The organism is Pseudomonas sp. GM84 (assembly GCF_000282535.1).
GTDB lineage: Bacteria > Pseudomonadota > Gammaproteobacteria > Pseudomonadales > Pseudomonadaceae > Aquipseudomonas.
Window position 1 is genome coordinate 1 of the sequence record NZ_AKJC01000167.1, and the last position, 42,432, is coordinate 42,432.

At 58.8% G+C, this 42,432-nt stretch carries 30 protein-coding genes; all 30 read right to left on the minus strand.

The genetic code is table 11. From position 1 onward, the window contains the following. Window positions 1-131 precede the first annotated feature (131 nt). The gene (locus PMI38_RS14145; RefSeq protein WP_008095099.1) at window positions 132-1,484 is read right to left on the minus strand and encodes an aminotransferase class I/II-fold pyridoxal phosphate-dependent enzyme; all 1,353 of its coding nucleotides are present in this window, start codon (window positions 1,482-1,484) and stop codon (window positions 132-134) included. A 9-nt stretch (window positions 1,485-1,493) separates the two neighbouring features. Next, entirely contained in the window at window positions 1,494-8,996 is a 7,503-nt protein-coding gene (locus PMI38_RS14150) for a type I polyketide synthase (protein WP_043273637.1), read from the minus strand. A 310-nt stretch (window positions 8,997-9,306) separates the two neighbouring features. After that, window positions 9,307-11,319 (minus strand): polysaccharide biosynthesis protein, encoded by a 2,013-nt coding sequence (locus tag PMI38_RS14155; protein WP_008095103.1) that lies wholly within the window; start codon window positions 11,317-11,319, stop codon window positions 9,307-9,309. A gap of 126 nt (window positions 11,320-11,445) precedes the next feature. Then, the gene (locus tag PMI38_RS14160) at window positions 11,446-13,446 is read right to left on the minus strand and encodes a polysaccharide biosynthesis protein (protein WP_008095104.1); all 2,001 of its coding nucleotides are present in this window, start codon (window positions 13,444-13,446) and stop codon (window positions 11,446-11,448) included. A 46-nt stretch (window positions 13,447-13,492) separates the two neighbouring features. Next, window positions 13,493-14,668: a DegT/DnrJ/EryC1/StrS family aminotransferase gene (locus PMI38_RS14165; protein ID WP_008095105.1), complete on the minus strand. Its 1,176-nt coding sequence runs from the start codon at window positions 14,666-14,668 to the stop codon at window positions 13,493-13,495. An 89-nt stretch (window positions 14,669-14,757) separates the two neighbouring features. After that, window positions 14,758-15,381 carry an acetyltransferase gene (locus tag PMI38_RS14170; protein ID WP_008095108.1) on the minus strand — a complete coding sequence of 208 codons (624 nt, stop codon included), beginning with the start codon at window positions 15,379-15,381 and terminating at the stop codon, window positions 14,758-14,760. Beyond that, window positions 15,378-15,974 carry a sugar transferase gene (locus PMI38_RS27355; RefSeq protein ID WP_008095109.1) on the minus strand — a complete coding sequence of 199 codons (597 nt, stop codon included), beginning with the start codon at window positions 15,972-15,974 and terminating at the stop codon, window positions 15,378-15,380. The genes PMI38_RS14170 and PMI38_RS27355 overlap by 4 nt, the downstream gene beginning before the upstream one ends. A gap of 45 nt (window positions 15,975-16,019) precedes the next feature. Then, complete coding sequence (locus PMI38_RS14180; RefSeq protein ID WP_008095111.1) at window positions 16,020-17,240, minus strand: glycosyltransferase family 4 protein; 1,221 nt, start codon at window positions 17,238-17,240, stop codon at window positions 16,020-16,022. A gap of 6 nt (window positions 17,241-17,246) precedes the next feature. Then, the gene (gene wecB / locus PMI38_RS14185) at window positions 17,247-18,377 is read right to left on the minus strand and encodes a non-hydrolyzing UDP-N-acetylglucosamine 2-epimerase (protein WP_008095112.1); all 1,131 of its coding nucleotides are present in this window, start codon (window positions 18,375-18,377) and stop codon (window positions 17,247-17,249) included. Between the two features lie 28 nt (window positions 18,378-18,405). Beyond that, window positions 18,406-19,518 (minus strand): UDP-2-acetamido-2,6-beta-L-arabino-hexul-4-ose reductase, encoded by a 1,113-nt coding sequence (gene wbjC, locus PMI38_RS14190; RefSeq protein ID WP_008095114.1) that lies wholly within the window; start codon window positions 19,516-19,518, stop codon window positions 18,406-18,408. Between the two features lie 3 nt (window positions 19,519-19,521). Next, window positions 19,522-20,556, minus strand: coding sequence for a polysaccharide biosynthesis protein (locus tag PMI38_RS14195; RefSeq protein ID WP_008095116.1), 1,035 nt, complete (start codon window positions 20,554-20,556; stop codon window positions 19,522-19,524). A 31-nt stretch (window positions 20,557-20,587) separates the two neighbouring features. Continuing rightward, window positions 20,588-21,370 (minus strand): AglZ/HisF2 family acetamidino modification protein, encoded by a 783-nt coding sequence (locus PMI38_RS14200; RefSeq protein WP_008095117.1) that lies wholly within the window; start codon window positions 21,368-21,370, stop codon window positions 20,588-20,590. 13 nt (window positions 21,371-21,383) lie between these two features. Beyond that, the gene (gene hisH / locus PMI38_RS14205; RefSeq protein WP_008095119.1) at window positions 21,384-21,998 is read right to left on the minus strand and encodes an imidazole glycerol phosphate synthase subunit HisH; all 615 of its coding nucleotides are present in this window, start codon (window positions 21,996-21,998) and stop codon (window positions 21,384-21,386) included. Then, on the minus strand, window positions 21,995-23,131 hold the full coding sequence (locus PMI38_RS14210) for an N-acetyl sugar amidotransferase (protein WP_008095121.1): 1,137 nt from the start codon (window positions 23,129-23,131) through the stop codon (window positions 21,995-21,997). Before PMI38_RS14210 ends, hisH begins: the two co-directional genes overlap by 4 nt. A 15-nt stretch (window positions 23,132-23,146) precedes the next feature. After that, window positions 23,147-24,289: a glycosyltransferase family 4 protein gene (locus PMI38_RS14215; RefSeq protein WP_008095124.1), complete on the minus strand. Its 1,143-nt coding sequence runs from the start codon at window positions 24,287-24,289 to the stop codon at window positions 23,147-23,149. After that, window positions 24,286-24,660, minus strand: a complete 375-nt coding sequence (locus tag PMI38_RS27725; RefSeq protein ID WP_274517616.1) for a CatB-related O-acetyltransferase — start codon at window positions 24,658-24,660, stop codon at window positions 24,286-24,288. Before PMI38_RS27725 ends, PMI38_RS14215 begins: the two co-directional genes overlap by 4 nt. A 230-nt stretch (window positions 24,661-24,890) precedes the next feature. Next, window positions 24,891-26,273 carry a hypothetical protein gene (locus PMI38_RS14225; RefSeq protein WP_043273647.1) on the minus strand — a complete coding sequence of 461 codons (1,383 nt, stop codon included), beginning with the start codon at window positions 26,271-26,273 and terminating at the stop codon, window positions 24,891-24,893. A 108-nt stretch (window positions 26,274-26,381) separates the two neighbouring features. Beyond that, window positions 26,382-27,665: a lipopolysaccharide biosynthesis protein gene (locus tag PMI38_RS14230; protein ID WP_008095129.1), complete on the minus strand. Its 1,284-nt coding sequence runs from the start codon at window positions 27,663-27,665 to the stop codon at window positions 26,382-26,384. Beyond that, the gene (locus tag PMI38_RS14235; protein ID WP_008095132.1) at window positions 27,662-28,759 is read right to left on the minus strand and encodes a DegT/DnrJ/EryC1/StrS family aminotransferase; all 1,098 of its coding nucleotides are present in this window, start codon (window positions 28,757-28,759) and stop codon (window positions 27,662-27,664) included. The genes PMI38_RS14230 and PMI38_RS14235 overlap by 4 nt, the downstream gene beginning before the upstream one ends. A 2-nt stretch (window positions 28,760-28,761) precedes the next feature. Next, the gene (wbpD, locus tag PMI38_RS14240; RefSeq protein WP_008095134.1) at window positions 28,762-29,337 is read right to left on the minus strand and encodes a UDP-2-acetamido-3-amino-2,3-dideoxy-D-glucuronate N-acetyltransferase; all 576 of its coding nucleotides are present in this window, start codon (window positions 29,335-29,337) and stop codon (window positions 28,762-28,764) included. Further along, the gene (locus PMI38_RS14245) at window positions 29,334-31,226 is read right to left on the minus strand and encodes an acyltransferase family protein (protein ID WP_274517617.1); all 1,893 of its coding nucleotides are present in this window, start codon (window positions 31,224-31,226) and stop codon (window positions 29,334-29,336) included. The genes wbpD and PMI38_RS14245 overlap by 4 nt, the downstream gene beginning before the upstream one ends. A 72-nt stretch (window positions 31,227-31,298) precedes the next feature. Beyond that, the gene (wbpB, locus tag PMI38_RS14250) at window positions 31,299-32,249 is read right to left on the minus strand and encodes a UDP-N-acetyl-2-amino-2-deoxy-D-glucuronate oxidase (RefSeq protein ID WP_008095138.1); all 951 of its coding nucleotides are present in this window, start codon (window positions 32,247-32,249) and stop codon (window positions 31,299-31,301) included. Window positions 32,250-32,318: 69 nt separating this feature from the next. Beyond that, the gene (wbpA, locus tag PMI38_RS14255) at window positions 32,319-33,632 is read right to left on the minus strand and encodes a UDP-N-acetyl-D-glucosamine 6-dehydrogenase (RefSeq protein WP_008095141.1); all 1,314 of its coding nucleotides are present in this window, start codon (window positions 33,630-33,632) and stop codon (window positions 32,319-32,321) included. Between the two features lie 291 nt (window positions 33,633-33,923). Beyond that, window positions 33,924-34,973, minus strand: a complete 1,050-nt coding sequence (locus PMI38_RS14260; RefSeq protein WP_008095143.1) for an LPS O-antigen chain length determinant protein WzzB — start codon at window positions 34,971-34,973, stop codon at window positions 33,924-33,926. 224 nt (window positions 34,974-35,197) lie between these two features. Further along, window positions 35,198-36,646, minus strand: coding sequence for an MBL fold metallo-hydrolase RNA specificity domain-containing protein (locus PMI38_RS14265; RefSeq protein ID WP_008095145.1), 1,449 nt, complete (start codon window positions 36,644-36,646; stop codon window positions 35,198-35,200). Window positions 36,647-36,750: 104 nt separating this feature from the next. Next, a complete protein-coding gene (locus tag PMI38_RS14270; RefSeq protein WP_008095147.1) occupies window positions 36,751-37,014 on the minus strand; it encodes a LapA family protein in 264 nt (87 codons plus the stop codon). Window positions 37,015-37,033: 19 nt separating this feature from the next. Beyond that, the gene (gene ihfB / locus PMI38_RS14275; RefSeq protein ID WP_008095149.1) at window positions 37,034-37,330 is read right to left on the minus strand and encodes an integration host factor subunit beta; all 297 of its coding nucleotides are present in this window, start codon (window positions 37,328-37,330) and stop codon (window positions 37,034-37,036) included. Between the two features lie 254 nt (window positions 37,331-37,584). Next, on the minus strand, window positions 37,585-39,261 hold the full coding sequence (gene rpsA, locus PMI38_RS14280; RefSeq protein ID WP_008095150.1) for a 30S ribosomal protein S1: 1,677 nt from the start codon (window positions 39,259-39,261) through the stop codon (window positions 37,585-37,587). Window positions 39,262-39,384: 123 nt separating this feature from the next. Continuing rightward, window positions 39,385-40,071 carry a (d)CMP kinase gene (gene cmk, locus PMI38_RS14285; protein ID WP_008095152.1) on the minus strand — a complete coding sequence of 229 codons (687 nt, stop codon included), beginning with the start codon at window positions 40,069-40,071 and terminating at the stop codon, window positions 39,385-39,387. Further along, window positions 40,068-42,275 carry a bifunctional prephenate dehydrogenase/3-phosphoshikimate 1-carboxyvinyltransferase gene (locus PMI38_RS14290; protein WP_043273651.1) on the minus strand — a complete coding sequence of 736 codons (2,208 nt, stop codon included), beginning with the start codon at window positions 42,273-42,275 and terminating at the stop codon, window positions 40,068-40,070. The genes cmk and PMI38_RS14290 overlap by 4 nt, the downstream gene beginning before the upstream one ends. Window positions 42,276-42,432 lie beyond the last annotated feature (157 nt).

Here is a 42,432-nt window from a genome sequence, read left to right on the forward strand (position 1 = left end):
AAGCGGACAACCATGGCCTGACAGACTGCGGCACGTTGCAACAAATGTAGGAGCGAGCTTGCTCGCGATGCGCCGCGCGGGCGGCGCTCGATCTTGAGAACGCTACAAACCTGTCGCCAGGCGCATGGGCCTCAGCCGAGCCGCGCCATCTCCTCGGCCACCACGGCCACCGTATGCCGTATCTGCTCTTCAGTGTGTTCACACGACACAAAGAACCGCACCCGCGCCGACTGCTCCGGCACCGCCGGGTACAGAATCGGCTGCGCATTGATCCCTCGCTCGAACAACGCGCTGGACAACCGTCCGGCCTTGAACGAACTGCCGGTAATCACCGGAATCACCGCCAACCCTGTGCTGGTTGCAGTATCCAACCCCGCTTCACGCGCCAGGCGCAGGAACAACTGCCCCCGCGCCTGCACCTTGGCCACCCGCTCGCAGTCCCCGGCCAGCAACTGCAGGGCCGCCAATGCTGACGCCGCCACCGCCGGCGGCATGCCGACGCTGTAGAGGAACCCGGGCGCCAGGAACTTGAGGTGTTCGATCAGCGCCGTGCTGCCCGCGATGTAGCCGCCGCAACTGGACAGGGTCTTGCTCAACGTCCCCATCCAGATATCCACATCATCCCCGGCCAAGCCGAAATGCTCGCCAATGCCCTTGCCGGTCGCGCCCATCACACCCAGCGAGTGTGCTTCGTCGACCATCAAGAACACTTTGTGCTTGTGCTTGAGTTCGACGAACCGTGGCAGCTCCGGGTAGTCGCCATCCATGCTGTAGATGCCTTCGACCACCACCAGCACCCGCTCGAAATGCTGGCGCTGCTCGCCCAGCAAGCGGTCGAGCGCCTGCCAGTCGTTGTGTGGAAAGCTCAGCCGGCGGGCACCGGACAGTTGGATACCTTGCAGCACGCTGTTATGGATCAGCTCGTCGTGCACCACCAGATCCCGCGGGCCGAACAGGTAGCCGATGGTGGTGACGTTGGTGGCATGGCCGCTGACCATCACCACCGCGTCATCCACCCCGTACAACCGGGCCAGCTCACGCTCGAGCTCGCGGTGCAGCGGGCGGTCGCCCGATACCGGGCGGCTGGCCGACACCGAGGTGCCATAGCGGTCGATGGCTGCCTTGGCCGCCTCGGCCACTTGCGGGTGGCCGGAATAGCCCAGGTAGTTGTAGCTGGCGAAGTTCAGGTACTCGCGCTCGCCAATTCGGGTCGAGGCACCGGCAGTGCCTTCGTGCAGGCGAAAGAACGGGTTGCTCAACCCAAGCCGCGCAGCGCCTTGCTGCATGACCCGCAGTTGCTGGTAGCCGGGGTGCTGGTCGAAGCGATAGAACGCCTCCGGCACCTGCAATGCAGCCTGCTGCGCCTGTTCCAGGGTCGCGCCCTGGGCCGCTTGCGCGGCGCCTTGGCTGCGCCGCGCCAGCGCTTGCTGGATCAGGCGTTGCTTGGTATCGCCCGCCAGGCCGGTTGGAGTTCTTGCAGTCATCGAAGGCTCTTAATCAATCAGACGGTTAGGCGCCACACTGGCATCGGCCAGCTCGGCGTTCAGCTCAGCCACCTGCTCGGCACTGAGTTCGCTGCCATGCCGGGCCAGCACGTTCTGCGCCAGCTGCTGTTCGCCGCTGCCTTCGTCGCCGCGCAGCAGTTCCAGCAGGCGCACACTGAGCTTGTCGATGCTGGAGCTTTCACTGAGCTCCATGACCGGCAGACGAACGCCGAAACGCTCTTCCAGGGCGACCACCAGTTCCACGCTCATCAACGAGTCGAGGCCCAGTTCCTGCAACGGGCGCTGGGTGTCCAGGCGTGCAGGCGGCAGGCGCAGAATCTCGCAGACCTCGTGCTTGAGCATCTCGACGAAACGCTCAAGCAACGCAGCGTCGTCCAGCTCGGCGAGCATGCGCTGGATGTCCTCACCGTCATTGTCATCGTCCTGGTCGCCACCGTGGGCGCGGGCCAGTTCGGTGAAGCGCGGCGTGTTGGCACTTGGCAGGAAGCGCGACAAGGCCTTGAAGTCCAGTTCGAGCACGCCGTGGCCGTTGTCTCCGTCGAGCAGCATGGCTTCGAGCTGTGCCAGCGCCGCTTCGGCACGCAGGGCGGCTCCGCCCATACGGCTTTGCAGGGCATCCTTGATCTGGCTGTTGCGGGCCAGGAAACCGACGTCGTCGATCGCCCCCCACAGCACCGCAGTTGCCGCCAGACCCTGGGCACGGCGGTGCCGCGCCAGGGCTTCGAGCCAGTGGTTGGCCGCCACGTAGTTGGCCTGGCCGGGGTTGCCGAACAGGGTGGTGGCCGAAGAGAACATCACGAAGAAGTCCAGCGCCAGGCCCTGGGTCAACTGGTGCAGGTATTGCGCGCCCTTGGCCTTGGGCTCCAGCACGCGGCGCAGTTGCTCGCCGTCGAGGTTGCGGATCAGGCTGTCGTCGATCACCGTCGCGGCATGCACCAGGCCACGCAGTGGCCACGGGCTGGCGGCGATGCGCTGGAACACACCGTGCAGTTGGCTTTCGTCGGTGATGTCACAGGCCACGGCCTGCACATCGAGGCCTTGGGCGTGCCACAGCGCCAGCTGCGGCTGCGCTTCGGTGCTGGCCGGGCCACGGCGGCCCAGCAGCACCAGGTGACGGGCACCCTTGTCGATCAGCCACTGCGCCGTGCGCAGGCCGAAGCCGCCAAGGCCGCCGGTGACCAGGTAAGTGGCGTCGGCCACGAGCTGCAGCGCACGCTGGGGCTGCTCGCGGGTGTCGACCGTCTGTTCGATGGGGTTGCCGTAGGTGACCACGACCTTGCCGATCTGCCGCGCCTGCTGCATGTAGCGGTAGGCTTCGACCACCTGGTTGGCGTCGAACTCGCGGAACGGCAGCGGGTGCAGGATGCCCTGCTCGAACAGCGCCATCATTTCGCCGAACAGCCGACGAGTGAGCTGCGGGCGTTCGCTCATCAGCTGGTCGGCGTCGATGCCGAAGTAGCTGATGTTGTTGCGGAACGGGCGCAGGCCGATGCGGGTGTTCTGGTAGAAATCGCGCTTGCCCAGTTCGAGGAAACGGCCGAACGGCTTGAGCACGCGGAAGTTGCGGTTGATCGCCTCGCCGGCCAGGGAGTTGAGCACCACATCCACACCCCGCCCGCCGGTTGCCGCCAGCACCTGGTCGGCGTAGGCCAGCGAACGCGAATCGTAGACATGGTTCACGCCCAGCAGGCGCAGGAAGTCGCGCTTTTCGTCGCTGCCTGCGGTGGCATGGATCTCGGCACCCAGCCACTTGGCGATCTGGATCGCGGCGATGCCGACGCCACCGGCGGCGCCGTGGATCAGCACCTTCTCGCCCGGTTCCAGGCGCGCCAGATGGTGCAGCGCGTAGTAGACCGTGAAGAACGTACTCGGGATGGTCGCCGCCGCTTCGAACGACATGCCGTCGGGGATTCGGGCCACGGCGTTGGCGTTGGTCACCAGGCGGTTGGCGAAGCTGCAGGGGCCAAAGCCCACCACGCGATCGCCCGGGGCGAAGTCGCCCAGCACCTCGGCGCCTTTGCCTTGCACCACGCCTGCGAATTCGAAGCCCAGGGTCGGGCCGGAGAAACCATTTTCGATGGCTTCGTCGGACAGCAAGCCGAGGGCGAACATCACGTCGCGGAAGTTCAGCCCGGTGGCGCGCACGGCGATGTCCAGCTCGTCGGCCGCAGGCACGCGAGGCTCGCGCACTTCCCAACGCAGGTTGCGCAGCTGGCCTGGCAGGTCGAAGCCCAGGCACACCCAGTGCTCGGCCGTAGCGCCGTGCTTGGCATCGCTGCCCAGCACGCGCAGACGCGGCACGTAGCGGCGGCCCGCGCCATCGAGCGCCAGCTCGGTTTCACCATCGGCATTGAGCAAGGCCGGCAACGCCAGCTCGACGGGCGCGTCAAAGGCCAGGTCGAGCAGGCGAATGCGGCAGTTCGGCGACTCGTTGGCCAAGGTGCGACCGAAGCCCCAGAAAGCGGCATCGGCAATCGCGTCGATGGCAGCAGCGGTGTCGGCGCCGTACAGGTGCTCGGCGGCACCGCGGCAGAGCAGCCAGCACTGCGGGGCCATGTTCAGGGACTCGCAAGCCTGCACCAGCGCCGCAGCCTGCAGGCAGCGCTCGGCCTGGCCATCGAGGCCGGCAGCGCTGTCGAAACCGGCCAGGTGCAGCACATGCTCCGGCGCCTGGCCCAATGCAGCCAGCTGGCTGGCCAGCGCCTGGGCATCACCGGGCAGCAACAGGCTGACCTGTTGGCCCGCTTCGCGCAGTTGCTCGGCAACGCGCTGGGCGGCGCCCTGCCCGGCTTCGGCCAGCACGGCCCAATGCTGCACGGCAGGCTCAGGGGAGGCACTCGCCGTCGTTGCCGGCTTGTCGGCCAGCAGCAGGTAGCTGCCGCAAGCGTTGCCCGGCAATGCATCGACCGTGCGCAATGCACTCAGGCCGTGGCGTTGCAGCTCATGGCTCCAGAACGCCGGGGCTTGCTGACGCGACAGCGCCTGCTCGGGGCCGGCCAGCCACCAATCGGCCTGGGCACCGAAGACAAAGTCGGCCCAGCGCGACGGGTACTGCCCCAGCAGCGCCAGTTGGCCATGGGGGTTGAGCTGCGCCGCCGCCTGGCGCAAGGCATCGCCGACTGCGGCCAGGGCGCCCAGGTCACTCGGCAGCAACACCCAGTCGAAGTGGCCGGCCTCGGCCAGTTGGGCGGGAGCCAGCACCGTCAGCGCCGGGCAATCGTCGCGCAGGCGCTGTTCGAGGTCTGGCTCGGCCACGCAGTACAGGTAGTCGATACGGTCGAAGTCCAGCCCGGCATACGACAATTCGGCAAACGACGCCCCGCCAAAGCCGAACTCCAGCACCCGCAGGCGCTGTCCGGCCGGCAACCGCGACAGACGCTCGGCCAGGGCCTGGCCGATACCGGCGAGCAGGCGCTGCTGGCCGGCCGCGCCGAGGACCAGGCGGGCCAGGCTGGCGGCACTGGATTCGCGTGGCAGCAGGCTGTCGAGCGCCTGGCTGCCGTCGAGCAGCGCCGGCAGGTGGCGACCGATGCGGCCCACCGAGTGAATGATCTGGAAGTACTCGGGGTAGCTCTGGAACAGCTCCTGCCAGATCGCCTCCGACGCCGGCCGCTCGCCACTGTCGGCCAGTTGCCAGCTGCCATCGGCGCCGCGCAGCAGGCTGCCATCCTGCTCGACCTGGCGCAGCAACGCCGCCAGGAAGTCGCCCTGGCCTTGCGACCACAGGGCGACCTGCTCGGCACTCAGGCGCCCCCCGGCCTGCTCGGCCAGGTCGAGCACGAAGCTTGCGCACAGCACGTCGAGCAGCGGCTCGACCTCGTTGAGGTAGCGCACTTGCGCCGGCTCGTCCGCCAGGCACTGCAGGGCGTTGGCCAGTGCCGTGGAGGCCACGGCATGGCGCTCGATCGGCACCACCGCGCCCGGCGCGGCCAGGCCGACGTGGCCCAGGCGTTTGATTTCGCCGTTGCGGTCGTACTGCAGGCGCACGGCGCGCAGGCGCGCCTCCTTGATCGCCAGCACGGCATCGCCGTTGCCATCGAACAAGGTCACGTCCACCAGCAACGAATGCTCGGTGCGCTTGAGTTGGCGCACCTCGGCCAACGCCGGCACACCACCGGCCTTGGTGAAGGCGATGCGGCCCAGCTTGACCGGGATGAACGCCAGCCCCGGGTTGCGGCCCGGACGCCTGGCCAACAGTTCGGTGATCAGCTGGAAGGCGCCGTCGAGCAAGGCCGGGTGCAGGTGCAGCTCGGCAAGCTCACCTTCGATAACAGCCGGCACCGCCAGTTGAGCCAGTACCCGATCGGCCTCCACCCAGGCCGCCGCTACCGTCTGGTAGGCCGGGCCGTAGTTGAGGCCGACCGCGCGGGTCAGGGCCAGGTGCTGCTCGGCGCTGAAGTCCGCCGCGCGCTGCGGCAAGGCCGGCGCACGGCCGCCCAGCATTACGCCGCAGGCTTCGCCAGGCAGGCGCGCGACCACGTGTTGCACCCAGTCTTCGCGCTGAGCCAGGGAACGCGAGGTGATGCGCAGGGTGCCGTCGGCCTCTTCGACCTGCACGCGCACCTTCTTGCTGCCCTCGCTGCCCAGCAGCAGCGGGTTGTGGATTTCCAGCTCCTCGATGTCGACGAATTCGCCGGGCTGATGCAGCTGCGCCACGGCCAGCGCCAGCTCGGTAAAGCCTGCGCCCGGGAACAGCACCGACTCGCCGACCTTGTGGTCGGCCAGGGTCGGGAACAGTTGCGTGTCCAGGCGGTTTTCCCAGGTCAGTGCATGACCCAGCAGCGGGTAACCCAGCAGCGGATGCACGCGCTCACGGCTGAGGGTACCGAGGGATTCGGCGCTGACCGGCAACTGGAAGTGGTCACGCTGCCAGGCGTAGTTCGGCAGGCTGACCGGACGCCCGCTGACCGGGAAACGTTGCGGCCACTGCGGTTCGGTGCCGGCAAGCAGCAGGCGCGCCACACTGCGTTCGAGCAACTGCAGACTGTGGTCGTGGCGCTTGAGAGTGCCGATCACCTGGCCAGGCTGTTCGCACTCAGCCAGCACGTCGTTCACGTAGCTGCGCAGGATCGGGTGCGGACCGATTTCGACGAACAGGTTCAGGCCGTTGCGTACCAATGCATCCAAGGCGCCCTGGAAAAGCACCGGGTAACGGATGTTCTGCCACCAGTAGTGGCTGTCCAGGCGCTCGCCGGCCAACTCGCCACCGACCACGGTGGAATAGAACGGAATCTGTGTGGCACCTGGTCGGATATGCGCCAGGTCGGCGATCACTGCCTGCTCGATAGCGTTCATCGCTGGCGAATGGAAGGCGTAGTCCAGGTCCAGGCGACGGGCAAAGACCTGGCGCTCGGCCAGGGCTTCTTCCAGCACGGTCAGGGCCTCGACCTCGCCGGCCACGGTCGCACCACGGGCGCTGTTTTCACCGGCCACGACCACACGGCCCGCCAGCTGCAGCGTCTCGATCAGCGCCGCAGTGGCCTCGCCGGACAAACCGACTGCCGTCATCTGGCCGGTGCCACGGGTCATGCCTTGCAGGCGGCTGCGGTGGTAGATGACCTGGGTCGCCTCTTCCAGGCTCAGGGCACCGCTGGCCCAGGCGGCGGCCACTTCACCCACGCTGTGGCCGACCACCGCGACCGGACGAATGCCTTCGGCCGCCAGCACACGGGTGACCGCCACTTGCAGGGCGAACAGCGCTGGCTGGGCGATTTCGGTACGGGCGTAGCGGCCTTCGCCGTTCTCGCCCAGCAACTCGGCGCGCAGCGAATAACCCGCCAGCGGCTGGAACAGCGCATCCACTTCTTCGACGGCAGCGGCGAACACGGGCTGGCCGAGCATTGCCTGCCCCATGCCTTGCCACTGCGAACCGTTGCCGGAATAGACGAACACCGGCCCGCTGGCCGCCTCCACAGCCTGGCCAGCTTCAAGCACCGCGCTCAGCTCGCTGAGCGTCGGGTCCTGGGCGTAGTCGTCCAGCGCCTGGGCCGCTTCGGCAGGCGTGTCGCAGACCAGCAGCAGGCGATGGGCATGGGCGTCGCGGCGGAACATGGACTGGTAGGCGACATCGTAGTAGTCGACCTCAGGATGCTCGGCCAGATAGGCGGCAAACCGCTCGGCCGTGGCACGCAGGCCCTGCTCGGTCTTGGCGCTGAGCAGCAGCGGCACCCGTGCGGCATTCGAATGTGCCGCGGCAGCCTGGGCTGGCTCCGGGCTTTGCAGGATCACGTGGGCGTTGGCGCCGCCAAAGCCGAACGAGTTGACGCCAACGGTCAACTGCCCTTCGCGCTTGAGCGCCAGCGGCTCGGTAACCACTTGCAGGTTGAGGTCGCCGAACGGGATATTCGGGTTGAGCGCCTTGACCCCGATGGTCGCCGGCACGGTGCGCTCGGCCAGGCAGTTGAGTGCCTTCATCAGGCCGGCCACGCCGGAGGCCGCCTCCAGGTGGCCAAGGTTGCTCTTGACCGAGCCGATCGGCAGCGGGTTGCCGGCGCCACGCGCCTGGCCCAGCGCTTCGCCGATGGCGCGCGTCTCGATCGGGTCACCCACCGAGGTACCGGTACCGTGGGCTTCCAGGTAATCCAGTTGTTCAGGTGCAATGCCGGCCTTGGCGTAGGCCTGCTTGAGCAGCGCCGCCTGGGCGTCGGCATTGGGCAGGGTCAGGCTGGACTTGCGCCCGTCGGTGTTCACCGCACTGGCCGCGACCACGGCGAGAATGGTGTTGCCATCGGCCAAGGCCTGGTCGTAATCCTTGAGCAGGAACAGACCACCGCCCTCGGAACGTGCATAGCCATCGCCGTTCTCGTCGAACGACTGGCACCGGCCCGTGCGCGAGAGCATGGTTGCCTTGGAGAAGATCATGAAGCCGAACGGGTGCATGTGCAGGCTGATGCCACCGGTCACGGCCTGGTCCACATCACCGCAGAGGATCGCCTGGCAGGCCTGGTGGAAGGCCACCAGCGAGGACGAGCAGGCAGTGTCGATGGCCATGCTCGGGCCACGCAGGTCGTAGAAGAACGACAGCCGGTTGGCGGCGATGCTCATGGTGTTGCCGGTGGCCGTGGCGCCGTCGATGGCCGCCATGTCATCGACCAGGCGGTAGGCCTGCTCGACACTGGCGATGCCCAGGTACACACCACAGTTGCTGCCACGCAGGCTGGACGGCTTGACCCCGGCGTTCTCGAAGGTTTCCCAGCACATTTCCAGGAGGATGCGCTGTTGCGGGTCCATCATCCCCGCCTCGCGCGGGGAGATATTGAAGAAGCCCGCATCGAATGCACTGACATCGCCCATGGAGCCCGACGCGAAGGTGTAGCTGGTGGCGGGGTTGGCCTTGTCCGGGTGCAGGAACTCGGCCTTTTCCCAACGCGAGGCGTCAACCTGGGTCACCAGGTCACGCCCCTCCATCAGGTTTTGCCAGAAGCTTGCAGCGGTAGAGCCAGGAAAACGGTACGAACAGCCAACGATTGCAACCTTTCTACGCTTAGTCAAAACCCATTCCTTTAACACTCATCGGCACGGTCCCATCCTGCGGACAGCCGGCATGCCTGGCCTTGCCATGAAACTGGCTGGTCGTTGTGTGTCGCTGATGATCGTTTGGTATCTGAAGCTGCTTTTGCACGCCGGTGCGGCTGGACTTGTGGTCGGTCGGGGCGTGGGTTCAGATTTAGTGACGGGATGATACGCGGGTTGGGGGGGTGGGAAAACCCTGGGGGTGGAGACCAAGTCTCCACTGGAGCAACAAATGACCAACTTCATGCCTGCGCCGCTCAAAAAAGCGAGCGCAGGCTGCATCAATTACTCAAGGTTCAAGGCGACGCTGTTGGTAGATCCAGTCGACGATCTCACCCTCAGGCGCATAACCGATCACCGTTTCGCGCAGCAGTTGCCGTACCCGCACGAAGTCGTCGCTGGACGCCGCAGCCAGCAACTGCTGTAAAGCATCCTTGAGCGAGTCCCATGGCAGGTAGTCTTCGTTGGCACTCATGATCATGGGGTGGCGTGTGGCGAGCACGTTGTCGCCGATCAGCAGCTCTTCGTAGAGTTTTTCGCCTGGGCGCAAACCTGTGAACTCGATGGTGATATCCCCCATCGGATTGCGCTCGTTTCGCACACTGAAGCCGGACAGGTGAATCATCTTCTCCGCCAGTTCGACAATACGCACCGGCTCACCCATGTCGAGTACGAACACGTCACCGCCCTTGCCCATCGAGCCGGCCTGAATCACCAGCTGAGCCGCTTCGGGAATGGTCATGAAATAACGCGTGATCTTCGGGTGGGTGACGGTCAGCGGCCCACCGGCCTTGATCTGCTTGTGGAACAGCGGGATCACCGACCCGGACGAGCCCAGCACGTTACCGAAGCGCACCATGGTGAAGCGGGTCTTGTTGACCTGCGACACGTTGCCACCATCGCCGAACAACACTGGCGCCAGTTCCTGGCTAAGGGCTTGCAGGGTCATCTCCGCCAGCCGCTTGGTACTGCCCATCACGTTGGTCGGTCGTACTGCCTTGTCGGTGGAAATCAGCACGAAGTTGGCAACGCCGGCCTGCAGGGCTGCCTGCGCCGTGTGCAAAGTACCGATGACGTTGTTCAGCAGCCCTTCGGCAATGTTGTGCTCGACCATTGGCACGTGCTTGTAGGCTGCCGCGTGATAGACGGTATCAACTCGCCAGGTTTTCATGATGTCGAGCATCTGCGACTGGTTGCGCACCGAGCCCAAGATCGGGATCAGACTGACCGACAACGACTCACGGGCGATACGCTGGTCCAGCTCCGAGAAGATGCTGTAAAGGTTGAACTCGCTGTGATCGAACAGCAGCAACGTTCTGGGCAACTGCCCAATCATCTGACGGCAGAGCTCGGAACCGATCGAGCCGCCCGCGCCGGTGACCAGCACCACCTGATCGACAATGCAACGCTCCAGCAGGTCGCTTTGTGCAGGCACGGCGTCACGGCCCAGCAAGTCGGCAATGTCGACCTCCTGGATGTCGTCGACCTTGACCTTGCCACTGGCCAGGTCCATGAAGCCAGGCACACTGCGCACATGCAGCGGGAAGCCTTCGAGGAACGTCAGGATCTCCCTTCGACGCGCACGGGTGGCAGACGGGATCGCCAGCAGAATCTCCTGGGCACCGGTCACTTCGATCAGCCGTTGCAGTTGATCGGGGTGATACACCTGCAAGCCTGCAATGACACGATCAGTGATACTGGCATCGTCATCAATGAACGCGACGGGACGCATGGCCTTGTCCATGCGCAGGGCGGCCACCAGCTGATTACCCGCAGCACCAGCGCCGTAGACAGCGACCTTCGGCAGGCCGTCTTCACGACTGGCAAATGGCACGTGCTGGACGGCAGCAGTGAACCAGTCGCCCAGGAAGTATTGACGCATGGCCAGACGCAACCCGCCAACCATGATCAAGCTTAACCACCAGTAATTGAAGGTGATCGACCGGGGTACGACGGCCTGGTGGCTGCCCACCCAATAGATGATGACACCAAGGATCAACGCCGAGAGGGTAACCGCCTTGATGATCGCGATCAGGGCGTCGTTGCCAAAGTACCTCATTACTGCCCGATAGAGCCCAAAACGTATGAACAACGGGATGGCCACAACTGGAGCACACAAGAACAGCCACGTATGCTCGAGCAACGGGTTGACCAGATCTTCTATCCCCAGCCTGACCACGAAGGCCATCCACAAAGCGCACCAAACCAGACCGACGTCAGTGACTACCTGCAGCAAGCGTTTCTGCCCGCGCGGCAGCTTCTGCAATCGTTCTCGAATGCTGTTGCCGACCCAGTTCCCCATAACGCCCCCATCTACCACATTATTGTTGTAACTCTAGACGCGGTATCCGGCGTTGATCCACGGGATCGTCTACACGCGAAAAGGGCTGCGTCCGTTGCATCATGTAGCAGCCAGTGCATTGGTATGTCAGGGTTTCAGACGACGTTGAAGATGCATGAAATCGACAATTTCACCCTGCGGGACATAGCCGGCCACGGTTTCACGCAGGATCTGCCGGATCGTCACGTAGTCATCCGTTTCGATCGCTGCGAGTAACGCCGTCAGCCTTTGCTTCATGATGTCCCAAGGCAAATAATCTTCTTGCGCACTCATGATCATCGGATGACGCGTGGCGATCACATCGTCACCAATCAGAAGTTCCTCATAGAGTTTCTCACCCGGTCGCAGGCCGCTGAATTCGATGGTGATATCGCCATGCGGGTTTCGTTCGGACCGCACACTGAGGCCAGACAGATGAATCATCTTCTCGGCGAGCTCGACAATTTTGACCGGCTCACCCATGTCCAGTACGAATACATCGCCGCCCTGCCCCATGGAACCGGCCTGGATCACCAGCTGGGCAGCCTCGGGAATCGTCATGAAGTAACGCGTGATCTTCGGGTGCGTGACCGTCACTGGGCCACCGGCTTGGATCTGCTTGTGGAACAACGGGATTACAGAACCTGAAGAACCCAGCACATTGCCGAACCGCACCATGGTAAACCGCGTGCGATTGACCCGAGACACATTACCTTCGTCTTCGCCAAAAAGCACAGGCGCCGCTTCGTGACTCAAGGCTTGCAGCGCGAGTTCGGCCAGGCGCTTGGTGCTACCCATCACGTTTGTCGGGCGTACGGCCTTGTCTGTCGAGATAAGAACAAAATTGGCAACACCTGCCTGCAATGCAGCCTGCGCCGTATTGAGGGTGCCGATGACATTGTTCAGCACACCCTCGGCAATATTGTGCTCGACCATCGGAACATGCTTGTAGGCAGCGGCGTGATACACCGTATCAACCTTCCAGCTGTGCAGCACATCCAGCAGCAACCTGGGATTACGCACCGAACCGAGAATTGGCAATAACCGCGTGGTCAAGCCTTCGCGCGTTATACGCTGCTCCAGCTCCGATTGAATGCTGTAGAGGTTGAACTCACTGTGCTCGAACATCAGCAAGGTCTTCGGCGACAGACTCATGATCTGCCTGCACAGCTCGGAGCCTATCGAGCCGCCTGCCCCGGTGACCAATACCGTCTGCCCTGTGATGCAGCGCTCCAGTAGATCTTCCTGTGCCGGCACTGCATCTCGGCCCAGCAAGTCGGCAATACCAACCTCCTGGATGTCATCCACCTTGACCCGGCCACTGGCCAGGTCCATGAACCCTGGGATACTGCGCACATGCAGCGGAAATGACTCAAGACAGGTCAGGATTTCCCGGCGCCGGGTCCTGCTGGCAGAAGGAATGGCCAACAGAATCTCATGCGCCCCGGTAACATCCAGCATTTTCTCGATATGCTCTGGCTTGTAGACCTGCAAGCCAGAGATCACCCTGTCAGCAATGCTGTCGTCATCGTCAATGAATGCCACCGGGCGCATCACCTTGCCCATCCGAAGCGCCGCCACGAGCTGGTTGCCGGCGGCACCCGCGCCGTAGACTGCAACCCGGGGCAGGCCGTCCTGCCGGCTGGCGAATGGCACATGTTGCGCCGCAGTGAACCAGTCGCCGAGAAAGTACTGACGCATCGCCAGGCGTAGCCCGCCCACCATGATCAGGCTAAGCCACCAGTAGTTGAAAATGACCGACCTTGGCACCAGGCGTTCATGGTTGCTGTACCAATACACCACAAGCCCCAATATCAACGCAGACAAGCTGACCGCCTTGATGATTGCGATCAGGGCTTCGTTGCCAAAGTAGCGCATGACCGCCCGGTACATGCCGAATCGAACGAACAGCGGAATGGAAACGGCAGGAGCCGCGACAAACAGCCATGCATGCTCAAGAACCGGGTTGGCCAGTTCATCGATACCCAGCCTGACCAGGAAAGCCAGCCACAGGGCTGCCCACACCAGCAGGATGTCTGCTACTACCTGAACAAGGCGCTTGTGACGCCTTGGCAATGCCAGCAACCAGGCGCGCAGTCTATTCGTCATGCTTGCTCTTCCATGCCATTTCTCCACAAAGCCCTGTTGCAGAGCGTTACGCCGCTGCCAACGCCATCACGTCTTTCAGTGCCTGGCAGGTTTTTTCGATTTCCGCAGCACTCAAGGTCGGATGCACCAGGAACATCAGGCTGGTTTCCCCCAGCTCCCTGGCAACACTCAGATGCGGCTCTGGGCGCCAGTGGGTGCCATCAAATGCTTTTTCCAGATAGACCTCCGAACAAGAGCCGGAGAAGCAGGGTACATCGCGCTCCATGATCGCTCCCAGTATACGGTCACGCGACCATTCCGGGCGTAGTGCACCAGGCTCGACAAAAACGTAGCACTTGTAGGCTGCATGCCCGATGCCCTGCCCTGGAACAGGTACGCGCAAGCCCTTGAGCTCTTTCGCACATTCCCAGATCTTTCCGGCATTGGCCATGCGTGCCTTGCTCCAGTCAGGCATGCGCCGCAGCTGAATCCGGCCGATAACCCCTTGGACCTCCATCATGCGCCAGTTGGTGCCAAAGCTTTCGTGCAACCAGCGGAAACCGGGGGCATGCTCGCGCTGATAAACCGCTTCCCAACTTTTCCCATGATCCTTGAAGGCCCACATTTTTGCCCAAAGCTCACGGTCGTTGGTAGTGACCATGCCGCCTTCGCCGCCGGTCGTCATGATCTTGTCCTGACAGAACGACCAGGCGCCGACGTGGCCAATAGAGCCGACAGAACGCCCCTTGTAAGTTGCACCGTGCGCCTGCGCACAATCCTCGATCACTTTCAGGTCATGCTGGGCCGCCAATGCCATGATGGGGTCCATGTCGCATGGCCAACCGGCGAGGTGCACACAGATCACGGCCCGGGTACGCGGCGTCAGGACAGCGCGGATGGTTTCGGCAGTGATATTTTGCGTATCCCTGTCGACTTCTGCAAAAACCGGAATCGCACCGGCGTTGACGATACTGGACACCGAGGCGAGGAAAGTCCGCGGCGTGACGACCACCTCGTCACCCTTGCCAATACCCAACGCGTTCAACGCCAGGTCCAGCGCAACGGTACCGTTGGCAAGCGCTACCGCATGGGCGGTACCGGCCCAGGCAGCGAACTCCTGCTCGAACTGGCGGCATTCCTGGCCTGTCCAGTAATTGACCTTGTTGGACAGCACAACATCGCGAACTGCATTGGCCTCTTCATCGGTGAATGATGGCCAGGGGGCAAAAGAAGTATTCAACACAGTGATCTACTCGCTATCCAGAATTTTCGACAATGCTGGCGACTCGCTGCGCCAGCCATAAATGCTTGGTTCAATAACGCTAATCGCGGTCATTTGCCAATTGCTCGTGCTGGAACCCCAACAACCGTCAGGTCATTTGCAACTGCCGAAACCACTACAGCCCCAGCGCCGACGGTGACACGCGCGCCGATGCAGGTCAGTTGACGCACGCTGGCGCCAATGCCGACCCAGCTTTCGTCGCCGACCTGAACCTGGCCTGCCAGACGCGCGCCAGGGCTGACATGAACAAACGCCCCAAGGCTGCAATCGTGATCGACACTGCAGCCGGTATTGAGGATGGCACCATCACCGATCTCGCAAAACGGGTTAATCACGGCGGTGGCAAACACTACGCTGCCTGCGCCCAGATGCGCGTGCTTGCTGACTACGGCAGCAGGGTGAATGATGGTTGCCATCACAGCGCCAGCTTGCACGAGCTGCTGCTGTTTGGCGCGGCGGATGGCATTGTTGCCAATCGCCACGATCACGCCGTCATAAGTATCCACTGCAGCAAGCAACTGCGCACTGTCCCCGACAATCGACCACACCCCACACACCTTGCGCTCAGGCAAGCCATCATCGAAGAAGTCGATGTGCTCCCAGCCGCACAACGCTGCAGCATCGGCCACTACCTTTCCGTGACCGCTAGCCCCCAGAATCGCCAGCCGGTTCATTTTCGCGAACCGGTAAATTTGGACATGGTGACCTCGCCCTGCGCACTGATACCGTCCCGTACGATGACTTTTTTTACCGTAAGGAAGATGATTCTGAGGTCCAGCCAGAACGAGCGGTTATCCACATACCAGACGTCCAGCTTGAACTTCTCCTCCCAGCTCAATGCGTTGCGACCATTGATCTGCGCCCATCCAGTAACGCCTGGGCGTACATCGTGACGCCGGCGCTGCTCGTGGTCATACAACGGCAGGTACTCCATCAGCAACGGGCGCGGGCCGACCAGGCTCATATCGCCTTTTACGACATTCCACAATTCGGGCAGCTCATCGAGACTGCTCGAACGCAAGAAGCTACCGAAGCGGGTCATGCGCTGGGCGTCGGGTAGCGGGTTGCCCCGGCTATCGACCGCATCGAGCATCGTCCGGAACTTGATCATCTCGAAAGGCTTGCCATGCATACCGGGGCGTACCTGACGGAACAATACCGGTGAGCCAATCTTGCGCCGGATCATTATCGCCACGATGACGATGACGGGCGACAGTACTATCAGGCCTGCCATCGCGGCCACCACATCGAACAATCGTTTCAACATCTCAATACCTAACCAAATTCATCGGCACTACCAGACGTTGCACCATTACTTGCCCAAACGCCTGAAATGTTCGCCAAAGCGTTGTACACCCACTTTCAAGGAAAGCTTCTGACGATAAAAATCCGCGCCTCTCTGGCCCATTTGAGCCCTCATCTGATCAGTCAGCAAACTGAGCTCGATGCAGGCATCCGCCAGCGCTTGAGGGTTTTGCGGCTCAGCTATCACGCCGCAGTCGGCGTCGCCCACCAATTGCGCCGCGTCACCTTCCACTGCCATGATCAACGGTTTGCCGGCAGCCATGTAAGCTTGAGTCTTGGACGGTATGGTAATGGTGAAAAGCGGGTCTTTCTTCAGGTGTACCATCAACGCGTCAGCACTCGCCAGGTAGGCCCCAACCTCTGCCATGGGTACGCCCGGTAAAAAAATCACGTTGTCGAGCTGCCTTTGCTGCGCAACAGCCTGAAGACGCGAAACTTCAACGCCGCCGCCCAGAAAGACCAGCGATACATTGGCCGCTCTTTGCTTGAGAATCGCTGCCGCGTCGATCAGCGCATCAAGCGCTTGCGCCTTGCCCATGTTGCCGGCGAACAACACCCGGAAGGTGTCGCTACCCGGGAAGTTGTCAGGCTTGCCTGCATCCGTGGTACATACCATGTCCTCGGCGCACCAGTTGTAAATCACATCGATCTTTCCCGCCGGGACATCACGCTCGATGAGCAACCGTCTGAACCCAGGCGAAAGCACCACGATCTGGTCAACACGGCGGTAAACCCAGTCGCATACCCGACTCACCAGCCGCAGTGCCTTCTCGTTGGAAAACATGCCAGTAGCCTTCAAGGTATCCGGCCACATGTCCTGGATGTCATACACCACTGGCACTCTACGAAACATCCGTATGAGAGCTGCCGACATGCCGACCGTCAACGGCGGGTGGTAGGCATAGATGACGTCCGGTTTGCGTGCACCGAACAACCCATAGAACAGGCTGGTCGCAGCAAAGCTTACATAGTTGAGTACACGCCCGATGCCGCTCTGCCCATGGCTGGGATAGAGCGGCACGCGCGTCACGTTGACGCCATCGATCACTTCACGCTGTATGAGCTTGACCTTGTATCCCGAGTACAACTTACCGCCAGGGTAATTGGGGAAGCCGGTAACGACTTCCACTTCAAAACCTTGAGCAACCAGTTCACGGGCAAACACCAACCCCTTGAACGTTGGCTCCGGGTCAAACCATTGAGTGAGCAGTAGAATGCGCGTGGCCATGGCAGATCAGTACCTTCTCCAGACGGTACGCATTACATAGTCACGGTAGCTGTGGATAATTCGCACCACCTTCTCGGACACATTGGGCATGCTGTAGTCTTCCACCAGACGCAGGCCTCGGCACTCGCCACGTGGCTGGGTTTCCAGCAGCGCCAGCCCCTGCAGCACGCGCGTCACATCCAGGCCAGTCATCATGACTGCGGCCTCCTCCATACCCTCGGGGCGCTCATGTGCCTCGCGCAAGTTCAGTGCCGGGAAATTGAGGATGGACGATTCTTCGTTGATTGTGCCGCTGTCTGACAAGACAGCCTTGGAAGCCAATTGCAGCTTGTTGTAGTCGGTGAAGCCCAGCGGTTTGAGCAGGCGTACATTGGCGTGAAACTTGACACCCAGCGCATCGACACGTTTCTGCGTGCGGGGGTGGGTAGAAACAATCACCGGCAGGTTGAACTCGGCGGCCACTGTATTGAGCACGTCCACCAGCTTGAGGAAGTTGTTGTCCGACTCAATGTTCTCTTCGCGGTGTGCGCTGACGACAAAAAACTGCCCTTCTTCCAGTCCAAGGCGCTGCAGTACATCAGAAGCCTCGATCGACGGACGGTAATGGTTGAGCACCTCGAACATCGGGCTACCGGTCTTGATCACCATGTCTGGCGGCAGACCCTCGCGGAGCAGGTAGTCACGTGCAATGGTGCTGTAGGTGAGATTGATGTCAGCCGTGTGGTCGACGATGCGTCGGTTAATCTCTTCAGGGACGCGCATGTCGAAGCAACGGTTGCCTGCTTCCATGTGGAAGGTCGGGATCTTGCGGCGCTTGGCCGGGATCACCGCCATGCAGCTGTTGGTATCCCCCAGAACCAGCAACGCCTCAGGCTGTACCTCGGCCAGCACGCGATCCACCGCAATGATCACGTTGCCAATGGTCTCTGCCCCGGAGGCTCCGGCGGCATTGAGGAAATGGTCGGGTTTGCGAATGCCCAGGTCCTGAAAGAAGATTTCGTTCAGCTCGTAGTCATAATTCTGGCCGGTATGCACCAGCACCTGTTCACAATGCTGATCAAGCGCACTCATGACCCGCGACAGGCGAATGATTTCCGGACGGGTTCCAACAACAGTGACAATTTTCAGCTTTTTCATACTGTCCTCATTTCATGCATCAACCGGGTCAGGGGCAAACCGGCAACGCATAAGTGTCCGGGTGTTCGCGATCGAAAATTTCATTGGCCCACAGCATGACGATCATTTCGTCATCACCGATATTGGTAATGTCATGGGTCCAACCTGGGACTGTCTCGACGATAGTCGGTGACTCGCCACTGGTCTGAAGTTCGTAGAATTCGTCGGTGACGACATGGCGAAAACGGAAGTTTGCCATGCCTTTGATCACCAGGAATTTCTCGGTCTTGGAATGGTGATAATGACCGCCGCGCGTGATGCCTGGATGAGCCGTGAAGTACGAAAACTGACCGGCTTCAGGGGTTTTCAGCATTTCGACGAAAACACCGCGTGGGTCGCCGTACTTGGGCACTTCATAGGTAAATGCTGCAGGCGGCAGGTAACTGAGGTAGGTGGAATACAGCGCGCGCACAAGGCCCACACCCACATTCTCGGTGATCAGCGTCGAGCGGCTTTCACGGAAACTGCGCAGTTGTTCAGCCAGTGCGCCCACCGTGGTGCTGTAAACCGGTTCGACTTCGACCCTGCCACTGCCCACGTTCTCGCCATCCATGACGGCCAGGAACTTGCTGACCACATCATCGACATAGACCAGGCTCACGGCTGCAGAGGCATCATGAATCTGGATAGGCAGGTCATGAGCAATATTGTGGCAGAAAGTCGCTACCGCCGAGTTGTAATTGGGGCGTGCCCACTTACCAAACACGTTCGGCAAACGGAAGATATAAACGTCATTGCCATGCGCCTGAGCAAGCGCAGTCAACGCCTGTTCGGCTGCCAGTTTACTCAGCCCGTACGGGTTGTCTCGCTCCGCCTGAATAGACGAGGTATAGAGTACCGGAATGTTTCGCCCGGTGGCTTTCACAGCCTCGCACAGCTGCTGGGTCAGCTCGCGGTTGCCACTGCCGAACTCCGCTGGATCCTGAGGGCGATTGACGCCGGCCAGGTGAAAGACGAATTCGGCTTGCGCGACCTTGGTTTCCAGCGCTTGCAGGTCATCGCCACGCGCGTGAAGGATGACTTCAACGTCCTTGCGTTCGCGCAAATGAACAAGCAGATTGCGGGCGATGAACCCATTGCTTCCAGTGACCAGAACCTTCATGGGTCACTCCTCCGGCGTGGCATGCTCGCCACGCTGGATGGCCTTGATGAATTCGAGCTTCAACAGCAAAGCCTGCATCTGCGCCACATCGAGGCGGTGAGTGTTATGCGAGTTGTAATCTTCGGTATGGGAGATCTTCTCTTCGCCCTGCTCGACAAACTTGCTGTAGTTCAGGTCGCGCAGGTCTGGCGGCACACGATAGTAATCACCCATGTCCTCGGCACATGCCATCTCTTCCCGACTGAGGAGCGCTTCGTAGAGTTTTTCACCATGGCGGGTACCGATGACCTGAACAGGATGCTCTGGTCGGCCAAGTAGCGCGGTCAATGCCGATGCCAGGGTTTGCACCGTGGCAGCTGGTGCCTTCTGCACGAACAGATCACCGTTGTTGCCATGCTCGAAGGCATACAGCACGAGGTCTACCGCGTCAGCCAGGGTCATCATGAAACGGGTCATGTTCGGGTCGGTGATGGACAACGGCTTGCCCGCGCGAATCTGATCGATGAACAACGGAATCACCGACCCACGCGATGCCATCACGTTGCCGTAGCGCGTGCCGCAGATCACCGTCTTGGCCTCATCCAGGTTGCGCGACTTGGCGACCATGACCTTTTCCATCATGGCCTTGGAAATACCCATCGCATTGATCGGGTAAACCGCCTTGTCGGTGCTCAGGCACACCACGCGTCGCACTTCGTTCTGAATGGCCGCCTCAAGGACGTTCTCGGTACCGATGACATTGGTCTTGACGGCTTCCATTGGGTGGAATTCGCAAGACGGCACCTGCTTCAACGCCGCAGCATGGTAGATGAAGTCGACACCTCGGGTGGCGTTCAGCACGCTCTGGTAGTCCCGAACATCGCCGATATAGAACTTGAGCTTGGCGCTGTCGTAGCGCTTGCGCATGTCGTCCTGTTTCTTCTCATCGCGGCTGAAAATGCGTACTTCCGCGATGTCGCTATCGAGAAACCGTTTGAGGACCGCGTTGCCGAAAGATCCGGTGCCGCCGGTGATAAGAAGCTTTTTACCTTTGAACATATGATCTGACCCTTGCGACGTGCCCGAGTAGTTATCGGGCACGTAGAGCTGAATAAATGATGTCGTCTTTCTGCTGGGCACTTGGATAGCTGATCAGCACCGCTCGATATGGCCCCTTGAACACAAAGAAACTGCCCGCCGCCACGCCAACCACGCCACACGCCTTGACCACGCTGGCCATGTCCTCGAGCGAACCGCCGCCGCCAAGGATGGTGATCGGGATGTGCACTGCCGCGCGAAGCTTGGTCGCCAGATCCAGGTCGTAGCCCTTCATCTTTCCATCATTTTCGATCGAATTGAGAACAATCTCCCCTGCACCCAGCTTTTCCAGCTCCTGGGCCACCTCCAGCACGCTGCGCTTGGTGTTGCGCGTGCCATTGTGTGTCCACACTTCCTGATGCTTGCTCAGCAAGCGTGACTTGTGGTCCAGCACCACGACGACGCTCTGACTGCCAATTTCTTCAGCAATCTGGGTAACGAGCTGGGGGTTTTCCAGGGCAGCCGAGCTGATGGCTACCTTCTCTACCCCCAGCTGGATGATCTTCTTGGCTTGCGCCGCGGTGCGGATGCCACCTCCGTAACACAGTGGCATACGGCATTCGGCGGCGAGCTTGGCAATCTGCGTATAGTTGGGTTCGACACCATGCGCCGTGGCGTCAATGTCGATTACGATCAGTTCATCGGCTTCCTTTTCGTTGAAGATCTTCACCGCATTGATGGGATCTCCGACGTATTTCGGATCCTTGAATTTGACCGTCTTGACTAGCCCACCCTCTTGGATGAGCAGGCATGGAATGATCCGGGGTCTTAACATTGTCAGTATCCGCTCACAGTTCCGCGAAGTTTTTCAGCAGGCCGACACCAAAATGGTGGCTCTTCTCAGGGTGGAACTGAACGCCATATACGTTCCCAGCCTGAACCGCGCAACTGAACTCAAGACCGTATGAAGACATCGCCGCACGGTGTTGTTCCTGCTCGCAGTCGAAGAAGAACGAGTGCAGGAAATAGAACCGCGCCTCTTCTTCGAAACCTTTGAACAAGGGGTTGTCGTTGAGGGCGGCCACGTCATTCCAGCCCATGTGAGGCAACGGCAGGTCTGCAAGGTTGGGGACTGACTTGAAGGAGCGAACGCACCCAGGCACCCAGCCCAGACCTGCCAGGCGCCCTTCTTCGCTGCTGTTGGCGAGAATTTGCATGCCCACACAGATACCCAGCACAGGCAGCTTGTGCTGCTGCACCAGCTCTTCGAGCGCAGGACGCATGCCCGACGCATCCAGCCGTTCGATCGCATGGTCGAAGGCGCCGACGCCAGGAAGGATCAGTTTGGTTGCACCATCCAGCTGCGCTGCGGTTTGCGCAACTGCCACCGGGATGTGCAAGCGTCGATAGACGTTAACGAAGGCCTGGATGTTGCCCAAGCCATAATCAATGATGGTGATCATCTGAACAGCCTTCTTTCCAATCCGATTGCACTGAGCACTCTTGCACCAATGCCGATCACGAAACGTTTGTTTTTGTAGTCACGGAAGGTCTTGTTCTGACCTTCGAAAATGCCTTGAAGCTCAGGCACAGTCAAGTCCAGCTTGTGTGCTACGTATTCGAACTCGGATTTGAGGAAGTTTTCGTCCATTTCAGGCTGGGCGATGCGCTCAAGCGCTGCCTCTCGCGTCAACTGCCCGGTCATGATCAGGCTGGAGAAATGCGCGCGGCGCTTTTCGTAGCCGAATTTGCGCGGCATCCAGTAGTCTTCGTAAAAGCGCGTGAAACGCGACTCGTGGTGTTTATGCTTGAACCGCTTCCAGCCGAACAGGCGCTCCAACGTGGCTTCTGCGTCCGCTTTGACGTAGGGCACGAGGTTCAGCGGCTTGACAATCTGCATGCCGAGGATGCGCTGGTAATAAATCTTGTAGGTCAGAATATCAACGAGCGGGAAACTCTTCAGTGACCGCTTGCCAAATTGGCCGTGAATATCATTGAACAGCGTCTTGTCAATCCCTGGGTAGCCGCCCCATTCTTCGGGCTCACGGCAGCACTCCGTCGAGTAATTGGCGCCGGTCAAGACATATTTGATCTTGTGCTTGTGTGCAAATTTGTAGAGCGAAGAGAAGAAGGCAGCATCCTGCGGTAAGTCCTGATCGGAAATTTGCGAACGCAGGAAGGCCACTTGAAGGTCCTTCATTTCCTCCCAGTTGATGACGTCGGTGTAGAGGTCCAGGCCGAGTCCGTCGACCAAGCGCTCGATGTTGCCAACCGCCTGGTCAGTGTTCCAGCCCGCGTCCACGTGGAAGAGCAAAGGCCTCAGGCCCATGACATTCTTGGCTACATAGGCAGCGTACGAGCTATCCAGACCGCCACTCAAACCGATAATGCAATCGAAGTCCTTGCCTTTACCGTGCTGCTTGATTTTTTCTGCCAGCGCCATCAATTCGGCTTCGCCACGCGCGCCAGTGTCCCAATTGGGCTTGATCTCACTGTCGAAGTTGGCGCAGTACTCGCAAACGCCATGCTGATCAAAGCGAATGTTCGGGTCGCTGGTGTCCATGATGCAACGCGTACAAATTTTGTAATTCTTCATATTAACTTCCAGCAATTAGGTCAGCAGGCGCTTTGCCATGCGGCGATAGTCCAAAAGACTCGAAGCAATTTCGTAAGACCGCCTCGAGTAAGTATCCAATATTCCTGGGTCTGCCTCAATCTGTGCAAAGGCGCGAAGCAAATCGCTTTCCTCACGAACGGCCCATCCATTCCCCTGCACAAACGGAACATGACTGGGCACGTCAGCAACAATGACAGGTCGACGAGCGCAGAGGCTCATCTGCATCGTCGCTGACTGGCTGCCTGGCTGAACGTAGACATCTGCCGCACACAACAAGCCATATAACTCATCGGCAGGTTTCCAGCCCAGAAAAGTGATACGCGGATCCTTGGCAATGAGCGCACGCGCCTCCTCGGCAATGGCGTCATGCAATTGACCGACAATCAAGAAGCGGAAATCCTCAGATTGCAATTGCGAGAATGCCCGAAGGCTTTGAACCAGCTTCTTTTTCGCATCGAATTTTCCAGACTGTAAAAACACCGTCTGGCCAGGATCAATACCCAGTTCCGCGCGTGTTCCAGTACGAATTTTTTCATAGCTCGAATCATCGGCAATCTTTCCTCCCAACGGGAAAAATTCCATAGCCGCATCGTCGATACCATATTGTTTGCGACAGAATTCGAGCGTTTCCTGAGAAATGCAAAGCACTTTGTCTATAGCTGGCAGCGCCGCCCTGATGATTGGACGGTAGTAAAAATTGTGCAGCACTTTTGACAAACTGGTCACTGCGCTGTTATTTGCATCCTCGTGGCTATCGACATAAAGCTTAACATCCGGATGCTTGCGCTTGTACCGTGCCGCGGTGCGCAACTCCCAGCCACAAAGCCCATGAAACATGATCACGTCTGGAGCGAACGTCTCAAGAATACGCCCCAGTTCGTTATGCATTCTGAGTTTCTTTTTCAAAAAGAACGGGGCGACCCCACTGTAGGGTAACCGTATAACCCGAGCGCCATCCGTTCCCATATAATCCCCCGGCGCGGTGTAGCCGAGGGTCAAATTATCCAGGTAGGTTTCAGTGGACGCCACTACCAGTACATCGTGCCCGGTATCGACGTGCTCACGCACCAGTTCGTTTTCCTGATACCGATAACCATCAATATAGAAACATGACACACACAGATGAATGATCTTCATAGCAAGTTCTGACTTTTCAAAAAAGCTTCTGGGTCGGTGAAATGGACAGCCGCCGCACTCAATTGCTCATCCGATAGCTCCCACCAACGGCTTTTCAGAAGCCCCTCGATTATGGACTCCGTAAATCTGTAACGTATCAGGCGTGCGGGGTTGCCGCCATAGATAGCATAAGGAGGGACATCCTTGGTGACTACGCTGCCCATGCCTATCACAGCCCCCGTTCCGATCGTAACCCCGCCCTTGATCAAAACGCCCTGCCCAATCCAGACATCGTGCCCTATGGTCGTGACGGGCTCCCAACGGTAATCATGCCGGGAAAACTTTTTCTTGATGCTCTCTTTATGCGCCAGAAACACAGGGCTGGTCGACACGTACTCGATGGGGTGCCGCGCGCCCCCGACTACAACATTGCTTGCGACTGAACAAAATGCCCCAACAGTCGTTCTTATGAACGTGCAATCATAGCCGCAGAAGCTATGCTCACCAAAACGTGTAGAAATCAACGTACTGCCCGACTCTACTTTCGAACTACGAGGAATATGTGAATCGATCAGTGCAGCGCCTCGTGATTTTTTTAGTATTCTCGAGATAACATATCCAATCACAGCCGATGCCCCCATAGCTTCATTCTGAATTTGTCAAACCATAGCATGGCAATCCACAGCCCCCCGCCAAAGGAAGCCAACATGGTAGAAAAAGGACCGTTGGTACTAATGAATGCGAGAGGGAAAAGCGCCGTCAGCAGCAGCACCTTGTTCCACCCCTGGGACACCCAATCCAGCGCGATCAACCAGACTGTGTAAAGCATGAAGATGGCCAGCACGCCTGGACCACCGGCAGCGGCGACACCATCGGTAGCGACAAAACTGGCATTAGACTGACTCTGCACGCCCAGCACCCGCTCAGCCAGAATTTTACCCAGAGCAGGCCATTTTTCATCAGCTGCATACGCTGCAGGTACCTCAGCAAACCAACTGATGCCCGATACGTGAGCCCAGTAAGTAAAACCTTGCGTAGAGAACAAGTCATAATATTGAGTAACAAACAAGCCGGGGCAAGCGATTAAACGCGTATAAAAGTAGAAGCCCAATTCTTGGAAAAGACCAACCTGATCAAAGAGCTCCGCAATCAGGAAGACCATCACCCCACCGCCCACAAACAAGTACACCGGGGCATTAGGATTCGCGCCACGCGCTTTGAAAATGAACGCCATCAAGAACATTGCGAACGGCAACAGAAGCACTGTCCGCTCGGCGGTTATCATGAACACGAAAATAAAACCAGCAAAACCGAGCAGCGCAATCAAGATGCGCTTAGATATCAAACCGGTAGCAAACAGCACCGGCGAGAAAAAGTAAGCCAAATAAACCTGGCAGTATCCTATGAACAAGGAGGTGGCCGCCCCCTTCTCCCGTTGCGCGTAGATATCATCCACGCCGGAAAAAGAAAGAATATCCTTATACGTCAGAAACAAGACGAGAAAGCAGGTGAGTGAGCCCAGCACGCAGGTGAGCAACAAAGGCCGCGAGAACGATCTGGAAGCGTTACTGCGCAGGGGAACACAGCGAACAGCCAAGCAACAACCGACGAGACCGATGCAAAAACAAGAGAACAGCCCCAAGTACCGATCTATGGAGTCCTCATAGTTGAGCATGCCAGTAACGACCCCTGGCAAGTAGACGCAAAACACCAAGGCATAGATAAACAGAGAGGACGGTCTTGTCAGGTATAATGGCATAACGAACGCAGGAATGACCGCCAACACGATGATGAGCAGCATATTGCTCAAATTAAAATGAGGCGAATTGAACCCCCAAAAAGCCTGCACCAGAGAGAGGTATTTGTCATGACCATAGACAAGAGCAAAAACATAAAATACAACAGCCGCCAAAAGCTTTATGCGCGCCACATTCACCCATGCCAGAGAGCTTGGCAACATTGAGGTATCCTGCTCCCTGAATCGACCCGCAATTTCACTGTCCATTATGATCACTCTTTCGGTTAGCCGGCGCATCGTCATTTCGTGCGATACAATTTACTTGGCCATCACGCCAGCCCCATGCCAAAGGCTTTGACTGCGTCCAACACCCTATCAAACCTCTTTCATTGCCGCCGCCCCCTTCCCGACTGCGTGACCGATCAAGAAATGAGCAAATAAAAGGTCTAGAAGATACACGGCCGACATCTGTACGACATAAAATAGCAAGAAGTCTTTGAAATCAAGGGCGAAATGAATGGCGAGCGCGAGTAGCAATCCTGTGGACATCAACCTGAACACATGCAGTGCAGGCAAATACCAGTTGTAGCGAAGCACCAATGAAACGCGATCCAGGGGCGTACTGACAAAAGCACTGAGCGCGGCAACCATCAGCACTTGCGCATACAACCCCGCATCATGCCATTGCCCCCCCAGGACCAATGGATAAATCCACGGGGACAAAATACCAGCGCACAAATAGATGGGAACCCCGAATAGCACCAGTTTTCGAATGGTCATAGTCCAAAGCCCTTTAAGGACAAGCGGTTCCTCCGCGTGCAACGCCGCACGCTGGTAGAAAACCTGGCCAATGGCCGCGCCAATCAATCCAGAGGGAAGAAAAATAGTGGCCATGACCATCGAAAACTGCCCGAGTATTTCCGTACCGTATTTGGCTGATATGTAGAAAATAGGTGCCGCACTGCTGACAGTAACCAGGATATGTGACATCACCAGGGCGCTGGCACCACTGGCATGTTTTTTTAAAGGGCTCACAGCATCAGGTGCATGCGCACAGGCGCCATGGATCAGATTTTTAGAGTAAGGCAGCAGGGCGCCAATCTTGCCCAACGCACTAAATAAAGTTGTAAAAATCAGGCCGCTCGTGGTTACCGCAGCCAACAGCGCACCCGACGCGACATAGGCCGATTTGCCGAACACTTCCGACATGGCGGAGATCTTGTAGGCACCTGAGCGCTGAGCATTATGTTGAAACGCCAGCGCCAACGACACGAGCAGTGCGCTAAGCGGTGCAACAATCAGATAATCAGCACCTTGTTCCACCGACAGCAGTCGAGCGATCTCCGCCGAGAACGCGTACAGCAGCACAGTAAACACAACGCCTGTAACAAGGCCAAGCTTCACGACCCCAGAGAACAACCAACGTGCTTGCTGGTCGTTTTTAAGCATCTGAAAAAAATACTCATATCGCCAGGTCATGATTCCCGCAAAAAACATTACGAGCTGCAGGAAAATATTCTGCACTGCAAATTCCTGAGGCGCATACAGCCTCGACAACAGCGGAATACCTAACACCCCGACAACTTGTGCAATGGTATTCCCTGAAGCTTGCAAAAAAATGTCTCGCCAATACGACGAGACATATTTCAAAACCTTCATTTAAGCGTACCGCACGCGGCAACCAGAGCGTCCACTACCGTTTTGATCTCGGCTTCACTCAAGTAGGGGTGCATCGGCAAACTCAAAACCTTGGTCGCTAGCGCATCCCCTACCGGGAGATAAGCGTCAGAAGCGACTGCGGTTTGCTTGTTAAGCGGAATGGGATAATGAACCACACTTGGCACACCGCTCGCTTTCAACTCGGCCTGGACGTTCTCGCGCCCCTCTACCTGGACAGTAAACTGCGCGAAGACCGAGGTATTACCCTCTGCAATGTGCGGGAGCTTGATTGAACCTTGACCACTCAACAATTCGTTATAGCGTTTCGCCACCTGCTGACGAAGCACTATTTCGCTATCAAAAATATCAAGCTTTGCCAGCAGCACTGCGGCCTGCAGCGTATCGAGCCGACTGTTAACGCCTACCCTTACATGGTGATAACGCTTTTCCTGGCCGTGCCGGGCAATCTGACGAATAACCAGAGCAAGGGCTGGATCATTAGTAAAGATGGCACCACCGTCGCCATAACCGCCGAGCGGTTTACTTGGGAAGAAGCTGGTGCAGGCCACGGTGGTCAACCCACAGGAACGTCGCCCTTTGTAAGTAGCACCAAAGCTCTGCGCAGCATCCTCAATAACCGGAATATTATATTTTTCCGCAATCTGGTTGATCGCATCAAAATCAGCGCACTGCCCATATAGCGACACGGGCACTATCGCCTTCGTACGCGGCGTAATGGCGGCTTCCAGTTGCTTGACATCCAGGTTGCATGTGCGTTCATCAACATCCACGTACACAGGCGTGGCGCCGAGCAGCGCAACAGTTTCAGCCGTGGCAATATAGGTAAACCCTGGCGTGATCACTTCGTCACCGGGCCCGATGCCGAGTGCCATTTGAACAATTTGCAGGGCATCAGTACCGTTGGCACAGGTGATGCAGTGATCCACGCCTACATAAGCTGCCAGACGCTCTTCCAACTCGGCCACCTCAGGGCCCAAGATGTATTGGCCATGACTCAATACGCGCTGAATACCGGCGTCGATAGCAGCCTTGATGCGTGTTTGTTGCTGTTTCAGGTCAATGAACTCAATCATGGTCAAACATCCAGTTTTTCAAGGAAATTGCCGCGCACCACATACGTTGCCCCTGTGTGCGAGCAAATGGCCTGGCCATCTGCGCTTACATCCAGTTGCTCACCAAACTCACTCATCCAGCCAATCTGCTTGGCCGGTACCCCGACCATCAGCGCATAGGCGGGTACATCCTTGTTGACGACCGCGCCGGCGCCTACAAAAGCAAATTCGCCAATGGTGACCCCGCAAACAATCGTGCAGTTCGCCCCCAGTGTCGCGCCCTTTTTCACCAGCGTGTCTCGATACTGGTCCTTGCGCTCGATGAGCGAACGTGGGTTGTAGACGTTGGTAAAAACCATGCTTGGCCCGCAGAACACCCCGTCCTCCAGCGTGACGTTGTCGTATACCGACACGTTGTTCTGAATCTTGCAGCGGTCACCGATCACGACCTTGTTGCCGACAAAGACGTTTTGCCCGAGGGAAACGCCTGCGCCAATCCGCGCGCCGCTACAAACATGGACGAAATGCCATACGCGCGAGTCTTTGCCAATCTGCGCGCCTTCATCGACGATTGCACTGGGGTGCTGATAATGATTCATTGCTTGAGACTCACGCTGGATTGAGTTGGGTCGAACAACTGTTGTAGCTGCCCGCCGGCGAAATGCCCGTAGCGACGCGCCCCGATCTCATTGAGATGATGGTTATCCTGGTAGATAAGCTCGCCCTGTTCATAGGGTGCGTCGGCAAAAAAGCTTGAATTGGAGAAATCCACATAATGCACGCCTGGGATGCCTCTGGTGAGCTCCGCGACCTGCTGATTCGCTGCTTTCCATTCATTATTGAACGTCAGGGTAGCTGGCAACCCGAGCTCCCTGAAGCGTCGAACCCTTTGCACATCCGTTCGGAACATCGGCACCTGCCCCAGGACCACAACCTGCTTAGGGTCCGCTGAGGCATCATTCAAAAATGCCTGCAGAGCTTTGACGAATGCCGGGCTCGGCATCTGGTATTGCCACATACCTGCAATGATCACCTTATCCATTGTCAGCAATGCCTGTTTCACCGCGATGATTTGTGACCGGCAAGGCTGCTGGGCATATTCAGGCAGGCGCTCAACGTCGAAAGCCGGGATGGGCACGCAACTGCTGGCAGTGAGTACGCGATACGCTACACCCTGTTCGGTACCCGCCTGATCCAGGAAGTAATTGAGCTGAGCAGCATGACTGTCGCCAATTACCAGAACCGATGGTATGGCGCTGGCAAGGCCGCGCTTGCATTCCCCTATCTGTTGCCCGTGACAGATCAGCTCTGGCGCCGCATAACGAGCTTGCTCCTGGGGCACTGGCGGGACAATCAGCGGGTTGAACCTGATAGCCAGCAAGACAATCGAGGCAATCCCGACCACAGCGAGCGCAAATCTGGGAGCCAAACGTCGAGCACCCGACAACTTGCGGGTCGGCTGCTCGACGAATCGATAGGAAAGCCACGCCAGAACGAACGAGGCGACCAATGCGACGAAAAGCCATCCCCCATTCAACTCGTACTGCCCGACGTAATAGCGAATGAACGCCAAAACCGGCCAGTGCCACAGGTACAAGGAATAGGAAATACTGCCAACCCACACCATCGCACGGGTGGACAACAGCCTGTTGACAGGGCCGCGCCGCGCCGCGATCACCAGCGCCGCCCCGACGCAGGGCAGGACCGACCAATAACCTGGGAACTGCGTTTTATCAACCAGGACAAAACTGATCGCAAGCAAGATAGCGCCAAGCAAGCCGAGCACCACAGAAAGCCGAACAGGCATTTCTCGATGCCGAAGACCAAGCGCGACTATTCCACCGAGCAAGAATTCGGGCATGCGGGCGAGCAGCGAAAAATACGCATGAGCGTACCCACCGTCCGAGACCTTGATGCCACTCCACATGAACAGCCCCACGGTGAGCAGTGACAGGACCGGTAGTCGCCAGGCGCGCGGCAGGCATAGCAAAACCAGGGGGAAGAACAGATAGAACTGCATCTCGATCGCGAGCGACCAGGTATGCAGCAGGGGCAACTCCTCTGCGCGAGGTGCAAAATAACTGCCGAAATCCGAAAAATACTGGTTACTGGTAAAAAGGGCTGCTGACTTCAAACTCTGACGGAAGAACTCGAAATCAGCGCTTAAAAACAGAATGGACGACGCTACGCTGACAACCGCCAGCATGATGGCGTACGCCGGAACAATTCGCTTGATGCGGTTTACATAAAACGACGGCAGATGGATCTTGCTGCCCGGCTCGGTTAGCAAAGCCGTGATGATGAACCCTGAGATGACGAAAAAGACATCAACACCCACATACCCCGACTGGAGCCATGAGTTGTTCATGTGGTAAGCCAGTACAGCAAGAACTGCTACCGCTCGCAGACCTTGGACATCCAGGCGGATATCTTTGCTCTGGGACAGCACGCTCGATACTTTCAGCGATGTTTCGTTATTGTTAGACACGCTACGCAGGACCTTGAAAACATTGCTCCGCGAGGAAATGGGCGGCCTCACGGCCGCCAGCATTACAATTTTTCAGCGAGCAAGACTGAGCACAAACGGATGCGCCTCATTGTCCTTGGCCTGAACCACAGGGGCGCTGCGGATAACGTTGACGGTCTCCACGCAGTGGCGTGCGTCTTCAATGCCGTAACCCCGACCGGCCAGGATTTCTTCATAGCTGGTGGTGTGGAGGTCGGTAAAGCCTTCGGAAAACTCCATCTCTTCACCATCGACGGTGATTGAACGGTAGGTGGGCTTTTTGCCTTTGACGGACTCCGGCAGATCATCGGCATCGACGGAAAGGAACCAACGCACTCGCGCTTTTTCGTACTCGAGGTAGCCGGCAGCCTTGTGCTCCGATGTGAAGTGCACGACGTTGCGCTGCAGCTTGCCGAAGATGAAATGCAGCATGTCGTAGAAATGCACACCGATATTGGTTGCCACCCCAAAAGACTTGCGAGGGTCACCCTTCCAGCTTTTCAGGTACCACTTGCCGCGCGACGTGATGTAAGTAAGGTCGACTTCGTACTTGCGGTCACGATTTTCGGCCGCCACCTTGTCCTTCAGGTTAATGATCGCCTGGTGATGGCGTAACTGCAGGATGTTGTACAGACGCTTGCCGGTTTCCTGCTCGATGAGTGAAAGCTGATCGAGCATCTCCGGGGTTGGCACCAGTGGTTTTTCGCAGATGACATCACAACCCAGGCGCAGGCCTGCCGCGATGTGTGGATAGTGCAAGTAGTTTGGCGAGCAAATGGCTACATAGTCCAACGCAGTCGCCGCGTCGCGCTTCAGGGCATGAGCATGTTCGAGAAAAAACTCGAACTCGGTGAAAAACTCGCTTTGCGGCGAGATGCTATCGATTATCCCGACCGAGTCATTGATGTCGTAGGCGGAAACCAGGCGGTTGCCGGTATCCTTGATGGCGCGCATGTGTCGAGGGGCAATGTAACCTGCTGCGCCGATCAGAGCGAAATTCTTCATGGTGCTTCCTTCGAAAACAGTGAATCCGCCCGACAACAGGCCGGGCGGAGCGTCAGGGCTATCCGCGGCTCAGGCCTTGATGATGTGCGCCGCCGGAGTGCGGTACTTACCGCGGCTATCGACGATCAATTTCGCCTGCGCCTCGATCAATGCGTAGTCGAACCTGTCGTGGTCCGTGGCCAGCACCACGGCATCAAAGCTGGCGAGATTGTCTGCGGTCAGCGGCTCGCTGCCGAGTTCGAAATGATGCTCGCGCATCCGAGGGAAAACAGGTACATGGGGGTCGCTGTAGGCCACGACACCACCTTTCGCCTGGATCAGCTCCATGATCTCCACCGAAGGCGATTCGCGCATATCGTCCACGTTCTTCTTGTACGCAATGCCCAGTACAAGGACCCGGCTGCCTTTCAAGGCTTTGCCAGCGTTGTTCAAACCATCCACCAGCTTGCTCAGGACATACTCTGGCATGGCTTGGTTGACTTCCCCCGAGAGCTCGATGAAACGGGTGTTGACCCCATACTCACGGGCTTTCCACGTCAGGTAGAACGGATCGATCGGAATACAGTGCCCGCCAAGGCCCGGGCCCGGGTAATAAGGCGTGAAACCAAATGGCTTGGTCGCCGCCGCGTCCACCACTTCAAAGATGTCGATTCCCATTCGATCCGCGACGATTTTCATCTCGTTGACCAGACCGATATTCACCGCGCGGTGTATGTTCTCAAGCAGCTTGGTCATTTCGGCTGCTTTGGTCGAACTGACCGGAACAACGTGATCGATCGCTTGATCGTAGAGGGCAATGCCTACCTCCAGGCAACCTGGTGTATGGCCACCAATGACCTTGGGGATCGTCCGCGTTTCAAAGTTCACATTCCCCGGGTCTTCACGCTCTGGCGAATAGACCAGGAAGATGTTCTCACCCACCTTCAAGCCGCCTTCCTGCACACGAGGCAGCAGCTCCTCTTCAGTGGTGCCGGGATAGGTAGTACTTTCCAACGAGACGACTTGCCCCGCACGCAGGTACGGCTTGATCGCATCCGTCGTGTTGATGACAAAGCTCATGTCCGGTTCGCGGTATTTGTTAAGCGGTGTAGGCACACAAAGAATGAGCGCATCACACTCCGTCGCACGGCTGAAATCTGTAGTTGCTTCGAACCCGGTCTGGCGGGCGCCGGCAATTTTTTCAGCGGGGATATGTTCGATATAACTTTGACCCGCATTGAGCCGATCAACTTTGACTTCATCAATGTCAATACCCAACACCCTGAAGCCGATAGCGTTGTAACGCAGCATCAGGGGCAGGCCGACATAGCCGAGCCCGACAATACCGACCAGGGCCGTTTTGCTCTTGAACTTCTCAACCGCCTGCTTCTTGATATCCGTCATATCGCGCAACTCACCCTTTTATATTACCCGCCTGCGTGCATGGCAGGAGACGGGGTGCCAAAAAAATGTCCATGTCAGCCAATGACCAGCTAAACTCCAGCCCGGTACAGTGCGACTTCTTGCGCTCGACGCGCCGTGTTCTATCGCAGACAGTCACCTAAACGGGACGCCCGAAAACGTCCGCGAGCCCATGCCCGCACAGTATACCGTCTCGGTAATCTGAGCTACCAGCACCTGCGCCCGAGCAGCAACAGCGGGCGCTGGCCAAGAAACCAATACTGAGCTTGCTAATTAACTCGCCGACGCGCGGCGCCTGCTCCACAAATCCTTGAAAAAAGCAGTCAATAACCCAGCGCCAAGCCCTATAACCAAACTAAGCATTACAATGAGCGGCTTATTCGGCTTGATCGGCTGATCGGGCAATTCGACCTCGCCGTCCTGTTCGAACACCCGAATTACCGACGGGTCAAGCTTGAACTCACGATAGAAAGTTATTTTTTCTTGTCTTGGGCGCAAACCATTGATAAACGGTTCATCCGATGAGCGAGCCTCAAGCGTAGCAATCTCAGCCTCAAGTGCTTTACTCCCGCGCATGTAGGTCAAAGACCCACCCATCGCGGCAGAGACCTGAACTGACAGCGGTTCCGAAATTAGCGGAGGCTTCTCAAGCCCAACAGACCTGGCAACAACCAATGCCTCTTTCAACTGAGCGATGCGGTCCTCTCGCTCCTTGCGCGCGCTATTTTTTTCACTGCTGATCTGGCTTTGCAGGTTGTCCGCTTTGATCAACATATCACTGCGATTACTTTCCAGCACCTTCCGCTTTGCGCTTTGGGCAGCGAGTTCGTTAAATGCTCCGACCCACTTCGTCGCCTGCTGGGGATCGTGCATCGTCGCGGTCACTGCATAACGAGTGGATGACCCCTTTGCAGGTGCAACCGTCAGCACTCTGTTGAAGTCGCTGTACAACGCATCGCGCGAACCCCGACGGCGCTCGTCGCTCAGGCTCGGCAAATACACGTCTCGGAAAAACTTGTTGCGCACCGCTTCTGACTGCAAGGCCTGAAGGTGGGTCTCGTACACCTCCTTGACAGTCAGAGGGATCAAACCCGAGTCACCGCCGCGACCGAAGTTAAGCTGCGCAATGTCATTTTGAGTTGGAGGCTCGACAAATAATTTGGCTTCATAGACTGGCGCGGCCATCAAAGCGTATGCAACACCCACCGCCAGGATGGGTGCGGCTACAAGCCCAACCCATAGCTTCTGGCGCCAGATGCCATGCACCAAATCAAAAAGTTCAATTTCATCGTCACGCCGAGGGTGCTGTGGTTCATTAAGCATTTATTCTGATTATCCTGAGGTCCGTCCAACATCATCAAAGCTTTGACCGTCTCACGCGCCGTACTGATTCCCTGCAGCGGTGCGGCATTTTGCCTGCTATCTGTACACGAATGCTCTCTTTCAAGCAAACGCAGCTGGCACGAAATACGCAGACGTCATAAGAGCCGTGATGATGCCAGATGTTCCTCAGACCCCCCCCTAGCCTGAAGCGAGGCGCCGAACGGTCAGGTAGGTATCAGCACTCGCGGCACCTCTCCCTTACGAGCAAACGCTTGTTCAAGGACCTTTCGTAGCATTTTCTTCGCTTTCTGGTCGCCGTGAACAAGCAGGACTGCAGCGGGTACGTTTGCCATCGCTGTTACAAACACAGCGAGCCCTTCCTGATCGGCATGAGCTGAGTACCCACCCAGGCTCATTACCTTGGCCTTGATGTCATACATCTGCCCATCCAGATCAACCTGCACAAGCCCTTCTACCCCCTCACTCATCTGTATCACCGCCCCCGGCGTACCCTTCACCTGATACCCCACAAATACCACCTCATGGCGAGGATCCCCCAGCATCGCCTTTAGGTAATTGACGATCCGCCCACCTGAGCACATCCCATTCCCAGCGATCACGATCGCCGGCCGCGCCGTGCTCTTGAGGTAATTTACAACCTGCAAATGCTGCGAATGACTCTCCACGCAAACCAGCTGTTCAAACTTCAGTGGCGCCCTACCCTCGCTCAATCGCTGTCTGGCTGTGCAATTCCAGTACTGATGCAACTCCACGTAGGCCTTGGTGATTCGCTGCGCCAGAGGGGAATCGAGTATGACCGGCAAGCGCGGCCAGTCGATCATGTGCAACGAGTCATCCGCAGCGCCCAAAGCATGCTCATGATTCAGCGATTTGCGGTGCAGAATATCCTCGATCTCGTACAGCAGCTCCTGTGTCCGGCCAAGACTGAATGCCGGAATGAGAACTGTGCCCCCATCCGCCAGTGCGCGATCAATCACAGCTTCCAGCCGCGCCTGTCGATCGCTGCGATCAGCATGTACCCGGTCCCCATAGGTACTTTCCAGAACCAGAATATCTGCCCTCTCAGGCGGCTTGACCGACCTCAAAAGCGGATTGCCTGGCTGGCCGAGGTCGCCAGAGAACACGATCCGCGAACTGGGCTCCTTACCTGAAAAACGCACATCGCACTCGACATAGGCCGACCCCAGCAGGTGCCCGGCACGTTGCAAGCGAATGGAACAGGCGACACTTTCCTGCTCAATGACGGGATACCACTGCTCGAAAGGCAAGGCTACGACCTGCCGCTGCAACACAGCCAGAAAGCGATCAACTTGCCCAGGCTCGGCGCTGACACCTAGCTTGAATGCATCTTCAAGCACCAGCGGCAGCAACTTTGCCGAGGGCTCGCTGCAGAGAACAGGCCCACGAAATCCTGCCGCCAGCAGCGCCGGAATGCGGCCGACGTGATCGAGGTGAACATGAGTGATGACGAGTGCGCGGATCGCGCCAATGGCAAAACCGATCGGCGCAGACGCAGCGCCAGAGGGGGCTTCATCGCCCTGTTCCAGACCGCAGTCGACCAACAGGCTGGTTGACGCGTCAAGGTGCAACTGGTGGCAAGACCCGGTTACACCGCGGGTGCCACCATGATGAGAAAGGCAGGGGTATTCCATAAAGCTGCACGCTCGCCCAGGCCGAAAAATGAAGTACTTGATTACCCCATTTCAACGGCGCCGCGCACAGGTGCTACCTTCCTACGAAAGCGTAAGAAATCTCGTTAATTACTGCTCAACGCCGCCTGCCGCGCCGAAGCACGAATCTTGCGCTTGCTGCGCTGCACGCCGTAAGCCCCCAGCAGCGGCCCTACCGCCAACCCCACAACCAAGGCAGCGAGTACCGGCACAGCAACGGGTAACGCCGGCGCCGACCAACCAAACAGCACCAACGACACCGTCTGCTGGTTCTCCAGCACAAAGAACAGCACCACAGCCGCCAACAGCAGCACGAACAGCGCCGCCAGGGCGCGCTTCAGGTTACGCATCAGACTGCTCCTTCATCGCTCACGGGTGCTCGTGCTCATCTTCATTGACGCGGTCACGCAATTCCTTGCCTGGCTTGAAATGCGGCACGAATTTGCCTTCGAGCTCGACCGACTGGCCGGTCTTGGGATTACGCCCTACCCTCGGTGCGCGATAGTGCAAGGAAAAGCTGCCAAAACCACGGATCTCGATGCGATCGCCGGTGGCCAGGCATTGGGACATCTGCTCAAGCATGGTCTTGATGGCCAGCTCGACGTCCTTGGACGAGAGCAGCCCCTGATGGGTGACAATACGTTCGATCAGCTCCGACTTCGTCATATTTTTCCCTTCGTTATCAAGCAGCTAGATCATTGCTTAATCAGTTTGTAGCACGCCGGGAGGGATTTGAACAGGGTGGATCTTGACTTAATAAAAAAATTCAAGATCGGGGTGTAGGGAAACTAGAGCAGGGCTGCTTTGCAGCCCATCGCCGGCAAGCCGGCTCCCACAAGGGATGACGCAGCCTCTGGGGAAAATCGGGCACAAAAAAAGGGTGGCCCGAAGGCCACCCTTTTTTACCGATCAAACAGAACTTAGTTCTGCTTGGCCATTGCTTCGCGCAGCAGCGCAGCCATGGTGGTGTCGGCAGCAGCTTCCGGAGCGTTTTTCAGGCTCTGGATAGCTTCGCGCTCTTCAGCGTCGTCTTTCGATTTGATCGACAGGCTGATAACGCGGGACTTGCGGTCAACGCTGATGATCTTGGCTTCGATCTCTTCGCCTTCCTTCAGGACGTTACGCGCGTCTTCAACGCGGTCACGGCTGATTTCGGAAGCTTTCAGAGTGGCTTCGATGTCGTCGGCCAGAGTGACGATGGCGCCTTTGGCGTCAACTTCTTTCACGATGCCCTTGACGATAGCGCCCTTGTCATTGACAGCAACGAAGTTGGAGAACGGATCGTCTTCCAGCTGCTTGATGCCCAGGGAGATGCGCTCGCGCTCTGGGTCGACCGACAGGATGACGGTTTCCAGCTCGTCGCCCTTCTTGAAACGACGTACGGCTTCTTCGCCGGTTTCGTTCCAGGAGATGTCGGACAGGTGAACCAGGCCGTCGATGCCGCCGTCCAGACCAATGAAGATACCGAAGTCGGTGATCGACTTGATGGTACCGGTGATCTTGTCACCCTTGTTGAACTGGCCGGAGAAGTCTTCCCATGGGTTGGACTTGCACTGCTTGATGCCCAGGGAGATACGACGACGCTCTTCGTCGATGTCCAGAACCATGACTTCCACTTCGTCGCCAACCTGAACGACTTTCGACGGGTGGATGTTCTTGTTGGTCCAGTCCATTTCGGAAACGTGTACCAGACCTTCAACGCCTTCTTCCAGCTCAGCGAAGCAGCCGTAGTCGGTCAGGTTGGTAACGCGAGCCTGTACGCGAGTACCTTCTGGGTAGCGCGAAGTGATAGCAACCCACGGATCTTCGCCCATCTGCTTCAGACCCAGGGAAACGCGGTTGCGCTCACGGTCGAACTTCAGAACGCGAACGTCGACTTCGTCACCAACGTTGACGATTTCCGACGGGTGCTTGATGCGCTTCCAGGCCATGTCGGTGATGTGCAGCAGGCCGTCGATACCGCCCAGGTCCACGAAGGCGCCGTAGTCGGTGAGGTTCTTGACGATACCTTTGACCTGTTGGCCTTCCTGCAGGGTTTCCAGCAGGGCTTCGCGCTCGGCGCTGTTCTCGGCTTCCAGCACGCTGCGACGGGAAACGACAACGTTGTTGCGCTTCTGGTCCAGCTTGATGACCTTGAATTCCAGCTCTTTGCCTTCCAGGTGGGTGGTGTCGCGCACTGGGCGGACATCAACCAGGGAGCCCGGCAGGAACGCACGGATGCCGTTAACGTCGACAGTGAAGCCGCCCTTAACCTTACCGTTGATAACGCCCTTGACCACTTCTTCGGCGGCGAAAGCTGCTTCCAGAACAATCCAGCACTCGGCGCGCTTGGCTTTTTCACGGGACAGCTTGGTTTCGCCAAAGCCGTCTTCGACCGCGTCCAGCGCAACGTGAACTTCGTCACCGACCTTGATGGTCAGCTCGCCAGCTTCGTTGTAGAACTGCTCGAGCGGGATGACGCCCTCGGACTTCAGGCCAGCGTGTACGGTAACCCAGTCGCCGTCGATGTCGACAACGATACCGGAGATGATCGCACCCGGCTGAAGATTGAGGGTTTTCAGGCTTTCTTCAAAGAGTTCTGCAAAGCTTTCGCTCATTTTAATTCCTGTAGATTCGGGCGAAACATACGCCCCTAGCCACATTCCAGACAATGTGGGTTTCGTTAAGTAAAGGAAAGCAGGCAGGACGTTGACTGGTGCCCCTGCCGGCTCTCCTGGCGATCAGACCAAGTCGCGCTGGGCGAGCTCGCTTCTGATACGTTGCAACACCTGCTCGATGGACAACTCGGTGGAGTCCAGCTGAATGGCATCGGCCGCTGGTTTGAGCGGGGCCACTGAACGCTGGGTGTCACGCTCGTCGCGCGCACGAATCTCATCTAGCAGACTCGACAGACTAACATCTTCACCCTTGCCCTTCAACTGCAGGTAGCGGCGACGGGCACGCTCCTCGGCACTGGCGGTCAGGAAGACCTTCAGCGGCGCGTCCGGAAACACCACGGTGCCCATGTCGCGACCATCGGCAATCAAGCCCGGTGCTTCGCGGAAGGCTCGCTGGCGCTGTAGCAGCGCTTCGCGCACCGCCGGCAAGGACGCGACCCTCGATGCACCGGCACCGACCGTCTCGGTGCGGATGACATTGCTGACATCCTCACCCTCAAGAATGATTTGCTGAAGCTTACCCGGCTCGGCGGCGATGAACTGCACATCCAGATGGGCGGCCAAGGCCTTGAGCAGCTCTTCGTTGGTCAGGTCGACGCCATGGTTGCTGGCATTGAACGCCAGCAACCGGTACAGCGCGCCGGAGTCCAGCAGCTTCCAGCCCAGCTCGCGGGCCAGAATACCTGCGATCGTGCCCTTGCCCGAGCCGCTCGGGCCGTCGATGGTGATGACCGGTGCTTGCGAATTCACGACTTGCCCTCTTCGGCGACGCGGATGCCGACTTCGGCGCACAGCTTGAGGAAGTTCGGGAACGAAGTAGCGACGTTGGCGCAATCATGGATGCGGATCGGCGCACTGGCACGCAGCGAAGCAACACTGAAGGCCATGGCGATACGGTGGTCACCGTGACCGTGCACTTCGCCGCCGCCCAGCTGGCCGCCGTCGATGATGATGCCATCCGGGGTCGGCTCGCACTTGATGCCCAGGGTGATCAGGCCATCGGCCATGACCTGGATGCGGTCGGATTCCTTGACCCGCAGCTCCTCAGCGCCGCGCAGCACGGTACGCCCTTCGGCGCAGGCAGCGGCCACGAACAGCACCGGGAACTCGTCGATGGCCAGTGGCACGAGGTGCTCAGGAATGTCGATACCCTTGAGCTTGGCCCCGCGCACGCGCAGGTCGGCCACTGGCTCGCCGCCGACTTCACGCTGGTTTTCCAGGGTGATGTCGCCGCCCATCAGGCGAAGGATATCAATGACGCCGGTACGGGTCGGGTTGATCCCAACGTGCTCGAGCACCAGCTCGGAGCCCTCGGCAATGGACGCGGCAACCAGGAAGAAGGCCGCGGAGGAAATGTCCGCAGGTACTTCGATGCGCGTCGCGGTGAGCTTGCCACCCGACTGCAGCGAAGCGACCGGGCCATTGGTTTCGACCGAATAGCCGAAACCACGCAACATGCGCTCGGTGTGGTCACGGGTAGGTGCAGGCTCGGTGACAGTGGTCTTGCCTTCGGCGTACAGACCGGCCAGCAGCAGGCAGGATTTGACCTGAGCACTGGCCATCGGCAGCGTGTAGGTCAATGCCTTGAGCTTGTGGCCACCACGAATGGTCAGCGGCGGGCGGCCATCCGGACCGGTTTCGACCACCGCACCCATTTCGCGCAGCGGGTTGGCCACACGGTTCATCGGACGCTTGGACAGCGACGCGTCACCGGTCATGGTGACATCGAACGACTGGCCGGCCAGCAGCCCCGAGAGCAGGCGCATCGACGTTCCGGAGTTACCCACGTAGATCGGCCCGGGTGGCGGCTTGAGGCCATGCAGGCCAACGCCATGGATGGTCACGCGACCGTGGTTGGGGCCTTCGATGACCACCCCCATGTCACGGAACGCTTGCAGGGTCGCCAGGGCGTCCTCACCCTCGAGGAAGCCTTCGACTTCGGTCGTGCCTTCGGCCAGCGAGCCGAGCATGATCGAGCGGTGGGAAATCGACTTGTCGCCCGGTACGCGGATTCGCCCGGACAGGCGGCCACCGGGTTGGGCCAGGAAAATCAGATCGTTGGCGTTCATAGCGTCCACATAGGCCCGGCGGGCCAGGATTTTACTGAAATGCTCGCGGGCAACGCGTGCGCGGGTAAATACCCCCAGCAGCTGGTGCCCGTCCCCAGCATCGACCGCGTCGCGCAAGGCGTCGAGATCGCTGCGAAATGTATCAAGGGTGCGCAGGACCGCCTCGCGGTTGGCGAGGAAGATGTCGTGCCACATGGTCGGATCGCTACCGGCGATTCTCGTGAAATCGCGGAAACCTCCCGCAGCGTACCGGAAGATTTCGAGGTTTTCATTGCGCTTGGCCAGCGAATCGACCAGGCCGAAGGCCAGCAGGTGCGGCAGGTGGCTGGTCGCAGCGAGCACTTCGTCGTGACGCTCCACCGGCATGTGCTCGACATCGGCGCCCAGCGCGCGCCACAGACGGTCAACCAGGGCCAGGGCGGCCGGGTCGGTTTCCGCCAGCGGCGTCAGGATGACTTTGTGACGACGGAACAGGGTGGCGTTGGAGGCCTCTACCCCGCTCTGCTCGGAACCGGCGATCGGGTGACCAGGGACGAAACGCGGCAGACGCTGACCGAACACGGCACGCGCCTCGCGCACAACGTTGCCCTTGGCGCTGCCGACGTCGGTGATCACGGCGTTGCCGAGGTCGAGTCGAGCCAGGCGGGCCAGGACTTTCTCCATGGCCAGGATCGGCACGGCGAGCTGAATGACGTCGGCGCCGATGCAGGCAGCGGCGAGGTCTTCTTCGCAGCGATCGACCACACCCAGCGCCACGGCCTGCTTGCGCGAGGGGGCGTCCAGGTCGACACCGACCACTTCGCGGCACAGGCCGCTTTCGCGCAGGCCTTTGGCGAAGGAGCCGCCGATCAGGCCAAGGCCGACGACGACCAGGCGGTCGATGATTGGTGCGGGTTTGTTTGTTACAGCATTGACCACGAGTGCGAACCCTGTTCAGAAATCAAGACGGACTGTGAGACCGCAAGGGGCTGCTTCGCACCCCATCGCCGGCAAGCCGGCTCCCACAGGGATCGCGCAAATCTCAAGGCTTGCGCTGTACCTG

Coding starts and splice junctions, on each gene's coding strand:
- PMI38_RS14145 (WP_008095099.1), bottom strand. CDS start 1,484: ATGACTGCAAGAACTCCAACCGGCCTGGCGGGCGATACCAAGCAACGC.
- PMI38_RS14155 (WP_008095103.1), bottom strand. CDS start 11,319: ATGGGGAACTGGGTCGGCAACAGCATTCGAGAACGATTGCAGAAGCTG.
- PMI38_RS14160 (WP_008095104.1), bottom strand. CDS start 13,446: ATGACGAATAGACTGCGCGCCTGGTTGCTGGCATTGCCAAGGCGTCAC.
- PMI38_RS14170 (WP_008095108.1), bottom strand. CDS start 15,381: ATGAACCGGCTGGCGATTCTGGGGGCTAGCGGTCACGGAAAGGTAGTG.
- PMI38_RS27355 (WP_008095109.1), bottom strand. CDS start 15,974: ATGTTGAAACGATTGTTCGATGTGGTGGCCGCGATGGCAGGCCTGATA.
- PMI38_RS14180 (WP_008095111.1), bottom strand. CDS start 17,240: ATGGCCACGCGCATTCTACTGCTCACTCAATGGTTTGACCCGGAGCCA.
- wecB (WP_008095112.1), bottom strand. CDS start 18,377: ATGAAAAAGCTGAAAATTGTCACTGTTGTTGGAACCCGTCCGGAAATC.
- wbjC (WP_008095114.1), bottom strand. CDS start 19,518: ATGAAGGTTCTGGTCACTGGAAGCAATGGGTTCATCGCCCGCAATCTG.
- PMI38_RS14195 (WP_008095116.1), bottom strand. CDS start 20,556: ATGTTCAAAGGTAAAAAGCTTCTTATCACCGGCGGCACCGGATCTTTC.
- PMI38_RS14200 (WP_008095117.1), bottom strand. CDS start 21,370: ATGTTAAGACCCCGGATCATTCCATGCCTGCTCATCCAAGAGGGTGGG.
- hisH (WP_008095119.1), bottom strand. CDS start 21,998: ATGATCACCATCATTGATTATGGCTTGGGCAACATCCAGGCCTTCGTT.
- PMI38_RS14210 (WP_008095121.1), bottom strand. CDS start 23,131: ATGAAGAATTACAAAATTTGTACGCGTTGCATCATGGACACCAGCGAC.
- PMI38_RS14215 (WP_008095124.1), bottom strand. CDS start 24,289: ATGAAGATCATTCATCTGTGTGTGTCATGTTTCTATATTGATGGTTAT.
- PMI38_RS14225 (WP_043273647.1), bottom strand. CDS start 26,273: ATGGACAGTGAAATTGCGGGTCGATTCAGGGAGCAGGATACCTCAATG.
- PMI38_RS14230 (WP_008095129.1), bottom strand. CDS start 27,665: ATGAAGGTTTTGAAATATGTCTCGTCGTATTGGCGAGACATTTTTTTG.
- PMI38_RS14235 (WP_008095132.1), bottom strand. CDS start 28,759: ATGATTGAGTTCATTGACCTGAAACAGCAACAAACACGCATCAAGGCT.
- wbpD (WP_008095134.1), bottom strand. CDS start 29,337: ATGAATCATTATCAGCACCCCAGTGCAATCGTCGATGAAGGCGCGCAG.
- wbpB (WP_008095138.1), bottom strand. CDS start 32,249: ATGAAGAATTTCGCTCTGATCGGCGCAGCAGGTTACATTGCCCCTCGA.
- wbpA (WP_008095141.1), bottom strand. CDS start 33,632: ATGACGGATATCAAGAAGCAGGCGGTTGAGAAGTTCAAGAGCAAAACG.
- PMI38_RS14260 (WP_008095143.1), bottom strand. CDS start 34,973: ATGCTTAATGAACCACAGCACCCTCGGCGTGACGATGAAATTGAACTT.
- PMI38_RS14265 (WP_008095145.1), bottom strand. CDS start 36,646: ATGGAATACCCCTGCCTTTCTCATCATGGTGGCACCCGCGGTGTAACC.
- PMI38_RS14270 (WP_008095147.1), bottom strand. CDS start 37,014: ATGCGTAACCTGAAGCGCGCCCTGGCGGCGCTGTTCGTGCTGCTGTTG.
- ihfB (WP_008095149.1), bottom strand. CDS start 37,330: ATGACGAAGTCGGAGCTGATCGAACGTATTGTCACCCATCAGGGGCTG.
- rpsA (WP_008095150.1), bottom strand. CDS start 39,261: ATGAGCGAAAGCTTTGCAGAACTCTTTGAAGAAAGCCTGAAAACCCTC.